We start from the raw sequence: 54,509 nt of genomic DNA, 5'->3' as shown, positions 1-54,509 counted from the left end.
CTCGACGGCAACATCGAACCCGAGGCGTTCTCCGGCGACGGCCAGGTCATGTACGTCCTGGACCACCTGCCGCCCGAACATCCCGACCGCTACCGCGTCCGCATGTACGACCTGGCCGCCGGCCGGATGACGCCGCTGCTGACCCGCGCCAAGCAGCCCGTGCCGCTGTCGAAGGAGGAGGAGATGCGCGGCAAGGGCCGCCAGGCCGTACACGACCCGGACCTGGCCACCCTCTACACCCTCTACACCCACCAGGACGAACACCTGCACACCCGCGACCTGATCGCCGGCCACGACCTGAGCCCCGGCGTGCACGCCTTCGTCCACGTGCTCAGCCTCGACCAGCGCTGGGCCTACTGCCTGGACCTGCCCGAACCGTTCGGCCTCGGCCCGCCATTGGCGCACGCGATGGCGCTGGACACCCAGACCCGGCGGCTGTACGTCTTCGACGCCTCCACCGGCCGCATCGTGCTCGCCTCCACCGACGACCTGCGGATCAAGCGCAGCGCCCTGCTGGGCCGACTGCCCGGCGGCGAGGCGTACGCGCTGGCGGCCGATGGCCGCGCCTATCTGGCGGCGGGCAAGCGGCTGCTGTCGGCCGACGGCGAGACGCTGGCCCCTGCCGGCGCATGGGACCTGCCCGGCCAGGCACACGGCCTGGCCTGGCTGAACGGCGAACTGCTGGCCGGCGCGGGGGAGCAGGTCCTGCGCCTGGAGCCGCGCACCGGCGCGCGGCTGGGCGCCATCACCCTGCCAGGCCTGCGTGAGGTACGGCACGCCGAGCCGTCGTACGGCTGACCGCGGCGGCGAAGGCGGAGATGACCGGATGCGGGCGGCTGCCGTCACCGGACAGCTCCGGCTGGAACAACGTGGCCAGGTAGAACGGGTGGCCGGGCAGCTCGGCCACCCGCACCATGCCGTCGTCGGCGTGCCCGGAGAAGACCAGCCCGTGCTCGACGAGCTTGTGCTTGTAGGCGTCGTTGAGGCCGTAGGAGCAGCTGTAGGCCTCCATGGTGAGGGGGGAGCCGATGATCTGCTCGATCAGCGAACCGGGCCTCAGCCGTACCAGGCCCTCATGGCCGGCCAGGGAGCACTCCAGCGGCAGCAGCAGGAACTCACGCGCGTCCGGCTCGTTCTCGGCGTGCGCCACGTCGAGCCCGCACACGCCACGCGCGTACTCCAGCAGCATGTGCTGAAAGCCGCCGCAGGTGCCCAGAACGGGGATGCCGCGCTCGCGCGCGGTGCGCGCGGCGCTGATCACGCCTTCCTCACTGAGGTACGGGCTGCCGGGCACGATCCAGATGCCGTCGAAGCGTTCGAGGGCATCGTCGTGGGCGTCGGTGGAGGGGATCCAATACGGGTCGAGCGCGATGCCGTCGCGCTCACGCAGCGCCTGGATGATCAGCGGGATGCGGGCGTGCGCGCGCACGCTGGGCGAGCGGTCTCCGACCAGGGCGATTTTCATGCCTCCATGGTGCGGCGAACCACCGCTTAAGCACCAACGATGATGTCTGCACATGCTATAAGAAACACTGATGGACCCTCATCTGCTGCGTACGTTCGTGACCGTCACCGAGGCGGGCTCCTTCTCGGCGGCGGCCGAGCAACTCGGCTACACCCAGTCGGCCATCTCCCAGCAGATCGCCGCGCTGGAGAGCGACCTGGGCCTGCCGCTGCTGCACCGCCGGCCGGTCGCGCCCACCGAGGCCGGCCTGCGCCTGCTGGAGCACGCTGGGCCGCTGCTGCTGCGCATCCGCGCCGCGCGGGCCGACGTGCTGCGCACCGCCGCACTGCCCGCCCACCGCCTGACCCTGGCCGCCACGCCCCTGGCGCTCAACTCGGTCCTGGCCCTACGGCTGGCGGCCGCGCGGGCGGCGCAGCCGCGGCTGCGGGTGACGGTAGGCACCTGCGGCAGGGACGAGGTGGCCAGGCAGGTGGCGGACGGCAGGGCCGAGGCGGGCCTGACCGACGGGATCACCGCGCCGAACGACCCGCTGCGCCTGCCCGAGGTCGGCCCGATGACCACGGTGGGCGTGGCCGAGGAGGGCCTGGTCGTGGCGCTGCCCGGCGACCACCCCCTGGCGGGCCGGGCGGGGCTGCGGCTGGCCGATCTGGTCGACGCGCACTGGCTGCAGACGACGTTGTGCCCGCTGGAGCGGCTGCGCGACCTGATGGGCGGCGGCTTCCGGCCCGCGCTCGACTACACCGGCGACGACGTGCACACCGTGCTCCACCTGGTCGCCGCCGGCCACGGCCTGACGCTGCTGCCCGCCTCCGCCGGCCACGGTGTGCCGCTGGTGGCTCCCCGGCTGGTGCACCGCGTCGAACTGCTGCACGCCGCCCTGCCGCCGGGCCCCGCCGCCGACCTGGTGGCGCGCCTGTCACCGTGACAGCGATCTGTGCGCGAGCTGTCAGCGCCGCCGCCGACGATGGCGGGCATGACCGCATTCGAACACGGCAAGGTCATCGCGCACGGCACCCCGGCCGAGCTCAAGCACGTCGTCGGCGGCCAGACCGTGCTGGTGCGGCCCGCCGACCACGCCAGGCTGCGCGAGAGCATCGAGATCATCTCGGCCGTCGCGGGCCGCCCCGCCGAATCACCCGGCCGCGACGTGACCACGGTGCCCGTCGAGGGCGACGCCGCCTTCACCGAGATCGTGGCCCGCCTCGACGCCGCCGGCATCGCGGTCACCGAATCCGCCCGCTTGGCCACCTCACAGGAGGGGCGGCCTCGAGCGGGCGGACCGTCCGGGCAGAGCGAACGAACTGGAGCGTCCGCCCGCGCGGGCACGGGAGCGGAAGGCGGTCAGGCGTGCCAGTCCGTCACGCCGCCCGGGACGGGCGCCTGCGGGTCGTACGGCTCGCGGGTGAAGATGAAGGTGTTGAGGTCGAGGTGATCGGAGCCGACCCGCAGCGTCTCACCGGCGTAGTAGCCGTCGAGCCCCAGCCAGGTCCCGTCGTCCTGCGGCACGAACCGGGAGGCCCGGCCCGCCCCGCCCACCGGCGTCAGCGCCAGCCCGCCGTCGGGCAGCAGCCGCAACGCGTACGGCTTGGGGCCCCAGTGCCACAACCCGGTCAGCGCCAGCAGGGCGGGGTCGGCGGGGGCGGGCCGCCACTGCTCGGGCAGGCGGGGTTCGTGTTCGTCGAGGATGTCCAAAAGGTCGGTGGGCAGGCTGTAGCTGAGGCCGCTGGTGGTGTTGGCCAGGAACAGCACCCCCACCTGGTCGGCCGGGTCGGCCCACACGGTGGCCAGGAAGCCGGGCATGGACCCGGTGTGCCCGGCCAGGCGGCGTCCGGCGTGCCGGGTCAGCTGCAGGCCGAGCCCATATCCGGAACTCCAGGCGTCGCCGTCGTCGACGGTGGCGGGCTCGCGCATCTCGGCCAGCGTGGCGGGGGACAGGACGCCGCCGGTGTCGCCGGCGACGAAGGCCGCCCAGCGGGCCAGGTCGGCGGTCGTGGACCACAGCTGACCGGCGGGCCCCATGGCGGCGTGGTCGTGTTCGGGCTCGGCCAGCACCACCTCGGCCCACGGGTGGACGGCGTAGCCGGTGGCGTGCGGGGCGCGCGGCCGCTCGGTGGTGGCCGACAGGCCGAGCGGCCGCAGCACCTCCTGCTGTACGGCGCGCAGCCAGGGCATGCCGCGCAGCCGGGCGACCAGCTCGCCGAGCAGGCCGTAGCCGATGTTGGAGTAGTGGAAGCGGCGGCCGGGCCGGTGCTTGGCGTGCTGCGGCCCGAGCAGGGCGAGCAGGTCGCCGGCCGGCAGGCCGGGAGTGCGTTCCCACCAGCCGGTGGGCGGTTCGGCGGTCAGGCCGCCGGTGTGGGAGAGCAGCTGGGCGATGCTCACCTCGCCGAACGGGGTGCCGGGCAGGTGTTTGGCCAGGGGGTCGAGCAGGTCGAGGCGGCCTTCGTCGCGCAGCCGCATGACCACGACGGCCACCATGCTCTTGGTGATCGAGCCGAGCCGGTATTGCGTATCGGCGGTGGGAGCCGCACCACCGTCGGCGCCGGGGCCGGTGAAGCCGCGAGCGCCGAACCAGGCCGGCCTCCCCTCGCGTACGATCGCGGCCGTCAGCGACGGCACCCTGCACTCGGCCTGTTCGACGGCCAGCCTGCGCAGCAGCGCCCGCGCCGTCGTCTCACCCACCTGACTCATGGGCGCCAAGCCTAGTGCTCAGATGGGCAGCAGTTCCGGCCCGATCAGCTCGCCCTGGTGCGGCTGCGGGTGGGCCTGGTCGTGGTAGTAGTGGCCGGCGTACCAGACGACGACGTTGGTGGCGTCGATGCTCTCGCTGTTGAGGAAGCGCCCGATGGCGGCCCGGTCGCGCGGGCCGGGGTTGCCGTCGTCGAGCTCGGCCGCGTGGTGGCGCAGGAACCACAGGTCGGAGACCCCGTAGGCGTCGGCGGTGTCGTCGAAGGGCCCGGGGTGGATCTGGTAGCCGCGCCCTGAGGACTTGTCGCGTACCTGCCAGTAGCGGCCGGGGGCGCGGCGGCGGGTGGTCTCGCGGACGATCGGCACCGGCTCGGGGATGATCGGCCCCTGGTCGATCTGCTCGACCACGTCATTGGCCGAGCCTTCGATGTCGAAGTCGAAGCGCCAGTAGGCGTGGTGGCGGTGCACCAGGCAGGTCATCGGGTTGGTGGTGGCGGCGAAGCCGAAGCGGGGCCTGATGGTGCCGTCGTCGCCGAGCCGCCAGTCGCTGGCGTAGCGGTACCAGCCGGCCTGCAGCTCGCTGACGATGCGCAGCTCGTCGCCGTCGTGGTGGAAGGCCACGCCCTGGAAGCCGCCGGCGTCGGTGTCGGGCCGTTCCAAGATGGTACGCGGCGGGCTGTCGCACAGCCGCCAGCCCCATCCGACCGGATCGGTGCCGGTGGCCGAGAAGCGGGTCTCGGAGGAGGCGTCGTCGCGGAAGGTGGTGCCCTGCTCGTACTCGACGTTCAGGACGGGTACGTGCGCCTGGCGCAGCACCAACCGGCCCCGGTAGCGCACCTCGCGCAACTCCACGCCCGATCCGGCACCGGGGTTCTGCGGGGCCGAGGCGCGCGGCCGCACGACCAGCAGGTTCCACAGCTCGCCGGCGCCCCGCAGGACGCGTACCCGCACCTGGTCGGGGCCGCCGTGGTCGGCCAAGGGGGTGACGCCTTCGGGCACGGTGCGCTCGCAGTCATGGTGCATGCGCACGTCGATGCCCGCCGGCGTCCAGTCGACGGTGCGGGCGGCGGTGTCGACGGCGACGATGCGGTGGCGTACCCCGGTGGGCTCGCCGGGGGTGTAGATGCCCAGGGTGGGGCGGCGCACGGTGGTGCCGTCGGGGTTGTCCAGGTCGGCCAGGGGCGGCATGGGCCGGTAGACGATCACGTTGTCGCCCGCCGGGAAGTGCGGGTCGGCGCGCAGCACGTCAGCGGCCGCGAGCAGTTCCTCGTGGCTGGGCGGCGGCCGGTGGGCGCTGGGCCGGACCTCGGCGCTTTCCGGCCGGTCCAGGGTGCCGCGCAGCTCGACGGCGCGGTTGCCCACCGGGTCGAAGACGGTGGCGCGGAAGGGGGCGTCCTGGCCCGGGTCGTGGCCGAGCGCCGGAGCCTGGCCGATGATCAGCCGGTCGGTGTCGGCGACCTCCAGCGCGGACAAGACGCCGGGGTGGGCGGCCACGGCCTGGCGCAGCTGCCCGGCGCTCAGCCCGGCGCGGGGGACCGCTTCGATGGTGACGCGTACATCGTCGCTCATGCATGGCTTCCTACAGGGCGGCGGGCGCGGCTGGAAGGCCCAGATGTTCTCACCGGAACTCTGTGGCGACGGCGTACGGCGGACCTACGAACGGGCGGGCATGGGAACGGCCCCGGTCGGCGAGCGACCGGGGCCGGATGATGCGGCAGGTCAGTCGGCGCAGATGGCGAAGACGCTGATGCCGACGTCGTTGTAGCCGATCTGGCGGCCGAGGACGATCCAGCCGCGCCCGTCATCGGTGGGGAAGGAGCCGACGAGGATCGCCCCGTTGCCGCGGGCCTCGCCGCCACCGCCCAGGACCTTCTTGGCGCCGGGGCAGTAGAGGGTACGGCGCTGGAAGTTGGGCACGTTCGCGTTCGGCAGCGTCACCAGCTGGTATCCGGGCGGCAGCGCGGAGGCGTGGTGGGCCTGGACCGCGGGTGCGGTGGTGGCGTTGGCTGCGGTGACGACGGTGGCCGTGGCCACGCACGCACCGGTGAGGAGGACGGCCAGGGCGAGGGACTTCTTGTGCATCGCTCTCCTTGAGTTGTTCCCTGGATCACCCCGCCGCGGCGGGCGGGCAGCACGAACCCGCGGTCGAAGTGGGGTGATCCGGGGAGCCAGGGCCTACACGAAGAGTATCCATACCACTACCGCGAGTGTCGATGGGTAATCATGTTCGAGACGCGGACCGGTCAACATGCAGCCACATGCCTGCATGTCGGCGATGGCCTGATGTTACGCTCAAAAGTGATCACTCCTCTGCGAAAGAAGGCCGCCATGAGTGACATACGGTTCCCGCTCACGCTGCGCGTCACCGTCAGCGGAGCGACCCCGGACGAGATCAGGGAGAAGGCCAGGACCCAGGCCCTGGACTTCTTCGGCCCCGACTCCGAACTGGACGTCATCAGCGCGGAGGCCGAGTCCGACACGGAGCACGACACCGGCTACCGGGCGGTCGTCGTCTTCCGGCGCGTCGCCTAATGAGAGCGGCAGATGCGCATCAACGGTCAAGCCATCGCCAACAGCGATAGTAGTGGAATAAACAATATACGCGTCGACACCAAAATACGCCGGTCAACATCCCCAGCACTCCCGCAAGAAATACACATCAAATGTTTCACGTTCCGGAAAAAGGGCCCGGCCGGCGCTCGATAAATCTTGGCGCACCTCTTGACTATTGCCGAGCGCGCCATGTCACGATGGGAGGGAAAGCGAGAGACACACAATGGGGGTGGTCTCGTGCTCAAAGAAATATTCGTTACCGGGGCCCTGGTGGCGACCGCCATCGTCCCTTCCGCGGCCGCACTGGCCCAGCCTGACAAGGCCCGCGCTCTCGGCGGCCACGCCGCATCCACCTCGCTCACCCACTGCACTTCGACAAGCTCCGGCAAACCGTGCAAATGGCTGGAGGGAAAGAACAAGAAGTGCCTGTGGTGCAAGTCGAAGAAGGGCGGATACACGCGTAGCTACTGCGAGGACAAGAGCACGGGCTCGCCAGGAAAGGCGCCCGAGAAGCCGAAGCAAGAGGGCATCCTCTGCAAGGGAGACCTCGACGAGGCCGCTACCGCCTGCACGAGGTGCGTCAACCTCAAGACCGGAAAGATATTCTCCAGCAGCTGCAAGGGAGAAAAGCCAGGAGACCCGGCTCCATAGTTCCAGTCCCGAATAAGATCCCTGGGCATAGGCGTCGCGACGCGCGGCCCCTATGCCCGCACGGGCACGAGGCCGCCCGCCCCTCTCCGGCCGAACCTTCCAGCGGGTCCTGCGCTCCCGCGCGCTGTTACTGCCGGGAGTGCCCATGGAAGGCTCGGCATTTCGTTCAGCGGGCCGATCAGCCGTAGTTCTGCACCCACACTCTGACCGTGTGGGACTTGGGGCTGAGAGTGACGGTGGCCCTCCACTTCTCGCCGGTCCTCGCATTGTGGACACGGGTGTACATTTTCCCGCCCACGCAGTAACCGCGGTCGCGCTTCATCTTCATCCACCCACCACCTGGGCCGACAGCGCTGCGCCCCCATTTATACAGGGTGGCCGTGGCCGCGGTGCCGTCCCCGCCGTTCCAGCACTGGGTGACGATCTGCAGGACCTTGGCCCGGTTCTTGATCGCCCCGGTATCGATGCCCCTGGTGTTCCCGCCGCCGTCCCAGATGGTGAACCAGCGGGCCTGGCTCGCCTGCTGGACGGAGACGGCGGCCGTCGCCGGAGTGGCCGCCTGGGCGGCGGGGGCGAGAAGCGTGCCGGCCGTGAGGGTGCCGGCGGCCAGGGCCAGTGATAGACGTCTCATCGTGTTTCCTTTCGCTGGTTGTCGTGGACATGGGAAAAGTAGGCCAGCGCACGTTGAGTTCTTGTTGAGTCCGGGTTGAGGCGGTGCATGAACAAAGGACCGGAACCGGCAGGTCGGCGGCAGATAATGCAAAAGCCACCCCTGCCATGTAGCTCTTGCAGGGATGGCTCATTTGATACAAGCGCAATCGCTTGCTTCAAGCTGCAGAGGTGCTTGTGATGGTTCGCGCCCGATCGCGCTGGGCTCGAATCGAAGCTTCCAGGTCTGCGAGGGAGCGACGGCCCGGCCGGTGTGCGAGCCGGGCCGCTTCGGCGGGGGGAGAGGGCGTCGCGTTCGGCGCGGGCGTGGGCCAGCAGCTGTCCCGCTGACGCCAGCGCTTTTGATCGCGCGATGCACGACGGGTCGGGTTCGGAGAGGGAGGAAGTGCTCACGTGTCGATGAAAGATCGCTGGCTCAGCGGCTCGGGTGTCCCCGACGACGTGGCACAGTTCTGATCAGGACGTTCGAGCGGTTCGAGAAAGCGCTGCTGATCAATAGGATGAGCGGATGTCCTGGACGCTCGAAACTCCGAACGGCGAGTCTTTGGACGTCAACGCGTGGAACTGGCGGCCGACTCTGGAACTGCTAGAGAAGTCCGGCGCTCTGGACGCCGACACGACCGAGCTGCTGCATTACAACATCGACGTGGAACTGACCGGCGAGCAGGCCCAGCGGATCGCCATCTTCTTGGAGACCTACCTGGCGAACATCCCCGCTGGCGGACGGGTCCTACTCGACGGATCGAACACCACAGAACCCGACTCGTTCGAATTCCACCGTGACGACCTCGACCGCAACTATTCCGCGACAGTTCTGTGGCTGACCTGCTTCCGCGACTTCTGCCGCACCGCGACGGACGGCTTCACCGCCGGCTGAACCGATCGGGCCCTCCACCCGCTCCGATCTCGCGGTGGGGTCGGCCCCCTTCCGGGAGGTGGCAGTGGCCGGGTGTCGCGGCGATGAAGATCTGCCCTAGTCTCGTCGATGTGGGGAGGCCCGAGGGGAGTCCGGACGTGGACTCCAAAAATGTTGGCACTAGTTTGAGCGCAGTACTTGAACGCTTCACCTACGGCCCCAACGAAGAGACCGGCTACTCGATCGCGCGGGTGGCGACCGAACGCTCGGGCGCCGAACTGCTGACCGTGGTGGGGCCGCTGCTGGGTGCGCAGGTGGGGGAGTCGCTGCGGCTGAGCGGCCGCTGGACCTCCCACCCCAAGTACGGCAAGCAGTTCGAGGTGTGGTCCTACACCACCGTGCTGCCGGCCACCATCCAGGGCATCCGCCGCTACCTGGGCTCCGGCCTGATCAAGGGCATCGGCCCGAAGATGGCAGAGCGGATCGTCGACCACTTCGGCACCGACACCCTCGAGGTGATCGAGCAGACGCCCGAGCGGCTGGTCGAGGTGCCGGGCCTGGGCCCCAAGCGGACCAAGCTGATCGCCGCCGCCTGGGAGGAACAGAAGATCATCAAAGAAGTGATGATCTTCCTGCAGGGTGTCGGCGTGTCCACCTCGATCGCCGTGCGCATCTTCAAGCAGTACGGCGAGAGCTCCATCTCCGTCGTCAAGAGCCGCCCGTACCAGCTGGCCGACGACGTGTGGGGCATCGGCTTCAAGACCGCCGACACCATCGCCCAGGCGGTCGGCATCCCGCACGACAGCCCCGAGCGCGTCAAGGCCGGGCTGCGCTACACGCTGTCCCAGGCAGCCGACGACGGCCACTGCTACCTGCCCGCCCCCAACCTCGTCGGCGACGCCGTCAAGATCCTCGAAGTGCCCGCCGACCTGGTCGCCGGCTGCCTGGAGGAGCTGGTCGCCGAGGAAGGCGTGGTACGCGAGCAGATCCCGGCCGGCGACAACATCGTGCCGGCGGTCTACCTGGTGCCCTTCCACCGGGCCGAGCTGTCGCTGGCCTCGGCGCTGCTATCGCTGCTACGCGGCGGCCATGACCGGCTGGCCGCCTTCGCCGAGGTCGACTGGGAGCGGGCCGAGCAGTGGCTGCGCGGCCAGACCGGCGCCGACCTGGCCGCCGAGCAGCGCCAGGCCGTACGGCTGGCGCTGACGGAGAAGGTCGCGGTGCTGACCGGCGGGCCGGGCTGCGGCAAGAGCTTCACCGTGCGCTCCATCGTGACGCTGGCCCGCGCCAAACGGGCCAAGGTGATCCTGGCCGCGCCCACGGGCCGGGCCGCGAAAAGGCTCGCCGAGCTGACCGGCCATGAGGCGACCACCGTTCACCGCCTGCTGCAGCTGCGGCCCGGCGGGGATGCCACCTTCGACCGCGACAACCCCCTGGACGCCGACCTGGTCGTCGTCGACGAGGCCTCCATGCTCGACCTGCTGCTGGCCAACAAGCTCGTCAAGGCGGTCGCCCCCGGCACGCACCTGTTGTTCGTGGGGGATGTGGACCAGCTGCCCTCGGTCGGCGCGGGTGAGGTGCTGAAGGACCTGCTGGCCGCCGAGGACATCCCCCGCGTCCGGCTGACGCAGATCTTCCGCCAGGCGCAGGAGTCCGGCGTGGTGGTCAACGCCCACCGCGTCAACACCGGCCTGCACCCCAAGCTGGAGGGCATGACGGACTTCTTCCTGTTCCCGTGCGAGGAGCCGGAGGAGATCGCGGCGCTGACGGTCGACGTGGTGGCCCGGCGCATCCCGCGCAAGTTCGGCCTCAACGCCCGCCGCGACGTACAGGTGCTGGCCCCCATGCACCGCGGCGCCGCCGGAGCCGGCGCGCTCAACATCGCGCTGCAGGAGGCCCTGACGCCCTCGCGCGAGGACCTGCCCGAACGCCGCTACGGCGGGCGTGTCTTCCGCGTCGGCGACAAGGTCACCCAGCTGCGCAACAACTACGAAAAAGGCGCGGCCGGGGTGTTCAACGGCACCGTCGGCATCGTCGTCGACATCCGTCCCGACGAGCAGAAGCTGATCGTCGCCACCGATGAGGACGAGCAGGTCGACTACGCCTTCGACGAGCTGGACGAGCTGGCCCACGCCTACGCCGTCTCCATCCACCGCTCCCAGGGCAGCGAGTACCCCGCCGTGGTCATCCCCCTGGCCACCAGCGCCTGGATGATGCTGCAGCGCAACCTGCTCTACACCGCGATCACCCGCGCCAAGCGGCTGGTCGTCATCGTCGGGTCCCGGCGCGCGCTGGCGCAGGCCGTACGGACCAAGGGGGCCGGGCGGCGCCACACCAGCCTGACCCACCGCCTGGCCCAGCACTGAGGGTTTCGCCTCTTTACTCCTGTTGCGCCCGGCTGACCTGGGGTTCCCAGCAACAAGTGATTTAAATGTTACCGAACTATCCCAAACTCCTCCGCGTCTTACATGCAGGAGCATTAAGGTCTTTGACATTGAGTTTGCTGTTATGGGGGAGAGGACTGACTTGAACGTCAAGCCCGGTTGGAGGACGCCCGTCACGGGCATGGCCCTGCTCGCGGCCGCGGCACTGACCGCGTCCTGCTCGAGCACTCCCCCCGCCCCGGGCAACGCCGACGCGGCCAAGGCGACCACCTCCGCGACCCCGGAAGCGCCGACGATCAAGATCTCACCCGCCGAGGGCAGCTCGAAGATCAGCCCCGACAAGAAGATCGTCGTGACCGCCGCCGGCGGCACCCTGGAAGAGGTCACGGCCGAAGGCGGCGGCAAGAGCGTCGAGGGCACCTTCAACGCCGACAAGACCAAATGGGTCTCCAAGGGCACCCTGCTGCCCTCCAGCTCCTACAACGTCAGCGCCAAGGCCGGCGTCACCAGCGCCGCCAGCACGTTCAAGACGCTCAAGCCCGAGCGCGAACTGCAGGTCATCGACGTCACACCCAGCGCCAAGGGGGAGACGGTCGGCGTGGGGGCGCCGATCATCGTCACCTTCAACCAGCCCGTCAGCGAGAAGGCCACCGTCGAACGCGCCCTGGAGGTCGACGCGCAAAAGCCCGTCGACGGCGCCTGGCGCTGGATCAACGACACCACCGTCATCTACCGCACCGCCAAGTACTGGCCCGCCCACCAGAAGGTCACCTTCAACGCCCGCCTCACCGGCGTCAAGGGCGGCAAGGGCATGTACGGCGTCAAGGACTCCGCCACCACCTTGAAGATCGGCGCCCGCGTGATCAGCAAGGTCGACACCAAGAAGCACATGATGTACGTCTACCGCGACGGCAAGCGCGTGCAGACGATGCGCATCAGCGCCGGCATGGCCACCACCCGCGAGTACACCACCACCTCCGGCGTCCACCTGACCATGGAGCGCGGCAACCCGGTCCGCATGATCTCGCCCGGCCGCAAGAAGGGCGACCCCGGCTACTACGACGTCATGATCAACCACGCCGTGCGGATCTCCAACTCCGGCGAGTACGTCCACGCCAAGGACAACGTCTGGGCCCAGGGCCGCTCCAACGTCAGCCACGGCTGCATCAACTCCCGCCCCGACCAGGCCCTGTGGTTCTACAACCACTTCCAGCGCGGCGACGTCGTCGACATCAAGGGCACCACCCGCGACCTGGAATGGAACAACGGCTGGGGCTTCTGGCAGCTGCCGTTCTCCAAGTGGAAGAAGGGCAGCGCCCTGTAGGCCGGCAGGCCCGGGCAGGCCGCCTCGCTCATGTCGCCTTCTCGGCGGACAAGCGGGCCGCGTCACCGCCACCCCGCCGCTCCCTTTGCTCAGGCCCCGTCACGGCGGGCTCCGCCGGGGCAGGGGGATGCTCACGCAGCGGGGTTTCGCGGACGAGCCAGGACGCCGCGAAGGCGATCAGCGCGAGAACGGCGGCGCCGATTGGTGCCGATTGGTAGCGGCCATTTCGGCTGATGAGATGGCCGGTGATCAGTTGCGCGCCGAGCATGCCGAACATCAGGGGCAGCAGCATGCCGCTGACCGTGGGTGAGGCTCCCTGGACGAACTGCATGTACTGCGGCAGGTAGTTGGTCACGCTGAGCATGATCGCGCCGACCAGGAAGCTGAGGATCTGGGCGAGGGTGAAGTCGCGGTCGTGGAACAAGCGGGGCGGGATGACCGGCTCGGCGGTGCGCCGTTCGACGGCCACGAAGGCGGCCAAGGCGAGAACGGCGGCGGCGGCAAGGGCGAGGATCTGGGGTGAGAACCAGGAGTAGGTGGTTCCGCCCCAACTGCTCAGCAGGGTCAGGGCCAGATCGGAAGCCGACCGGCTTGGCGTGCCATTCCCTGGAGTGCCAGTCGATGGCGTTCTTCAGCCCCCGCGCAGCGACAGACGCTCTCCCCGCAGCGCATCGCCACGACCGCGGTCGAGATCGCCGACGCCGAAGGTCTGGAGGCCATCACCATGCGCCGCCTGGCCACCGAACTGGGCGTCGCCCCCATGGCGCCCTACCGCCACGTATCAGGCAAAGACGATCTCCTGGAGCTGATGGTCGACCATGTCTACGCCGGCGATCTGGCACCGCAGATGATCTGGCACATGCGGACCGGCCGCTATCCCACCTTCCAGCGCTACCTTCAGACCGCCACCCGCAAGGACGACACGCAGTGGCAGTTCGAAACCGGCCTCACCTACGTCCTCAACGGCATCGCCACCACCCTGGCCATCTGAGTCGCAGCTCAGCCGGCCCCGAGACCCTCCAGAGGAGGCCGTCGGCTCTCCAGGTCGGGCAGAAGAATCGTGCTCTCCTGCTCGCGCGGATCCGTGCGAGCCAGGACGACCTCGGCGGGCTCGCTGTCACTGAGATTCACCGGCATGTGCGGCGTACTGGCGGGGATGTAAATGAACTCCCCTTGGCGCGCCTGCAGGTAATGCTCCAGATTCTCGCCGTACCAGGCACCTACAGCACCCTTGATCACATAGATGGCCGTCTCGTGATGGTCGTGCTTATGAGCCCGGCCGCTGCCCGAGGGAGGAATGGTCTGCAGGTGCATGCAGATATTGCGCGCACCCACGGTCTCGGCGGCGATACCGGCGAAGAACTGCAGATGCTGCTTGCCCTCATACATCAAAGCGGACCGAATGACACGGCAGTGACCGTCCGGCTGCGGGGGATGCTCCACCTCTGGCTCCTCAGAATCGGCCGAAGATCAGGTTGCCGGGCGCACCCGGGTCGGTGCTGGCATAGAAGTCCCGCTGCGCGGCGTGGATCTCGCTGATGTCGAGATGCCCGCTGCCGTCGGTGTCCAGCCGATCGAACACCTCACGCCGCTCGGCTTCGGACAGGGAGCAGATGCCGGGGATGGCGGCGAACTCCTCAAAGGAGATCCGGCCATCGCCGTCGATGTCGCAGACGGTCAGGACGGACTCGGCGATCCGGCCGGCGGTCGCCGCGTAGCCGCTCGTGCGGAACTCCTGGCCGGACAGGTAGGCGGTGAACTCCGCGCGGGACAGGTGCCCGTCGCTGTCATCGTCGGCACTGTGGATCAAGGCGTTCCACATGCTCGCGTAGGCGGCCACCACGTCCCGGCCCTTGGCGGAGTCGGCCGGCACGCCGAACGCCGCCAAGAACCTCGTGGCCGCGAGCTGAAAGTCGTCCCTGGTGAGCACACCGTCACCATCGGCGTCGTACAAGGTGAATCTCTTGTCGAATTTCCGGGCGAGAACGTCGGGCACGGACATGGCGCTCCTTCAGGGAGGCGGTGAACCGGCACCCGCACTGTAACACTACTTAAAGTTATGAACAATCACTCTTTGCAATCAACGGGAGGCAGGCCTCCAGAGCCCTTCCGCTGTGGGTGAAGCAGTTGCGCCGTGGGCGATGAGGGGGTGCCACGCAAGAGCAAGGACGACAGGGTGAATCCAAGACCCACGACGAGCGGAGAGGTGGCCACCATGGCGATCGCACAAGTGCTGGGACCCGGCCAATGGCTGGCGGCGGAGATCCGCGACAGCCACACATGGAGGGTCGCGCTCAACGAGGAGCATCGGCACGAGGTGCTCGGCGCCGTACGGGCGGCGGAGACGGCCGGCCTGGCGCCGCAGGAGATCACCCCGGACGGCTTCCCGCTGCCGAGGCTCGGGCCACTCCTGCGGCGAGTGCGTGAGGAGATCGTGGACGGTCACGGGTTCGCCCTGCTCCAGGGAGTGCCCGTCGGCCAGATGAGCGAGCGGCAGCGCGAGATCGCCGGACTCGGCCTCGGCTGCCACATCGGCCCGATCGTCTCACAGGGACCCGGCCCGGTGCCGCTGGTGCACGTACGAGACACCGGCGCCGACCCCTCCCAGCCACGCACCCGCAGCTACCAGCACAACGGGCCGCTCGGCTACCACAGCGACCCCACCGACGTCGTCGCCCTGCTGTGCGTGCGGCCGGCCAAGTCAGGCGGCCTCAGCGTCATCGTCAGCTCCGCAGCGGTGCACAACGAGGTCGTCCGGACCCGCCCCGACCTGGCCGAAGTGCTCTACCAGCCGTGGTGGCACGACCGGCGCACCGGCGACGGCCCCGACAGCTTCTACACCAAACCGCTGTGCACGCTGGGCCAGGACGGCAGGGTGTCGTTCTCCTACGGGCCCGACTACCTGCGCTCGGCCCAGCGCGGCGCCTGCGTACCGCCGTTCACCCCGGCGCAGCGAGAGGCGATGGACCTGCTCGACCGGCTGACCAACGACCCCCGGTTCGTGCTCACCATGGACCTGCGGGAGGGCGACATGCAGTTCCTCAACAACCACGTCGTCCTGCACGGCCGCACCGCCTACGAAGACCACCCAAAACCGGAGCGCCGCCACCTCATCCGCCTGTGGTTCACCACCGGCTGAGACGCCGAAGCAGGCCGCTCCTCACCAGGTGACCCACACGTCCTGCAGCCCCCCGGACAACAACCCCGTACGCAGCCGCAGATCACCGGGAGCATCCCGCAGACCCAGCCCGGGCAGCCGCCGGGCCAGCGTGCCGAGCACGACCTGAAGCTCCATCCGGGCCAGCGGCTGGCCCAGGCAGAAGTGCGGCCCCGCGCCGAACGCCAGATGCTGGCCCGCGTTGTCACGGCGCGCGTCGAAGTGGTCGGGATCGGCGAACTTACGCGGATCCCGGTTGGCCGCGGGCCGGCACGGGATCAGCGTCGTACCCGCGCTGACCCGCACCCCGCCGAAGTCGGTCTCCTCGGTCGCCACCCGCGGCATGCCCACCACGCTGAGCGTGCTGTCCAGCCGCAGGACCTCCTCGACCGTGCCCGGGATCAGCTCCGGGTCCTCCGCCACCGCCGCGTAACGCCCCGGCTCCGACAGCAGCATCGCCACCATGATGGCGATCATGTTCGAGGTCGTCTCATGCCCGGCCAGCAGCAGCGCCTGCACGGTCGCGATCAGCTCCTCATGGCTGAGCCGCCCGTCCTGGCTGTCGGAGATCTGCGTCAGCTCGCTGAGCATGTCATCGCCCGGCGCGGCACGCTTGTCATCCACCAGATCCGACACATACGCGCCGAACTCCTCATACGCCTTCTCCACCTCCGACTGCTCGTAGCGGGTCAGCGTCAGCATCACCTGAGACCAGTGCGCGAACTTGTCCTGATCCTCACTCGGCGCCCCCACCAGAGCGCAGATGACCTGCACCGGCAGCGGCAGGCCCAGCTCGCGCGACAGGTTCGCCGGAGAGCCACCGGCCAGCATGCCGTCCACCAGCTCATCGGCCATCCGCTGCACCCGCGGGCGCCAGGCCTCGATCTTGCGGATGGTGAACGACGGGGTCAGCAGCCGCCGCCATCGCCGATGCCCGGTCCCGGCGATCATGCTCCCGCTCGCCATGCCGCGGGCGAAGATCCCGCCGTCGGCGGTGGTGGACACCCGCGCGGCGTCGGCGCCGCCGCGGCTGAAGCGCGGGTCGGTCAGCAGCGTGCGCACATCGTCGTAGCGGGTCACCAGCTCGGCGGTGTCGCCGCTGGGCAGCTGTACGTGCGCCACGGGGCACCCGCTCTGCAACTGGGCCCACTCCCGCGGCGGCTGCAGGGCCTCGGTCCGGTCGAAGGGGTAACGGGAGACGGGTTCGGCGGTCATGGCGGCGCCCTTCTGCTCACTGATAGGACACCCAAGATTCTAAGGCGACAGCCTTAAATCTTGACAGTAGTCAGACCAGCGCGAGTTGCGGGAACCGCGGCTCACGCTCCGGCGGCTCCGGCGGCCCCGACCGCATGCCGTAGACCCGGCACAACTGCCCGATCTGCCCCGTGATCCGCTCCTCGTAATCGGCCGCCGGCAACCCCGCCCCGTCGTACAACTCCTCATAGCGCTCCACCAGATGCGGATGCGCCTCACCCAGCCACTCCAGATACCACTGCCGCGTCCCCGGCGGCAGCCGCAACACCACCGGCTCCACCACCTTGGCCCCCGTGGCCGCGATCCGGCGTACCGTCGCCGACAACTGATCGGCCCCATCACTGAGCAACGGCAGCACCGGAGCCATCAGCACTCGGCACGACACCCCCGCCTCCACCAGCGCCGACACCAGCTCCAGCCGCGCCTGCGCACCCACCGCGCCCGGCTCCACCCCACGCCGGATCCGCTCGTCGACGAACGCGATCGAGACCGCCACCTGCGCCCCCGCCCGCGCCAGCACCGCGGCATCCCGCAACACCAGCGGACTCTTGGTGTAGACGGTGAACGGCACCGCCGCCTCACCCAGCGCCTCCACGATGCCCGGCATCAGCCGATAAGTCGCCTCCGCCTGCTGGTAACAGTCACCACTGACCCCCACCGCCAGCGCCTCACCACCCCAGCGCGCCAGCTCCGCCCGCAACCGTGTCACCGCGTTGGGCTTGACCACGATCCGCGTGTCGAAATCCCGCCCCGCGTCCAACCCCAGCCGCCGATGACCCGCACGGGCACCACAGCCACGGCAAGCATGAGCACAGCCACGATAGGGGGAGACGGCCCACCGCTGAGCGATCCCCGCACTCTGCGGCACCCGCTCGATCATCGTGCGGGCCTGCGTCTCATAAAAGCCGTCACGCAGCACCGCCCGCCGCTCGATCATCGGACGATCATCTGCGGCCTCAACAAGCGAAAGCGCGTCCCAACCCACGGCCCCAGTGGAACACGCATTCGACTCCCTTTTCAAGCGCTTCCGCCTCACCGGCCACCCACCGATCGGGGGTTCGACACACGCCGCCTCGGTCAGCACACTCGTCTTCATGGCCCCGGCGGTGACCGGCAGCGGCTCCAGCGCTACCCACGATCACACCGAGGCCATCTCACTGCCGCTCACGGGGAGGGATTCACCATGGCCTGGTTGCTGCTCGCGATCGCCATCGCCGCCGAGGTCATCGCGACCACCGCGCTCAAACTCAGCAACGGCCTGTCCCACCTCGGCTGGACCGCCATCGTCGCCATCGGCTACCTCATCTCCTTCGTCCTGCTCGCCCGCGCCCTGAAGATGCAGCTCGAAGTCGGCACCGCCTACGCCGTCTGGTCCGGCGCCGGCACCGCCGCCATCGCCCTCATCGGCGCCGCCTTCCTGGGGGAGACCCTCACCCCGCTCAAGATCGGCGGCATCCTGCTCATCATCGGCGGCGTCATCGTCCTCAACCTCGCCGGCGCCCACTGACCCCTGGTATGCCGAACACCCGCCACCGCCCGCCCGGTTGTCTGCCCGCCCGCCCGCCCGCGTGCCCGCCCGGCGAAAACGCCTCGCGCCCCCGAAGACGGATTATCTACACTGCCTCCGTGCTCAAACCCCACTACCCGATCCTCACCGACCGCCTCCTGCTGCGCCCCTTCACCCCCGACGACCTCCACGCGCTGCACGCCTACGAGTCCCGGCCCGACGTCGCCCGCTACCTCTACTGGGAACCCCGCGACCTCGACACCGTACGCACCTTCCTCGAAAGGAAGATCACCCGCGTCGCCCTCCTCGGCGAAGGAGACGCCCTCGACATCGCCATCACCTTGCGCGACACCGGCCAGCTCATCGGCAACGGCGTCCTGATCTGGACCAGCGCACAACACCGCCAAGGCGAGATCGGCTACATCCTGCACCCCGACCACCACCGCCGCGGCTACGCCCCCGAAGCCGGCCGCGAACTGCTCCGCCTCGGCTTCGAAGGACTCGGCCTGCACCGCATCGTCGGCCGCCTCGACGCCCGCAACACCGCCTCAGGCCGCGTACTGGAAAAACTCGGCCTGCGCCGCGAAGCCCACCTCATCGACAACGAGCAGGTCAAAGGCGAATGGGCCTCCGAGGTCATCTATGCCATGCTCGAATCCGAATGGACACCATAGACATCCTCCACCTCGCCCTGGCCGCCGACTGGGCCGCCGCCCAGCCGGCGGGGGAGTACCGCATCTCCACCCTCGGCCGCACCCTCGACCAAGAGGGCTTCATCCACTGCAGCCGCGACCTCGACCAGCTCCACGGCGTACACACCGCCTTCTACGGCCACGTCACCCAGCCGCTGCTCATCCTCCGCATCGACCCCGCCGGACTCGACATCCGCCTCGAGAACGGCTTCCCCCACCTGTACGGTCCACTCCCGCTCAGCTCGGTCACCGCCGTACACCCCTACGCCTGACCTTCAGCGCTCAGAGCTCGCCAACGAGACGACCGCCATCGGCCGCACAGGCAAGCGCCCTGCCCGCCCGCACCACGGCGTGGCCGCTCCCTGCCATGGCCCGCAGACAAGCGCGGACCGCTCCGCCCGCACCATCACGACCGTCACCAGGCAGGTAGTTGACCCTCAGCGCAGCGCCCAGTCGAAACCGTCGGGGGCGACAACACCGCTCCACCCACGTGAACGTTGTTCACCCATGCGGATGGAGGATCACGATGACACCGATTCCGGCGTTCGGGACAAAGCCTGGCGAACCGCCGCCGACACGTAACGCTTCAACACGCACCCGCCGCACCAACGCGGACACCCCGGCACACGAACACGGCAAAGGCCAGGTTCGCTCCGCCGACGAAACCACGATCGGCTACCGGCACCGCGGCCACAGACCCGCACTGATCCTCACGCACGGCGGAATGCAGGCATCCCAGCACCTCACCAGGCTCGCCACCGCCCTGTCGAGCGACCACACCGCTACGTGCCCGACCGGCGCGGACGCGGGCTGAGCGGCCCCAACGGAGCCGACTTCAGCCTCAAACGAGAGGTCGAAGACCTGCAGGCGCTCATCGCGACGACCGGCGCATCCCAGATCTTCGGCCTGAGCTCAGGTGCGCTCGTCGTCCTGCGCACGGACCTGGTCACGCCCGCCCTCGACCGCGTCGCCCTGTACGAGCCCCCGCTGTCGATCGGCGGCTCAGTGCCGCTCGACCCGGTCAGGGAGATGGCCGACACGGTCAGCACCTAGAAGACCTGCTCCCCGGCGCCCCCGCCCGCACCTCGGCACGACCGGCCGGCTACGCGCACAACACCCGCTGAATCCGCCCCGCCGCGAACCACAACCCCGCCACCGCCATCACCACCAGATAACCCGCATGCCCCAGCAACCCCCACTCCGGCACACCCGAGGCCAGACCCCGCACCAACTCCACCGCGTGATACAGCGGCGTCACCCGCACCACCACCTCCAACACCCCCGGATAATCCGCCACGGGGGAGAAGGTGCCGGAAAACAGGAACAACGAGAACTGCGCCGCCGTCATCAGATCGAAATCCTGCCAGCCACGCAGCACCGTCGACACCGCCATCCCCAGCGCGCCGAACGACACCCCCACCAGCATCGTCGCCGGAAACGCCGCCAACGCCCACACCGGCTCGGCCAGCCCCAGCACCACCATCACCACCAGGAACAACGCCGTGTAAACAGAACTGCGCACCATCGCCCAGGTCAACTCACCCAACGCCACCTCGATCGGCCGCACCGGCGTCGCCAAAACCGCCTCGAACGTCTTCGTATAACGCATCTTGAAGAAGAAGTTGAACGTCGTCTCCGACAACGCCCCATTCATCGCCGAGACCGCCAGCATCGCCGGCGCCACGAACACCGCGTAGGACACCACCCGGCCATCACCCAGCGGAATCCGCCCCACCAGCGCACCCACACCCACACCGATCGACAGCAGATACAGCAGCGGCTCGAAGAACCCCGACACCAGCACCAGCCAGTACGAAGCACCCGAACGCAACGCACCCACATTGCGGCCCACCACCGCACCCACCCGGCCCGCCGAAACACGCCCCGCCGAAACCCGGCCGGACACCAGCCGCCGGGCCACCGCCAACGTCACCATCATCAGTCCTGAAGTCGCTTACGGAACGCGTAACCCGCCCACCACAGCCCGCCCGCCGCGAACACCACCAAACACCCGGCATGCGCCCACAGCGGCCACGGGGGAGCGGCCCCCGACGTCGCCGCCCGCGCCAACTCCACCCCATGCCACAACGGCGACGCATAAGCCACCGGCCGCACCAGCGCCGGCAACTGCTCCACCGGGAAGAACACCCCCGCGAACAACGTCGAGGGCAACATCACGAACCGAAACAGCAACGCGAAATAACTGTCATGCTCGATCGTCGCCGAGAACGCCGTCACCGGCGCCGCCACGGCCACCGCCAGCAACGCCGCCACCAGCGGCGTCAACACCACCCACGGCGAGGACAACGCCCCGAACGCCCCCACCACCAGCAGGAACGCCACCACCGCGATCTCGACCCTGAACACGATGTACAGCAGCCAGCCGCCGACCATGTCCCACACCGACACCCGCGTCGCGAACATCGCATGCGCCCCGCGATTCCACCGGAACTCCCCGAACACCGCATACGTACACTCGCCGACCGCCATCTGAAACGCCGTCGACGCCAGCACCCCCGGCACGATCCACTCCACGTACGGCACGCCGCCCACCTCACCGACGTAACCACCCACCCCCAGCCCGATACTGGCCAGGAACAACACCGGCAACACGAACGACGAGAACAACGACGCCCGCCACAACCGCTTGTACAGCGTCAGATGCCGCTCCAGCACCGCCACCGTCGGATGCGCCATCACTCCACCAACGTCCGGCCCGTCAGATGCAGGAACACATCCTCCAGCGACGAACGGCGCACCAGCACACTGGAGGGCACCAGCCCACGCCGATGCACCTCCGACACCGCCGCGTCACCGTCCTTGGCGTAGACCAAGATCCGATCCGGCAGCACATCCACCCGATCACCGATCCCGGCCAGCGGCGCCACGAAATCCGCCAGCTCCTGCCCGCCGAAGCGCACCTCCACCACCTCAGGCGAGGAATGGGCCTCGATCAGCGAACGCGGCGACCCCTCGGCCACGATCCGCCCGCCGTCCATCACCACCAGCCGATCGCACAACTGCTCGGCCTCATCCATGTAGTGCGTGGTCAGCACCAGCGTCACACCCCGCTGCTTCAACCGGAACAACCGCTCCCACAGCAGATGACGCGCCTGCGGATCCAGCCCCGTCGTCGGCTCGTCCAGCAGCACCAGATCCGGCTCGTTCACCATCGCCCGCGCGATCGTCAGCCGCCGCTTCATCCCGCCCGACAGCGGCTCCACCCGGCTCGAGGCCCGATCACTCAGCTGCGCGAACTCCAGCAGCTCCTCGGCCCGGGCCCGCGCCTGCGCCCGCGACAACCCGAAATAACGGGCGTACGTCGTCAAATTCTCGCGAACCGTCAGATCAGGGTCCAAGTTATCCAGCTGCGGGCAGACACCCAGCCGCCCCCGAATCCGCGGCCCCTCCCGCACCGGATCCAGCCCGAAGATCCGCAACTCACCCGCAGACGGCATCGACACGCAACTGATCATCCGCATCGTCGACGACTTACCCGCCCCATTGGGACCCAGGAAACCGAACGCCTCACCAGGCGCCACGTCGATATCGATCCCGTCGACCGCGACGAAATCCCCGAACCGCTTCACCAGCCCGCGCGCGCGGACCAGCGACTGCTCACCAGACACGAGCTCAGACCATAACCAACGCCACCGACAGAATCGAGCGGTTAAACGCCGCCACACTGAGAACCATGAACACCCGAGCAGCCGCCCAGCGCTTCGCCGACACCTGGCAACACGGCTGGACCCACCACGACACCGACCACATCGCCACCCTCTACCACCACGACGCGGTCCACACCTCCATGCCCTTCCGGCCACCACACCGGGGGAGAAGCGCCATAGCGGACTACATCCGCTGGTCCTTCAGCACCGAAACCGCACCGCACGTCACCTTCGCCACCCCCATCGTGGACGGTGACCAGGCGGTCATCGAATTCCGCGTCCACGCCATCGACGAAGGCACACCCATCACCCTCGCGGGCTGCGTCATCGCCCGCTTCGACTCCGACGGCCTCGCCGTACAGACCCGCGACTACTGGCACACCACACAAGGCCACGAATGACCACACGCACAGAACAGCCAGCCCACAAATACGACAAAAGCACTACAACTCAGGCCCGGAGACCCACCCGGCACCCGCACAGAACCCGGGCACCGGCTACAAAAACGATCAGCCCGCCACCCGCGCCCGCGCCGGACCGGCGACAGGAGCCAAGGAAGGCGCGGGAGCCACCGGGGGAGCGGCCGGCACAACCGGGGCCGAAGGACGCGCCATCTGCTGCGTCCGCTCCATCTCGGCCCGCCGCTCGGCGCAACCACCTCCGCAGTAACCGTTGGTCACAATAAGACGACCCCGCAGTGTCGTGTAGGACTCCCGGCCCGTGGCGGGCAGAACTCCCTGACACACTGGACATAACACCGACTGATTCCCCACGTGCTGCTCCTCTCGCGGCGCGATAGCAGATTTCCCACCCTAAGGCGATCCGGCCAGCCAGGACAGTGAATCAACCGAAGGTCAACCCATCGGTCAGAGCATTCCGGCCTCACGCACCGTAATGATCAAGAACCGCGCCGGCCCACCGGAGGCGGCCGTCACCTCCTGTAACACCCCCTGGCCAGGCCCCGACGATCACCGCTTGGTAGGGCGGCGGGCAGGGTGACCAACGTCACTAAGCGCACATGGGGCTCCACCCCGAGTCAGAGCCCCTCTCAAAGCGGTCTACTTGACATAATGTTCATTATCAAGCAACCGGAGATGCTCCGCACACGGCAGCTTTCGCCACCTACGCTGAGAAATATGAACTTAGGCCCCGTGGAGCTCCTCGTCTTCGCCGTGATCATCGTCGTGATCGTGATCATCGCCTTCATCGTCATCCGGGCGTCATCTCGCCGCTGATCTCCGGCGGGCGGCGTTACGATCGAGAGATGCACAGCCTGGCGATCTCCACTACGGGTCTCGTCGCGCTCACCGCCGTCGTCACCGCCCTGGCCATCTACCTGATCATCCTGGCCGTCCGGCTGACCAGGAACCCCCGCAACCGCCCCACCCCCAGCCCCGACCTCGTCGACCAGGCGCGCGAGATGAAGGCTCATGGCCAGCTCCAGGAGGCCGTCTTCCTCGTACGCGGCGAGACCGGCATGAGCCAGCGCGCCGCCGCCCGCTTCGTCAACCGCCTCTAAATCACTCGAAAATATGCGATACCGGACAGAAGCGGGATTCTGTCTGGTATCGCGTACAGTTCCATTTCGACCGCTGTCCAGGCAATCAGGCCGGCTTCCCGGTGTGCGGGGGCCAGCGTGGCGCCGACGATTCGTCGTCGTGGGATTGTTCGTGTCGTTCGCCAGTTTCTTGTTGATGGGACTCGGTGCGTGGTGGGGGCATGAGGATTCGCGTTACGGCGCCTTCGAATCCCTCGGAATACTGCTGATCACTCTCATCGGCGCGGGTCTGCTTGTCGCCGGTCTCGGCCCGCTGCCTGCGATGCTGCTGGAGGTCACCGGTCCATATGCGGAACGGCTGCCGCTGCCCTTCCGTCTGGCGGCCCGCGACCTGGCCGATCGTCGCGTTCGCGCGGTGCTCGCGATCACGGTGGTGATGATGGCGAGCGCTTTCGGCATCGCGCTGACGGTGATCGCGGTCGGCCAAACGACGCAGAGCAGGGCCGAATACTCCCCCAGGGCCCGGCCGGACACCTTATTGGTCCAGCCGAACCCCTTGTTCGCAGGGCCTTTCTCGGCGGCGGACGCGGAAACCATACGAGCGGTGATCGAGCGCGATTTACCCGGAGTGCCGATTGCCCAGAGTGAGCGCCCTTCGGCCGAGTCTCGGTTCTTCCGCGCGAGCGCGGAGAACGTCGAGATACCGGAGGAAGTTGTCTACTGGGATCAGGCCATAGGTGACGAGAAGCTGCTGCGGTACCTGACGGGCGATCAGTCGACGCCGTACGACGAGGGCACGGCCGTGGTGATCACGTCAGCCGAGGTGAAGGTCGACTCGGTCGAGCTCTCCTACGAGATCAACGAGAACGACGAGACGACGACCAGGACCGTCCCGGCGGTCAGCACCAGGGCCGCCGATCCGCACATGGAGACGATCTTCGTCCCGTCGAAGATCGTCCGGGATCTCGGTTACCAGCTCCAGCCGGAGGAGCTGATCGTCGACCCCACCCTGCGGCGGGTCACGGTGCAGGAGCAGAAGCGCCTCGATGACCGGCTGGACGACGCGGTCGCCAAGGCTTACGTCGAACAGGTGGTTCTGTGCCTTTCGCGCTGGTCTGAGCGCCCTGTGCGGAACGGTTCTGGGCGCGGTCGCCGGCTGTCCCCGCCGGGATGTTGCTGCTGTGGCCCCTGACTGTGCGTACCACGTGGGAGGAGCCGGTACGGGTGCCGTTCGAGACCGGCCTTCCTCTCCTTGCCGCCGTCCTCGGTGTGCTTCTCGCCCGCGAGCAGTCGCACGTCCCAACTCCTGCGGCGTCTCGGCCCTGAAACTGAGCGGTCCTTGCCCAGTCCGATCACCGCCAGGGTGGCGGCCCCGTTGTTCCCGTAGGGATCGGGCGCCGGGTCACGGTGGCCGGTGAAGTTGGGCCCCTTTTGCGACAGGACAGAAAGCCAGACCGGAAGGGGCGCAATCACGGTGAGGCGCCGCAAGTGTCAAGCGGTCCGGGCCGGGGTTTCGGTCGCGTGGCGGGCCCGGTTGTCGGGACGCGGAAGGGGGTTTCGGGGCCGTTTTGGGACCTCTCCCCCACATTCGATTCCGACAAATCTGGTCATTTGGGGCTGGTCCGGGCGGATTTTTGCCGAGATGTGTCATCAGCACTTGCAGGTTCGTGTCAGCATCGAGGGCATGTACGGGCCATATGGGACTGCCGTAAACATCTGGGACCGGTGGGGTCACCCGCGCCCAGGTGTGCCCGGCTGAGCCGGCCCCTCTCCCCCGGGCCCGCACACGGCGAGCCCCCGTACCCCTCGAACGACCCGCCTGAAAGAAGTTCTCCGTTGCGTATTCTGCTGCTCTGCTCCTCCTTCAACGGCCTGACCCAGCGCGCCTGGCTGGAACTGCGCCGGGCCGGTCACGACGTCACCGTCGAGCTGGCCGTCTCGGAGCAGGTGATGCTGGAGGCGGCCCAGCTGGCCAAACCCGACCTGATCATCTGCCCGTTCCTGAAGGAGAAGGTCCCGGCGCTGCTGTGGCAGAACCACCGCACGATCATCATTCACCCCGGGCCGCCCGGCGACCGGGGCCCGTCCTCTCTGGACTGGGCGATCGCCGACGCCGAGCCGGAGTGGGGTGTGACGGCGCTGCAGGCGGTGGAGGAGATGGACGCGGGGCCGATCTGGGGGTTCCGGACGTTCGCGATGCCGGCCGAGCCGCCGCGTAAGTCCGCCCTCTACAACGGGCCGGTGGCCGACGCGGCGGTGGAGTTGGTGGTGGAGGTGGCGGCCAAGGCGATGGACGCGGGGTTCGCGCCGGTGCCGCTGGATTATCGTTCGCCGCTGGTGCGGGGGCGGTTGCGGCCGGCGATGCGGCATGGCGACCGGGAGTTCTCCTGGTCGGAGCCGACGGACGCGGTGTTGCGGCGGGTTCGTTCGGCCGATGGGGCGCCGGGTGGGCGGGTGCTGCTGGAGGGGCGGATGATGCGGGTGTTCGATGTGTATCGGGGCCCGGTGGTGGTGGGGACGCCGGGGTCGGTGGTGGCGCGGCGTGAGGGCGCGGTGCTGGTGCACACCGGTGACGGCACGGTGTGGGTGGGGCATCTGCGGGCGGAGGAGCCGGGGGCGATCAAGCTGCCGGCGGCGTTGGTGCTGGGTGATCGGGTGGCGGGGCTGGAGGAGCGGCCGGGTTACAGCGAGGTGACCTATGACCGTAGTGACGCGGTGGGGGTGGTGAGTTTCGACTTCTACAACGGCGCGATGTCGACCGAGCAGTGCCGGCGGCTGGCGTCGGCGTTGCGGTACGCGTCGGCGCAGGACACGCGGGTGGTAGTGCTGCGGGGTGGTGAGGTGTTCTCCAACGGCATCCATCTGAATGTGATCGAGGCGGCGCGTCATCCGGAGCTGGAGGCGTGGATGAACATCAACGCGATCAACCAGGTGTGTCGTGAGGTGATCGCGTGTACGGGGCAGCTGATGGTGACGTCGGTGGGCGGTAACGCGGGTGCGGGTGGCGTGATGATGGGGCTGGGCGCGGATCGGGTGCTGATTCGTGAGGGTGTGGTGTTGAATCCGCACTATCGGACGATGGGGTTGTTCGGGTCGGAGTTCTGGACGTACGTGCTGCCTCGGCGGGTGGGTGCGTCGGTGGCGGGGCGGCTGACGGGTGAGGCGTTGCCGGTGGGTGCGGCGCAGGCGGTGGAGCTGGGGCTGGCCGATCGGATGATGGTGGGGTCGCGGCTGGAGTTCGAGCGGTCGGTGCTGGAGTACGCCGAGCGGTTGGCGGCCGGGGATGATTATGAGCGGTTGCTGGGGATCAAGCGGGAGGTGCGGGAGGCCGATGAGCGGCGTAAGCCGTTGGAGGCCTATCGGGTGGAGGAGCTGGCGGAGATGAGCCGGGACATGTTCGATGACCGCAATGGGTTCCGGCAGGCGCGTCAGGCGTTCGTGCACAAGCGTAAGGTGGTGGCGACGCCGGAGCATCTGGCGGTGCATCGGGAGTTGTCCGGCGCGTCGGCGGGGTCGGGTGCGGCCACATCTCATATGTGAGATATGTTGTCGTGTTATGACTGATGATTATCTCGTGCGGATCGGCCGGTTGATTCGTGACGCGCGCCAGCACCGTGGGTGGACGCAGCTGCAGCTGGCGGATGCTCTGGCGACGAGTCAGAGTGCGGTGAACCGGATCGAGCGCGGTAACCAGAACATCAGTCTTGAGATGATCGCGCGGATCGGTGAGGCGCTCGACAGTGAGATCGTGTCGCTGGGCTATGCCGGGCCGATGCATCTGCGGGTCGTGGGCGGGCGGCGTCTGTCGGGCAGCATCGATGTCAAGACCTCCAAGAACGCGTGTGTGGCGCTGCTGTGCGCGTCGCTGCTGACCTCGGGGCGGACGATTCTGCGTAAGGTGGCGCGGATCGAGGAGGTCTACCGGATCCTGGAGGTGCTCGCCTCGATCGGGGTGCGGGCGCGGTGGATCAACGAGGGCAGTGACCTGGAGATCGTGCCTCCGGCCCGGCTGGAGCTGGAGGCGATGGACACCGAGGCGGCGCGGCGTACCAGGAGTGTGATCATGTTCCTGGGGCCGTTGATGCATCGTACGGACCAGTTCCAGATTCCGTACGCGGGCGGCTGCGACCTGGGGACGCGTACGGTGCAGCCGCACATGTCGGCGTTGCGGCACTTCGGGCTGGACATCACGGCGACGGGCGGTTTCTACCACGCGCGGGTGGACCGGGGGGTGTCGCCGTCGCGGGCGATCGTGCTGACCGAGCGGGGTGACACCGTGACGGAGAACGCGCTGCTGGCGGCGGCGCGCCACGACGGTGTGACGGTGATCCGCAACGCCTCCTCCAACTACATGGTGCAGGACCTGTGCTTCTTCCTGGAGGAGCTGGGTGTGCGGGTGGAGGGCGTGGGCACGACGACGCTGACGGTTCACGGGGTGGCCTCGATCGAGCGGGATGTGGACTACTCCCCCTCTGAGGACCCGGTGGAGGCGATGAGCCTGCTGGCGGCGGCGGTGGTGACGCAGTCGGAGCTGACGATCTGCCGGGTGCCGGTGGAGTTCCTGGAGATCGAGCTGGCGGTTCTGGAGGAGATGGGCCTCGATCACGATCGGGGTGCCGAGTACGCGGCGGCCAATGGGCGGACGCGGCTGGTGGATCTGACGGTGCGGCCTTCCAAGCTGGTCTCCCCCATCGACAAGATCCACCCGATGCCGTTTCCGGGGCTGAACATCGACAATGTGCCGTTCTTCGCGGCGATCGCGGCGACGGCGCAGGGTTCGACGCTGATCCATGACTGGGTCTATGACAACCGGGCGATCTATCTGACGGAGCTGACGCGGCTGGGGGCGTCGGTGAAGTTGCTGGATCCGCATCGGGTGCTGGTGGAGGGGCCGACGCGCTGGCGCAGCGCGGAGATGATGTGCCCGCCGGCGCTGCGGCCGGCGGTGGTGGTGCTGCTGGCGATGATGGCGGGTGAGGGCACGTCGGTGCTGCGCAATGTGTACGTCATCAACCGGGGGTATGAGGATCTGGCCGAGCGGCTGAACGCGCTGGGGGCGCGGATCGAGACCTTCCGCGACATCTGATTTTCTGTCGGTGGGGCTCGCTACCGTCTGCCTGTGTGGATCTTCGGTGGATCTTGGGGTGAGGGGGGACGGTGCGGCCTGCTGAGCTCGATCGGCTGACGGTGGTGGAGGCGGCCGACCGCTATGTGGAGCTGGTGCGGGCCAAGACGTTGACGGGGGCGTTGTCGCAGGCGACGGCGGAGCTGTATGCGCGTGATGTGGCGACGCTGGTGGCGCTGGCCGGGGAGTCGACGGTGCTGGACGACCTGTCGGGTGAGGACGTCGACGCGATTTTGCTGGCGTTCGCGCGTAAGCCGGATGGCCGGCGCTCGGCGGGTGGCGGGGGGCAGAGTCCGTCGTCGCAGGCGCGGTTTCGGCGTTCGATCTCGGCGTTGTTCAAGTACGCGTCGCTGGCGGGCTGGGTGCAGATCAATCCGATGGCGTTGTCGACGGTGACGGCCAGGGAGCGGGGCGGGTTGCGGCCCGAGCGGCGGGCGTTGACGCGGGAGCAGGCGCAGGGGTTGATCGGGGCGGCGCGGTCGGCGGGTGAGGCGTCGGCGGCGGGGCGGCGTGATCAGCGGACGGAGTTGCGTGATGCGTTGATCGTGTTGTTGTTGTCGACGCTGGGGCCGCGGGTGTCGGAGCTGGTGCGGGCCAATGTCGAGGATTTCTACACCAATGACGGGGTGCGTTATTGGCGGATCTTCGGCAAGGGGGGCCGCACGCGGGATGTGCCGCTCCCCCGCGATGTGGCGCTGGCGTTGGAGGCTTATCTGGCGCGGGAGCGGGCGGCGTTGCCGGACAAGGCGTTGTTGTTGTCGTGGCGGGGGCGGCGGCTGGCGCGTGGTGATGTGCAGGGGGTGATCGATCGGGTGCAGCGGCGGGTGGCGGCCGAGCAGCGGCGGTCGGTGACGCCGCATGGGTTGCGGCATACGACGGCGACGCATCTGCTGGCGGACGCGGTGGACATGGACGCGGTGCGGCGGGTGCTGGGGCACAGTGATCTGTCGACGCTGGGGCGTTACCGCGATGAGTTGCCGGGTGAGCTGGAGGGGGCGATGCGGGCGCATCCGTTGTTGAAGCGGGCCGACCCGGATCGGTGAGCGGGCCTGCTTCCGCCTCGCCTGCTTTCGCCCGGCCCGCTTTTGGTCTGGCTTGTTTCGCGTGGCTGGGTGGGCTTTGGGCGGGTGTGGCGGCGGTGAGTGGTTGAGCGGGCCCGGTTTCGTCTCGCTCAGGCGGGGGTGGCGGGGGTGAGCCGCAGGGCGAGGTGGTCGAGGGAGACGCCGAGGACGTCGGCCAGGGCGGCGATGGTGAAGAAGGCCGGGGTGGGGATGCGGCCGGTCTCGATCTTGCGGAGGGTTTCGGCGGACATGCCGGCCGCGGCGGCGACTTCGACGATGCTGCGGTCGCCGCGTACGTCGCGGAGCAGCAGGCCGAGCTGCTCGCCGCGCCGTCGCTCTTCGGGGGTCAGCGAGGGTCGGACCATGAACCCAAGTCTACAGCCGGGATACGAATACCAGTGGGATAAAAATACCGGTATAGTTATCGACATGGTGGAGATCAAGACATTGGCGGAGATCGAGGCGATGCGCGAAGCGGGCCGCGTGGTGGCGCGGGCGCTGCAGGCGATCGTCAAGCATGCGGCGGTGGGGGTGCGGGTCGACGAGCTGGACGAGCTGGCGGCCACCATCATCGCCGAGGCGGGTGCCAAGCCCGCGTTCCTGGGCTATCAGCCGCACTTCGCGCCGACGCCCTACCCGGCGGTCATCTGCGCGTCGATCAACGACGTGATCGTGCACGGCATCCCGGACCGTTACCGGCTCAAGGACGGCGACCTGGTCAGCGTCGACTGCGGCGCCTACCTCGACGGGTGGGCGGGCGACTCGGCGGTCAGCTTCGTGGTGGGGCTGCCGCGCGCCCGTGATGTGGCGCTCATCGAGGCGACGCAGGAGGCGCTGCGGGCGGGCATCGCCGCGATGCGGCCGGGCAACCGGATGGGCGACATCGGGCACGCCATCTCCTCGGTCGCGGTGGCGGGCGGGTATGGCGTGCCGATCGACTTCGGCGGGCACGGGATCGGCCGGCGGATGCACGAGGACCCGCACGTGGCCAACCAGGGGCGGCCGGGTCGCGGGCTGGTGCTGCGGACGGGTTTGGTGCTGGCGATCGAGCCGATGTTCACCGGGGGCGGCGACGGCCGCTACCTCACGGCCGCCGACGGGTGGGCGTTGCGGACCGTTGACGGCTCACGCGCGTCCCACAGTGAGCACACGGTGGCCATCACCGACGACGGGCCCGTGATCCTCACCGCGGTTTAGGAGTCGCGGTTCATAGGAGTCGCGGTTCAGGAGCCGCGTCGCCATGTCGTGCGGCTCTGTCGTGCTCACCCCTCGTGCGGCCCCGTTCCGCTCCCGCTCACCGCAGGGTTGGAGCCGTGTGGTGCCGTGCCGTAGAGCCGTGTGGTGGGTCGGGTTGTGGGCCCGTGGTGGTCTCCTGTGCGCGGGCCCACGGTGTTCCGGGGGTGCTCCGGGCTCAGGGGGTCAGGGCGTTGAGGCGGAGGCGGATGATGGTGGCGGTGGCCGGTCCCGCTTCCCAGTTGCCGTCCAGCGGGGTGATGGTGACGTTGCCCGCGGCCAGCAGGGTGCGGTCGGCGTCGGTCACCGGGTCGGGGGCGGTGGCCGGCAGGGGCAGGATGCGGTAGCAGGTGGCGCACGCGGTGGAGTCGAGGGTGTAGTCGGTGGAGAACGGCAGCGAGGTTCCCAGCTTGGCGACGGTGACCTTGCCGTTGGGGGTGACGGGGTAGTTGACGTTCAGCGCGGTGCGGGCGGGCAGGACGGCGCCGCGTGAGGTCGCCGCCAGCCGGTCGACGAGTTTGACGGCGAAGGCGATCGACTGGTCGGCGCTGGGGAAGGAGCCGCCGTTCCTGGCGACGCTGACCGCCACGGCGGGGATGCCGCCGGTGATGGCGGTGATCGTCGCGGCGACGGTGCCGGAGTAGTTGGCGGTCGCGGCGACGTTCTCACCCGGGTTGGGGCCCGAGACCACCAGGTCCGGCGGGTTGCCGGCGAACACGACGCGCGTCCCGAACGCGACCGCGTCGCTGGGGCTGCCCCCGACGGCCCAGACGCCGGGTTCCTTCTGGGTGGCCTGCAGCGTGGTGCCGAACCTGGCGTTGATCGCCGTGCCGGTGATGCTGACGTCGCTGTCGGGGGCGACGACCGTCACCTCGTGGCCCGCCTCGATCAGCTTCTGGCGCAGTCCTTGCAGGTAGGCGGAGGTGTAGCCGTCGTCGTTGGTGAGCAGGATGCGCAGGTGGCGCGGCTCGTGCGCCTGGGCCGGGGCGGGGTTCGCCACTCCCAGGAAGGCGAGTAACAGCACAGGGATGAGGGCGATGCGCTTGAACACGGTCTGTCTCCTTGCCGGCTCTTACCTTCGCGCCCGACGCGGCCGTGGCGACCGGCCTGACCTCGCTGGGCCGGTGTGTCCGCGGTGACGCTCGGGATGGGGTGACGCTTCGGAATGTAAGAGCCGGCGCGGCGGCGGGGGAAGATCGTGCGACCCCAGATGAACCCCTGATTAACGGGTGAGGCGGTTCATGCCGGGCGGACGGGCTGGCGCAGCAGCGTGCGCGGGTCGGGGTCGTCGAACTCCGTCAGGTACACCTCGTGGTGCGGCCCGTTGGCGACCAGGCCGTGCTCGTCCATGTACTCCTCCATCACCTTCAGGGTCACGGGTTCCTCGCTGTAGGGGCCGTTGTGCAGCATCTGCACGCACTGTCCTTCGGTGAAGACGGCCACCCGTACGCGGTCGACGGCCGCGCCGCTCGCGCGTACGGACTCGCGGGCTTGTTCCAGGCGTCCGGGCTCGGGTGTGGCGGGCAGGGGCAGCAGCAGGTGCCAGCGCCACTGCTCGCGCGGCACCTGCAGTCCCGGGCGCTCGTCCTCCACCCACCACAGGCCCTCCAGCGGCCCGGCTGGGCCGCCCATCGCGCCGGCGACGGCGTGCAGGGCGCCGATCGCGGACAGGTGTTCGGCTCCGCCTGGCTCGCCGATGCCGGTGACGTTCAGGCAGGTGACGGGGCCTTGGGTGATCAGTTCGGCGCTCATGACTCGTCCTCCAAAGGGATCATCAGGTGGGTGATCAGCTGGTCGGGCGGGGTGTGGGCCGGGTCGGACACGTATACCTCGCGGATCGGGCCGCGCATGGGGTGGCGGCGTTCGGCGCACCAGGCCAGGACGGCGTGGGCGGTCAGGGAGATCTGGTCGTAGGGGCCGAGGTGGGTGGCGGTGGCGAAGGTACCGCCGGGCAGCACGTCGACCTGTGCTCCCCCGCCGGCGTGCCAGCCGTCTGCCAGGACGAGCGCGGCGCTCACGTCGAAGTCGTCGGTCAGGTCGACGGGGAACAGGCCGATCAAACGCGGGCCACCGGCGGCCGCTCCCCCACCGGGCAGGGCTGGGGGCGTGTCAGCGGTAGTTGGACGGCTGCCGGGGGCCGCGGAGGGGGTATCGGAGGACATCACGGAGAGCGCCGGGGAAGAGTTCGCGGAGGGCGCCGGGGAAGAGTTCGCGGAGGGCGCCGCACCGGACATCGCGGAGGGCGTCGCGGAGGGCGTCGCGCCGGAGTGTGCCGGGTCGGTGCCGGCGACGCTCCCCGTGGCATTCCCCGCGTCAGTGTCGGTGTCTGTGGCAGTGCCTGTGTCGGATCGGGTCGCCGGCCCGTGCAGCAGGCCGGCTGTCAGGCGTGACATCGCGGCGGTGGTGGCGCGGGCGATGTCGGCCGGGCCGGTGGCGCGTTCGCGCACGAGCGCGACGCGGTGGGCCGGTTCGGTGACGATGCGGATCTGGGTGGCGGGCAGGCCGTCGGCTATGACGCGTTCCAGGGAGGCCAGTGTGCGCCGCCGCCGGGCCAGTTCGGCCTCCAGTGCGTCGTGTACGGACTCCAGGGCGCCTTCGGTGCCGGCCAGGACCTGGCCGACGACGGGCAGCGGCACGTCGAGGGAGCGCAGCAGCCCGATCGACATCGCCGTGCGGGCCTGGGCGGCGCGGTAGTAGCGGTAGCCGGTGGCGGTGTCCACGCAGGCGGGCCGGAGTAGCCCGATCTCGTCGTAGTGCCGCAGTTGCTTGACGCTCAGGCGGGTGAGCCGGGCGAACTGTCCGATCGGCAGGAGGTCGTCGTCCACGTCCCCCAGCATGGGGCCTCCGGCTGTGGGAGAGTCCAGCCCGGGGCTTGTGCCTGACGGAACGTGAGGGTTCATGGTGGGTGTCACGAGCTTCTCCGTGGGGCAGGTGTCCAGGCTGGCCGGTGTCACCGTGCGGACGCTGCATCACTATGACGACATCGGCCTGCTCAGTCCGGGTGAGCGGACGGCGGCCGGTTACCGGCGTTACACCGAGGCGGATCTGGTCAGGTTGCAGCAGGTGCTGCTGTATCGGGAGCTGGGTTTCGCGCTGGAGGAGGTGGCCGTCATTCTGGACGAGCCGCGTGCCGATGAGCTGACGCATCTGCGCCGCCGGCATGAGTTGCTGGTGGCCAGGTCCGAGCGGCTGAGTGAGGTGATCGCCGCGGCTGAAGAAGGCCGGTTGCCGCCGAAGCCGCAGCCGCGGTCACGTGCGGCCGTGATGTGCCGCGTTGATCTGTCTCCGCTTGGAAGGCCGCCGAGATCCGCGCCGCCGACGCCGTCACGTGAACGCGGCGGGCCGTTCCCGGGATGCCGGGCGGCCGGTGGCGGGGCTCAGCCCGAGCTCGCTCTCGGGCGGCCCTTGCGGCGGATCTTGATGTCGCGCATGTCCGTCACCGCGACGCGCAGCAGGCGGTAGGGGTGTCCGTGGGCGTCCAGGGCGGCCATCGCGGCCGTGGTGGCCTCGTGCTCGCCGTCGTCGGGGCCCGCGGGGATCTGGCAGCGGAAGGTGAAGGCCGACACGCTCTGGTCGTGGGTGAAGGTCCCGGCCTCGGTGAAGGCGGCGCCTGCCGCGGCCCGTACGGCCTCACGCGTGGCCTCGTCCAGGCCCTCGAAGGTGCCTCGGATCGTCACTCTGAACATTGGTCAGTCCTTACGTGTGGCGTAGGTACGAAGACGGTCTCCGAGCAGGTCCTCGTAGACGTCGATGAGTTCCAGCACGGCCGCGGCGATGGCGTCGGGGCCCTGCCCTGCCGCGGTCCGTTTGCCGATCTCGGCGTAGACCAGCGCGTGGAAGCCGCCGATGTGCCAGGCCACCATGCCGGGCAGGGGGTCGCCGGGCGCGGCGCCGCTCTCCTCGGCCAGGACGGCGGCCAGTTCGTCGGTCATCTGCCGGCCGAGGTCGCCCAGGCGGGCGGTGAGGGTGGGGGCGGCGCGCATCATGTCGAAGACGCGGCCGAAGCCGTCGGTCAGGCCGAGTTTGCGTTCGCGCCGCCGTACCTCCTGGCGCAGGTGTTCCAGGACGGCGGGGACGGCGGCCTGGCCGGCGGGGCGGTGGCGCACGATGTCGGCCAGGCGCTGGGGTGAGGCCTCCTCGGGCGGCAGGACGAGGTCCTCCTTGGTCTGGAAGTAGTTGTAGACGGTGTTGACGGACACCTCGGCCGCCGCCGCGACTTCGGCGATGGTGACGTGGTCGAAGCCGCGTTCGACGAACAAGGCGGTGGCCACGTCGCGGATGCGGTGGCGGGTCTGCTGCTTCTTGCGTTCCCGCAAGCCCTCGGTCATGCCGAATAGCTTAACTCAACTCCAAACTTTAAGTCGATTGCAATTTTGGAGTGGGGTGTGGTTCCATCGGCGGCATGCCTGAACCAGCCATCCACGTCCGGGGCCTGATGCGTACCTTCACCCTGGCCAAAGGCCCCGTCCACGCCGTACGCGGCATCGACCTGACCGTGCAGCGCGGCGAGATCCTCGGCTTCCTCGGCCCGAACGGCGCCGGCAAGACCACCACCGTCCGCATGCTCACCACCCTCCTGCCGCCCAGCGGCGGCCACGCCGAGGTGGCCGGGCACGACCTGCTCGCCGACCCCGCCGGGGTACGCCGCCGCATCGGCTACGTCGCCCAGTCCGGCGGCCTCGACCCCGGCTGCGGCGTACGCGAGGAGCTCATCACCCAGGGCCGGCTGCACCGCCTGACCAGAAGCCAGGCCGGCGAGCGAGCCGAGGAACTGGCCCGCGACCTGGCTCTGGCCGAGCTGATGGAGCGGCCGAGCGCCGCCCTGTCCGGTGGCCAGCGCCGCCGGCTGGAGATCGCGCTCGGCCTGGTCAACCGGCCTGAGGTGCTCTTCCTCGACGAGCCGAGCACCGGCCTGGACCCCGGCAGCCGCGCCGAGCTGTGGGAGCTGGTGCGCCGCATCCGCGCCGAGCACGGCACCACGGTCTTCCTGACCACCCACTACCTCGACGAGGCCGACGCGCTCGCCGACCGCATCGTCGTCGTGGACGCCGGAGCGGTCGTCGCCGAAGGCACCCCCGCCGAGCTCAAGTCCCGCCACACCGGCGATCCGGCCGCCAGCCTGCAGGAGGCCTTCCTGGCCATCACCGGCCACACCAACACCGGCGAACCCCTGTCCATCTAGACCCATCTGTCCATCTAGACCCACAGGAACACAGACCCATGACCCTTCTCACCGACACCGGCATCATTTTCGGCCGCTACCTGCGCGCCACGCTGCGCTCCACGACCAGCCTGTGGTTCGGCATGCTGCAGCCGCTGCTGTTCCTGGCGCTGTTCGGCCCGCTGCTGACCAGGCTCGACCTCGGCATGGGCGGATCGTCCTGGCAGGCGCTGGTCCCCGGCGTGCTGGTGCAGCTCGCCCTGCTCGGCGGCTCGTTCGTCGGGCTCGGCCTGCTGATGGACCGCAATCTCGGCGTCATCGACCGCATGCGCGTCACCCCCGTCCACCCGCTGGCCCTGCTGCTGGGCCGCACGCTGCGCGACGTCGTGCAGCTGCTGGCCCAGTCGATCCTGCTCATCGGGCTCGGCCTGGCCTTCGGGCTGCGCGCCCCGCTGGCCGGGATCGTGCTGGGCCTGGCCTTCGTCGCCGTCCTGGCCGCCGCCCTGTCGGCCCTGTCCTACGGGCTGGCCATGAACGTCGCCACGCCGCCGGAGTTCGCGGCCATCGCCAACACCGCCGGCATGCCGCTCATGCTGCTGTCGGGCCTGCTGCTGCCGATGAGCCTGGCGCCGGGCTGGCTCGACGCCGCCTCCCGGGTGGTGCCCCTGCGCTACACCGTCGACGCGGTACGGCAGGTCTTCCAGGGCCACTACGCCAACGCCACCGTCCTGACCGGCGCCGCCGTCACCGTGGCCCTGGCGGCCGTGTGCGTGTTCGGCGGCGCCCGCCTGTTCGGCCGTACGCGGGCCTGAGCGGCGCTCAGGCGCCCAGGCCGAGAGCCGCCGCCGTCACCGCCCGGGCGCGGCGCGGCTCCAGCAGCAGGTCCACCGAATCCGACAGCTGGTCCACGCACCCCACCACCGGCAACCCCCTGATCACCGGGTCCGACACCGATCCCAGCAGCGCCTGGACGAACCGGTCGCCGCCGATGACGCGGAAGGGCCGGTCGTGGAAGTCCCGTACCCGCTCATCCAGCGGCTCGGCCAGCGCCACCCGGTTCTGCAGCGCCGCCAGCCGCCCGTAGGCGGCGGCCAGCCCGTCCTCCCGCTCCCGCCATGACCGGGCGGCCACCGCCAGCCCCAGCGACTCCCCCAGCTCCGTCGAGCCGGGCATCCGCGCCAGGGCGCTGCCCAGCCATTTGGCGTAGGGCGGGTAGCGGCGGCGCAGCAGCAGCGCCAGCCGCATCACCTCCCGGCTCAGCCGTGCCCCCACGACGGCCGAGCCGAGCTCATCCCCCACCTCTCCCGACCGGCCGGGGAACGGCTCCTCCTGGGCGATGCGCCGCCACTGGCACGCCAGTACGTACCGCCACACATCGCCCGGATACCAGCGCAGCGCCGCCCGTGCCTCCTCCAGGCCGCCCAGCCCGTCATGGAACACCTCCCCCAGCGTCACCTCCGCCAGGCTCTGCCACGGCACCGACAGCCAGTCCAGCAGCGACACCCCCCGCCGCGGGTCGAACCCCAGCCGCTCCACCAGCCACGCCTCCAGATCGGCGACGACCACGCCCGGCCGCCGGGCACCGTGGTAGTCGAACACCGTCTCCAGCCCCCGAAACCGTTCGGGCAGCCCGGCCAGCACCTGCGCCTCCACCTGCGCCACCCGCTCCGGCTCCACGAACACCAGCACCCGCGGGCCCCAGTCGTGATCGGCGGAGCGGCCCGTGTCGAAGGCCAGCACCTCCGAGCCCGGCCCGATCAGCGCGGCACTGTGCGGCACCCGCTCCACCAGCGGCGCCACCACCTCGGCATAAAAGTCTCGGGACAACTCGATACCAGGAACAAAATCGGACATCACACTGTCAACTGTGCCTGACGGCCTGCCGAACCTCATCCGATTTTCCGGCCGCCCCGAACACCGCCCCGCACGCCCCCCGAATCCCGCCTAGGGATAGCCCTGAGACCGCCACGGATGCGCCCCGCACCCGGTCCCGCTTACGTGGAAACGTCAGAATCCGTTCTCGCCAAAAGGGCTCAGCCATGGCATATCGCTGCTCTTTCGTCCCGCCCCACGTCCTCGACCACATCGCCAAGGTCCAGGCACAGCAGAGCGCCGAACCCTCACCTGCCCAGCGCTCGGCCGTCGTCTCCGCCCAGTTCCGCCGCGGCAGGCGCAGCACCGACGCCCTCCCCCTGGCCCAGCAGCGCCTGACCGCCGAACCCGAAAGCGTCCCGCCGGGCCTGACCGTCCCCAAACCCGGCACCGCCGGACGCCTCGTCTACGACGACCTCAACCAGTGGACCTTCGACGTCACCTTCATCCGCGGCGAAGGAGACCCCGCCGTCGCGGCCCAGAACGCCAACGACGCCTACGATCGCCTCGGCGCCGTACGCGCCTACTACAAGGACCGGCTCGGCCGCGAGTCCATCGACAACGCCGGGCTCAACCTCGTCGCCAACGTCAACTTCGGCCTCGCCTTCGACAACGCCTTCTGGGACGACTCCGGCCTGCGCATGGTGTTCGGCAACGGCAGCGGCCAGGTCTTCAAGGACCTGACCGCCAGCATGGACGTGTGCGCCCACGAGCTCACCCACGGCGTCACCCAGTTCAGCGCCAACCTCAACTACACCAACGACCAGAGCGGCGCCCTGAACGAATCCTTCAGCGACATGCTCGGCACCGCCATCGACGCCTACACCGGCGGCCAGGACGCCCACACCCACAACTGGCTCATCGGCGATGAGATCATGGCCGACGACCTGTACGGCGAGGCGCTGCGCAACATGGCCGAACCCGGCACCGCCTTCGACAACCCCCTGATGGGCCGCGACCCGCAACCGCGCGACATGTCCGGTTACTTCGAACCCGCCGACCCGCACATCATGTCCGGCATCACCAACCGCTGGTTCTACCTCATCAGCCAGGACCTCGGCCTCGACGCCACCACCGTGATCATGTACCAGACGTTGCAGAACCTGTGGCCCAACGCCAAGTTCGCCGACGCCGCCGCCGTCGCCGTCGCCCAGGCCCGCATCCTGGCCCGCGCCGGCCTGGTCCCCCGCCAGTCGCCCCAGACCGTCCGCGGCGCCGCCAGGCAGCAGGGATTCTGGTAACCCCTTCCGCACGGGTCCGGCGACGAGGCTTGCCGCGAGGGTTGCGCGGCCAAGCCCGCCCCGGATCCGTGCGGAGCCCCGTACCGTGGGGTGAACAGCCAGCCGGAAGGACGCCCATGCGTGTCACGCTCGAAACCAGCGGCGGCTTCACCGGCCTGCGCCGCACCGCCACCCTCGACACCGACCTGGACGAGGCCGTCGACGACCTGCTGCGGCACCTCGGCTCCGGCGCGGCCGCCGAGCCGTCCGGCTCCTCCCAGCCCCGCTACCGGCTGACGGTCCACCGTCCCACCGGTGACCAGGTGACCGAGCTGACCGAGTCCGAGGTGCCCGCCGCCCTGCGCCCCCTGCTCACCGAGCTGCTCCGCCACGCCCGCCCATAAAGGCGCACAAGCCCGCCGTTCCCGTACGGCAGCGGCAGCGGCCCTCCTCGATAGGCCCGCTCTACACCACTTGCGAGGCCATGAGCGCGCGGCGCCGGTAGCCGATCCGCTCGTACACCCCGATCGCCGCCCGGTTGTCCTCATCCACCATCAGCGCCGCCCGGCCCCGCGCCGCCACCATCTCGCCCGAGACCCACCGGCACAGCCGATGTGCCAGCCCTCGCCCGCGAAAGCGGGCCGCCGTCGCCACTCCCGCCAGGAAGCCGACCGAGGGGGCGCTCCACGCCTCGGCCGCCACCGCCGCCAGCCCGCCGCCGGTCCGCACCCCGGCCCATCGCCGTACTCCGGGCACGCCTGGCACCGCGTACGAATCCGGCGCGGCGCCCGCCAGCAACCCGGCCACCTCCACGTCCGTCTCCGGCCCCAGCCACCCGGCCCCGTCCGGGCCGCCCGCCGCGTCCCCCGAGACCGGGCCCGAGACCGGAGCCGGACCGGGAGCCGGCGGGCCGGGCAGGCTCATCCAGCCGCGACAGCTCGACGATCACAGAATCGAGCCCGGCCGGTAGGCCGCCGCCTCCGGATGGGCCGCCACGATCTCGCCCACCGACCGCGACACCGCCGCCACCTGCTCGGCCGCCGCGCCGGTGAACGACACCCGGTCGGCCAGCAGCGCCGCCAAGGCGTCCCGGTCCAGCGGGAAACGCTCATCGGCCGCCAGCCGGTCCAGCAGCTCGTTGGCCGCGCCCTGCGAGCGCATCGCCAGCGCCGAAGCCACCGCGTGCTCCTTGATCAGCTCGTGTGCCCGCTCCCGGCCGACCCCGGCGCGGACCGCCGCCATGAGCATCTTCGTCGTGGCCAGGAACGGCAGGTAGCGGTCCAGTTCCGCCGAGATCACCGCCGGGAAGGCGCCGAACTCGTCCAGGACCGTCAGCATCGTCTCCACCAGCCCGTCGAAGGCGAAGAAGGCGTCCGGCAGCGCCACCCGGCGTACCACCGAGCACGACACATCGCCCTCGTTCCACTGGTCGCCGGCCAGCTCGGCCACCATCGAGGCGTAACCGCGCAGCACCACCGTCAGGCCGTTCACCCGCTCGCAGGAGCGGGTGTTCATCTTGTGCGGCATCGCCGACGAGCCGACCTGCCCCTCCTTGAACCCCTCCGTCACCAGTTCGTGCCCGGCCATCAGCCGGATCGTCTTGGCCAGCGACGACGGCGAGGCCGCCAGCTGTAGCAGGGCCGAGACGACCTCGAAGTCCAGCGAGCGCGGGTACACCTGGCCCACGCTGGTGAAACGCCGCTCGAACCCCAGGTGCGCGGCCACCCGGCCCTCCAGCTCCGCCAGCTTCGCGCGGTCGCCGTCCAGCAGGTCCAGCATGTCCTGGGCGGTGCCCACCGGTCCCTTGATGCCCCGCAGCGGGTAGCGGGCGATCAGCTCCTCCAGCCGGCCGAAGGCCACCAGCAGCTCATCGGCCGCCGAGGCGAACCGCTTGCCCAGCGTGGTGGCCTGCGCGGCCACGTTGTGCGAACGGCCCGCCACCACCGTCGCCTCATGCTCCTCGGCCAGCCGCGCCAGCCGGGCCAGCAACGCCACCACCCGGTCGCGTACCAGCAGGAGGCTGTCGCGTATCTGCAGCTGCTCGACGTTCTCGGTCAGGTCGCGCGAGGTCATGCCCTTGTGCACCTGCTCGTGCCCGGCCAGCGCGTTGAACTCCTCGATGCGCGCCTTCACGTCGTGGCGTGTCACTCGCTCCCGCGCGGCGATGGAGGCCAGATCGACCTGCTCGACCACTTTCTCGTAGTCGGCGACCGCCTCCTGCGGGACCGTGACCCCGAGCTCCGCCTGCGCCCGCAGCACCGCCAGCCACAGCCGCCGCTCGGCGACGACTTTGTACTCGGGGGACCACAACCGGGCCAGCTCCGGGGAAGCATAACGAGCGGCCAGGACATCGGGGATACGCGGCTTGGAAGTCACGTCGGACAAGTCTATTCACACAGCTCCGCCCGCACGGCACCAGGCCGTACGGGCGGAGCACCCCTCTGCTTTACGGGGTCGGAGCCAGAACCTTCGCCTCTTCCCGCTTCGGCTCGGCCGGCTTGCGGCGCAGCCGCTCCTTGGCCCGCTCCACCATCGTGTAGAGGGTCGGAACCAGCACGAGCGTCAGCAGGGTCGAGGTGATCAGCCCGCCGATGACCACGACCGCCAGCGGCTGGGAGATGAACCCGCCCTGCCCCGTCACACCCAGCGCCATCGGCGTCAGCGCGCAGATCGTGGCCACCGCCGTCATCAGGATCGGCCGCAGCCTGCGCCGGCCGCCCTCGATCACCGCCTCCACGATCCCCAGCCCCTGAGCGCGGTACTGGTTGATCAGGTCGATCAGCACGATCGCGTTGGTCACCACGATCCCGATCAGCATCAGCATGCCGATCAGCGCCGGCACGCCCATCGCCGTGTCGGTGGCCACCAGCAGCCCGACCGCGCCGGTCGCGGCGAACGGAATCGACACCAGCAAGATCAGCGGCTGCACGAAGCTGCGGAACGTCGCCACCATGATCATGAACACGATCGCGATCGCCGCCAGCATCGCCAGCCCCAGATCCGCGAAGGCGTCCTGCTGATCGGCTGAGGCGCCGCCGATCTCGTAGGAGGCGCCCGAGGCCAGCGTCACGCCGTTCAGCTTCGTCGTCAGCGCCTGAGTCACGCTGCCCAGGTCCGAACCCGTCGCCTTGGCCGACACCGTCGCCGAGCGCTCACCGTCGATCCGGGTCACCTGCGTCGGCCCGGCCACCTGCTTGACGTCCGCCACCGACGACAGCTTCACCAGGCCCGTCGCCGTGACCAGCTTCAGCTTCTCGATCTCCTTGACGTCCTCGGGAGCGTCACCCACGCGCAGCACCAGGTCGCTGGCGCGCCCGTCCATGGTCAGCTGGCCCAGCGGCGCGCCGCGGAAGGCCTGCGCCACCGACTGGCCGATCTGCGCCTCCGACAGCCCCTTGGCGGCCGCCTTCTCCTTGTCGACCCGTACCTCGATCCGCGGGGCGCTGGCCTCCAGGTTCGACGACACATCACGCAGGCCCGAGACCTGGCCCATCGCCGTCTTGACCGCGTCGGCCGCGGTGCGCAGCGTCTCGGCGTCGGCCGCCTGCACGACCACGTCGATGGAGTCGGAGGAGAAGCCGCCGCCGCCCGAACCGCCGACCGTCACCTCACCGACGCCCGAAAGGCCGGTCAGCTTGTCGCGCAGCGCCTGCTCCACCGCCGGGGTGTCGGCGCCGTCCTTCAGTGTCAGCGAGTAGGACGCTCGATCCGCGCCGCCACCGGCGCCGCCGCGCATCGCGTTGCCGCCGCCGACGTTCACCTGGTAGGTCTCCACGCCGTCCAGGCCGGCCAGGACGCCCTCCACCTTCTTGGCGGCCGCGTCCGTGGTGGCCAGGTCCGTGCCCACGGGCATCTTCTGCGACACCGAGATCGTGTTCTGGCCGGCGGAGTCCAGGAAGTTGGTCTGCAGCCTGCCCGCCAGTCCCAGCGTGCCGACCATCACCGCCAGCCCGATCAGGATCGTCACCAGCTTGAAGCGCGTCGCGAAGCGCAGCACCGGCAGATAGGCGCGCTGCAGCGGGCTGCGCAGCTCCTTGGCCTCGGCCGCCTCCCGCTGCGCCCGCGCCTCCTCCGGCGTCAGCACCGGCGCCTTGAGGAACCAGTACGCCATCACCGGCACCACCGTCAGCGACACCACCAGCGAGGCCAGCAACGCCACCGCCACCGTGACCGCGAACGGGCCGAACAACTCACCCACCATGCCGCCGACCACCGCGATCGGCGCGAACACCGCCACCGTCGTCAGCGTCGAGGCCGTCACCGCGCCCGACACCTCGCGTACCGCCGACAAGATCGCCGACAGTTTCGCCTCGCCGTAGCCGAGGTGGCGCTTGATGTTCTCCAGCACCACGATCGAGTCGTCGACCACCCGGCCGACCGCGATCGTCAGCGCGCCGAGGGTCAGCATGTTCAGCGAATAGTCGCCCGCCCACAACGCGATCAGCGCGATCACCACCGACAGCGGGATCGACACCGCCGTCACCAGCGTCGAGCGCACCGACAGCAGGAACACCAAGATGACCAGCACCGCGAACGCCAGGCCCAGCAGGCCCTCGGTGGTCAGGCTCTCGATCGACTGCTGAACGTAGGGGGCCTGGTCGAAGACCACCGCCACGGCCGTCTCCGACGAGTCGCCCAGCGAGCGGCCCAGGTCGGGCAGCTTCTCGCGGATCGCGTTGGAGATCGACACCGCGTTGCCGTCGGGCATCATCGTCACCGACACGCCCAGGCTGGTCCGGCCGTCGGTACGGGTGATCGTCGTCGCCTCGGCCAGGCCGCGGGTGATGTCGGCCACCGAACCCAGCTTCACCGGCTTGAGCGGCTTGGGCTGGGCGAGCGCGGTCGTCTGCGCCGGCCGGCCGCCCGGCTGCTGCTGCCCGCCCGGCCGGCCCTGCTGCGGCTGCGCCTGCGGCTGTGCTTGGGCCGGGGTGGCCTGCGGCTGGGCCGGAGTCAGGTACAGGTCCTTCAGCTTGTCGATCGAATCGACGCGCTCGCCCACCTGCACCGTGAGCGAGGAGGTGCCGGAGTTGAGCGTGCCCGCCGGGATCGGCGTCCCGTTGGCCTTGAGCACGTCCGGGATCTGCGCCGCCGACACCCCGGCCAGCGCCATCTTCTTCAGGTCCGGCTTGATCGTGACGACCTCGTCACGGGTGCCGGTGACCGTCGCCTCCCGTACCCCCTCCACGGCCTGCAGCTCCGGCACCATGATCTGGCGCAGCTTGTCGGCCATCGCCCGCTCATCGCCGCCGTCGCCCACCGCCAGCACCAGCACCGGAATGTCATCGGTGTTACCCGCGACCACCTGGGGATCCACACCGGCGGGCAACTGCGGCTGCACCCGGCTGACCGCCTGCTGCATCTTGCTGATCGACGCCTCGATGTCGGTGCCGAAGGCGAAGGCCACCTGAACCTGGGTCATGCCCTCCTTGGAGGTGGAGGTCATCTGCTCCATGCCGTCAATCCCCTGGAAGGAGTCCTCCAGCGGCTTGGTCACCTGATCTTCCACGATCTCGGGCGAAGCCCCGGGATAGGAGGCGATCACGAACGCGCCGGGGAACGACAGCGACGGCAGCAACTGCTGCTTGAGCTGCGGGATCGTGAACGCGCCGAACGCGGTGATCACGATCGACAGTAAGATCACGAGGCTGCGGTTGGCAAGACTCAACCGGGCGAATGCGGTCATGAGCGTCCCTTCAGATTTCGCCCCAGACTAACACTTCGCCTTGTACGAATATTTAACCTGCCTTGGCTTTCCTGATAACCTTCTCAGGAAGCGAGAGGTGAGTGTGGACGACGAACGCGAAGAACTGATCCGCCGGATCACCGAGACCCAGCGCGGCCTCGGGCGGGCCCTCAGCCAGACCCAGTCCGCCTTATTCACCTCCAACCTCACCATGCGGCAACTCAAGGTCGTCATGCTGCTGTCCCACACCGGCTCGGCCTCCGGGCAGGAGCTCGCCCACGACCTCGGCGTCGGCCTGGGCACCGTGACCGGCATCGTCGACCGGCTGGTCAGCCATGGGCTGGTCAGCCGGCGCGAAGACCCCCACGATCGGCGCGTACGCCGGGTCGAGCTGACGGACGCGGGCGCCAAACTCCTGGCCGAGATCAACGACGTCGGCCTGGAGCACTACCGGCGCATCATGGACCACCTCGACACCGAGACCCTGCGCTGCCTGCTGCAGGTGACCACCCGCGTCCGCGAGGTCGCCGACCAGCTCTACCCGTAACCCTCCGTAAGCCCTCTGGGCCTAAATGAGGGTATTTATTCGATTATGTGTTTGGGTTTTTGATCCGCCCGGGCGCCTTTACAAAGTAGATTTTTTGGACATGTGGGACAAGGCCGGCGGCAGGTCGTTCTCGTGGGTGATCGTCAGGCGGCGGGTGGCCCTGGTCACCGCCACGTAGAGGTCCTGGCCGCCCATCGGTGACTGCGCCATGATGGCCGCCGGCTCCACCACGATGACGGCGTCGAACTCCAGCCCCTTGCACTGGGTCACCGTCAGCACCACCACGGGCGCCTCCAGATCGCCGCCGCCCGGCAGCAGCGCCGCCACCTCCGCATGAGCGGCGTCCGGGGTGAGGACGGCCAGGCGGCCCTCACCGATCACCGCCAGCTCCTCGGCCACCAGAGCGGGCAGCCCGGCCAGGCCCGTACGGACCGCGCGGGGCTCGGCCTCGCCGTCCCTGACCGACTCCGGCACACTCTGGGACGGATCGACCACGCGCAGGACGTCGGCCGCGACCCGCATGATCTCCGCCGGCGTCCGGTAGTTGACCAGCAGCCGCTCCTCCCGCCAGCGGCCACGCAGATAGGGATCCAGCACCTCGCCCCACGAGCGCGCGCCCGCCGCCGAACCCGTCTGGGCGATGTCGCCCACCACCGTCAGCGAGCGGGCCGGAACCCGGCGCATGACCATGCGCCACGCCATCGCCGACAACTCCTGCGCCTCGTCCACGATCACATGACCGTAGGCCCACTGGCGGTCGGCCGCGGCCCGCTCGGCGGTGCTCAGGTCCAGGCCGGTGTCGGCGTGGCGATCGGCCAGGACGTCGGCCCGGTCGAAGATGCCCTCCTCCAGCAGGCCGGTGCTCTCCAGCACCTCCCGGGCGTAGCGCTCCTGCTCCTCCCACTCGCCCTCGGCCTCCCGCGAGGCCGACCGGTCGGCCGAGTCGTCCTGGCCCAGCAGCTCGGCCGCCTCATCCAGCAGCGGGACGTCGCCGACCGTCCACGGCGAACCCGCCGGCCGTACCAGCGCCCGCCACTCCAGCCCCGGAGGCGAGACCTGCCACAGCGTCTCCGGGGAGGCCAGCAACTCCCCGATCAGGCGCTGCGGCGTCAGCTCCGGCCACAACCCCTCCACCGCCTCGTATATCGGAGGCTCCTGCCACAGCCGCGCGGAGGCCAGCGCGAGATCGACCTCGTCCAGATCGCGCTCCAGATCCAGCGGCTCGGCCAGCTCCGGATCCTCGAACTCCATCTCCGCCAGCCGCAACGCCTCCTCCACCGCCCGCGCCTCGGCCCGCGCCAGCTCCTTCAGCACTTCGGTGACGAACAGCTTGCGCGCCATGTTGTGCGGCAACCGCACCGCCCGCGCCCGCTCCCGCAACGCCGCGCACACCGCGCGCGGCACCCGCAGCACCCGGCCGTCCAGCAGCACCTCCAGATCGCCCTCGGGCAGCCGCTGCCGCTCACGCACCGCCGCCGCCACCACCTCGGCCATCCGCGTGTCGCCCTTGACCACCGCCGCCTGCGGCCCGTCGACGGCGACCGCGCGCACCCCGGGGAACAACTCCCCCACCGTCGAAATCACCACCTGCGTCTCGCCCAGCGCCGGCAGCACCTGGCCGATGTAGCGCAGGAACATCGGATTGGGGCCCACCACCAGCACCCCCCGCCGCTCCAGCGTGTCGCGGTGGGTGTAGAGGAGGTAGGCGGCGCGATGCAGCGCCGCAACGGTCTTGCCGGTGCCGGGGCCGCCCTGTACCACCAGCGCCCCCTGCAGGGAGGCGCGGATCACCCGGTCCTGCTCGGTCTGGATGGTGGCCACCACGTCACCCATCCGGCCCGTGCGGCCCCTGCGCAGCGCCGCCAGGAGGGCCGCCTCGCCGACCAGCGTGCGGCGCTCGCCCTCGCTCATCCGCTCCAGGTCGAACACCTCATCATCCAGGCCCACCACCGTGCGCTCGCGGGTGTGCAGGTGACGGCGGCGCAGCAGGGCGCCGGGATCGCTGGCCGTGGCCACGTAGAACGGGCGGGCCGCCGGGGCGCGCCAGTCGATCAGCACCGATTCGTGCTCCTCATCGCGCAGCCCGATCCGGCCGATGTAGGTGGTCTCGCCGCCGCTGTCGTCGATCCGGCCGAAGCACAGCCCGCGCTCGACCCCGTCCAGCTGCGCCAGCCGCCGCGCCTGCTCCGAGGCGCTCACCTCGCGCTCGACCCTGGCCTGGCGGGTGCCCAGCGCGCCGCCCCGGCCGTACACCTCACGCAGCACCGTCCGCGCCCGCTCACGCGCCGCGTCGAGTCTGCCGTAGAGCATGGACACGGTCCCCTGCTCGACGTCAAGGGCTTCCGCGAGAGCATCTTGACGATTAGCCATTCGCTGGTATACTCCTAACGGGAGGCTTGTATATAGCTTTTGGCTGAAGTGCCAAGTAGGTGAGCGTACCGCCCCTCCCGCCTTCCCGCAACCGCGTGCGCGCACGCGCATGCCCCTCGCACGAAGGCACGCACGCCCCTCCCTCCCGACAGGCCGCCCCGGCCTCGCACGTCCACCGCATGGCGTAGCAAGCGGACGGCCCCCGCGCCGACGCGATGCGGGGAGCGGGGGCCGAAGGTCTCTAGGCAGTGCTGGTGGCGTGCCGGCTGGGGTTCTCGCCGCCCCAGCGGCGGTCCTGGACCACACTTGCGCCGTCGGCGTGGTCCACATCGGCTACGTCCGGGCACAGACGACTGACGCTCATGGGGTTCGGCGACGCCAGATCTGGTTGAGGCGATCCTTGCAGATCGCCTGCAGGACGTTGGCGCCGTGGGCGCGGCTGGCGTCTTGGACGTCTAAGCATCTGCCGCTGTGCTCGGCGACGATCTCGTAGTAGGTGGTCTCGGCGTGGGCGACCCCGGGTGCGGCGAGGGTGAGGCCGGCGACCGCGGTCGAGGCCACGGCGAGAGCACGGCGGATCGCTGCGAAAGACATGATCATTTTTCCTCTCATGTGAACCAGAGTGGGTGTGAGAACCGATTCCTCATCCGTCGCACAGGCGCAACGACCGCCCCAGGTCGACGATGAAGCGAGCCAGTGCGGCCCGGCCGCGAAACAGGTCGTGCAGTTCGGCAGTGGGGTCATGGTCAAGGAGCTTCACGGGGATCGCGGTCCACGCACTGCGCAGCACGAGCGCGGCGGCGTAGCCGAAGGAGACCTCGCGGGGGTCGGCGATCGCGGCCGTCGCGGCGGCGTACGCGGCCTCGATCACCTCGTGACGGCGGGCAGGTCCGCGGGGTCGAGCTCGCCGGTGTGGGCCCGGCCGACCAGGAGCCGGCCGAGGTCGAAGCCCACGGCCGCCGGGTGCGGCCAGCTCCAGTCGACGGCCACGAACTGCGCCGAGCCGTCGGCCGGGACCAGCAGGTTCATAGGGCCGGCGTCACCGTGGACGAGGGTGTGCGGCAGGCGCTTGGCCCGCCAGGGGAACTGCGCCAGCGCCTCGGCCCTCAGCCCCTCGGGCATCCGCGCGAACCAGGCCGAGTGCTTGATCGCGTGGATCGACTTGACGAAGAACGACCAGCTCACGCCGCTGGTCGTCGTGCCGCGCATGCGGTGGAGCGAGGCCGTCGACAGCGACCCGGAACCATGGTGGACGGGCTCGACGCGAGCCTCGGCGATCTCGGCCAGCGGATCGCCGAGGCTCGCGCGGACCAGGTCCGTCAGGCCGGTGGCCGGTGGCCGGTGGCCGGTGTGTTGGTCATGGGTCCAGCCTGCCGAGCGCGATACTCCCTCGCATGAGCACGGCCTACTCAAATAGGCTGAGGACACCGCGGCCGTCCTGGAGGCCCGCTCAGCCCGCACGGCGAACGCATGATCGGCGGGGCCGAGGCGGCCGTCCTGCTGGCGCGGGGCCGGGCCGCGCAATGCCTGGCCCGCGTGGAGTCGGCGCGGCCAAGGCCCGCGTGCTGCGGCTGCGCGGCCGGCTCACCGACGCCCTCGCCTGGGCCCGCGACACCGTCGTGCGGCTGCCCGTGCCCAGCACGCCGGCCGGAGCCTGCCTGGGCGAACTCGCGCACGCCTACGCGCTCCTCGGCGACGTCGCCGCGGCCGAGATGGAGGAGCTCGTGCCTCAGTCTTGGTTCAAGTGCAGCCCGGCCGCCTGCCGCAGGGTCTGCAGGGCGTCGGCGAGCAGGGGGTTGCCGTTGGCCTCCCGGTGCAGGGCGACCACGGTGCGGTGGGCGGCGGGCAGGTCCAGTCGCGTCGCCACGACGCGATCGTCGCGAACATGGCCCAGAGCGGGCACCACCGCCACCCCCAGCCGGGCGGCCACCAGGTGGCGGACCACGTCGTAGTTGTTGCTGCGGAAGGTGACCGCGGGCACGAACCCGGCCGCCGCGCACAGCCGGGCCAGGGACAGGGCGCCGCCGGTGCCTTCGCGGCTGGTGATCCAGCGCTCCCCGGCCAGCTCGGACAGCTCGGCGCCCAGGGCGTGGTCGCGGGGCCGTAGCAGGAGCAGGTCCTCGCGCAGCAGGTGGTGGACGGCCAGGCCGTCGGGCCACTGCTGCGGGGTGAGGCCGTACTCGTAGACCAGCGCCAGGTCCAGGGCGCCGTCGATCACCCGCGGGATCAGCTCCTCGGGCTCGCCCTCCTCCAGGAGGATCTCCGCGCGGGGGTAGCGGCGGGTGAAGGCCGACAGGGTGGGCGGCACCAGCCGTACGCTGGCGGTGGGGAAGCTGCCCAGCCGCAGCCGGCCGGTGGTGCCGGCGGCCAGTTCGCGCACCTCGTAGCCGAAATCCTCCAGCGTGGCCAGCACCCGCTGGCTCAACTCGACCAGCCGGTGCGCCGCGGCGGTGGTGCGCACGCCGCGTGCCTCGCGCTCGAACAGCTCCAGCCCGGTGTCCTTCTCCAGCGCCGCGATCTGCTGCGACACCGCCGAGGCCGTGTAGCCGAGCTCGCGCGCCGCCAGCGCGAACGATCCGGTCCGGCACACCTCTCGCAGGGTGAGCAGATGCAGGGGTTTGATCATGCCGACTCCGCGCCGCCAGTAGAGCACCCTAAGCAGTGCTTGGGCTTTGGCTGGAAATCTATCGGTCTGCTGGGGCTTGGATTCACCCGGGATCGCCTCCATCGTGGACAAAGCCATCCGTACCTGGAGGAGATAACGCATGGTCATGGTCTCTCAAGGGCGGCTGCGCGCGGCGTTCGCGCGGCGCCTGTCGGAGATGTACGGGCAGGAGGTGCCCGCCTACCGGACGCTGGTGGCGGTCTCCCAGAAGGTCAACGACGGCGTGCTGCGGCGGGCGGGAGCCGACGCCGAACGGCTGGGCTCCATCGAGCGCGTCACCGCCGAACGGCACGGCGCCATCCGCGTCGGCACCCCGGCCGAGCTGCGGCAGGTCGCGCGGATCTTCGGGGCGCTGGGGATGCGCCCGGTCGGGTTCTATGACCTGCGGGAGGCCGCCGCCAGCGCCGTGCCCGTCGTCTCGACCGCCTTTCGTCCCGTCGCGGCCGACGAGCTGGCCGGCGATCCCTTCCGGGTCTTCACCTCGATGCTCACCCCTGCCGATCCCCGCTTCTTCGACCCGGATCTGCGCGAGCGGCTGGACAGGTTCCTGGCCGCGCGGCGGCTGTTCCCGCCGGAGCTGCTGGAGCTGGCCGATCGGGCCGGACGCGAGCGCGAACTGCCGCGCGAGCAGGCCGAACGCTTCACGCAGCTGGCCGTCCAGGCGTTCGCGCTGGGCCGGGAGCCGATCGACCAGGCCTGGTACGAGACCCTGGAACAGGTCTCGGCGGTCGCGGCCGACATCGGCGGCGTGACCAGCACCCACATCAACCACCTGACGCCGCGCGTACTCGACATCGACGAGCTGTACGCGCGGATGACCGAGCGCGGCATCACCATGATCGACCAGATCCAGGGGCCGCCGCGCTGGTCCGGTCCGGACGTACTGCTGCGCCAGACCTCCTTCCGCGCCCTGGCCGAGCCGCGCGCGCTGCGCCGGCCTGACGGCGGCCTCACCACGGGATCGCTGCGGGTGCGCTTCGGCGAGGTGGAGGCGCGCGGAATCGCGCTGACCCGCACCGGCCGCGAACGCTACGACGACCTGCAAGCCAGAGCCGACGCCCACACTGCCGACCGCACAGCCCTCTGGGATCGGGAGTTTCCCGCGACGGAGCGGGATCTGGCGCTCGAGCGGCTGGCGTACTTCACCTATCGGACGGTGCCGGATCGCCCGCGTGACGGGCGGCGGCCCGGCACCGGGCTCGCCGACCTGATCGATCACGGCTGGGTGCGCGCCGAGCCCATCGTCTACGAGGACTTCCTGCCCCGCTCGGCGGCCGGGATCTTCCAGTCCAACCTCACCGGGCAGGGCGTCAGGGACGACAGCCGCGCCGCCGCCGACTACGACAGCGACTGGCTCTCCGGCGCCATCGGGGCCGAGGTGCTGGACCCGTTCACCTTGTACGAGAGCCAGCAGCGGCGCTCGCTGGAGGACGCCGCCCGCGCGCTCGGCCTGCCCGAGATCACCTGACCCCCGAGCCCGACCTCGTACTGCGACGGAGAGCCGTTCATGACCACGACCACCCTGCCCGCCACCGGCGTCCTGCGCCGACGCGCCCTCGACATCCTGGCCCGCCTGGACGTCACCCTGGAGGAGGGCGACGACCTGCACGCCCGTACGCCGATCACCGGCGAGACCCTGCTCGGCCTCACCGCCGCGACGCCCGCCGACGCCGACGAGGCGATCGAGGCCGCGCACGAGGCGTTCCTGGCATGGCGTACGGTGCCCGCCCCCCGCCGCGGCGAGGTGGTACGCAGGCTCGCCGAACTCCTGCGCGAGCACACCTTGTCCGCACCCTGCTCTGAGACTCTGCCGGGGCCGGCCGGGCTCAGGAGGGCTTGCCCTTGGCCAGGGCACGCGCCGTGAACCGCTCGGCGTCGATGATCACCCGCTCGTGCGTACCCTCACCGATGACGTCCACCCCGTCACCGGCCGCCACCTCGAACCGCAGCCGCCGCCCCTCCACCGACACCAGCCGCACCCGGCAGGTCACCGTCATCCCCGCCGGCGTGGGCGCCTGGTGAGTGATGTCGACCCGCGTGCCGACCGTCTGCTCGCGCGGCCAGTCCAGGTACGGCAGGACGGCCCGTACACACGTCCACTCCAACAGCCCCACCAGGAACCCGGTGGCGAACACCGGCGGCATCACCCCGAACTCCGCCGACTCCGGATACAGCCCCGCCACGATCTTGCTCTCCGGCACCAGGAACGCGAACTCGTGCTCCAGCCCCGCGACCAGCCCTTCAGCCATGTACTCCACCGATCATCCGGGCGGCCGCGGCCTTGGCCCGCAGCATCGCCGACCGATCCCCATCCACCACGACCCGGGCATTGGCCCCGTCGATGAGCAGCAAAAACGCATAACCCAGCCCGTCAGGATCGGCCAGCCCGGCCTGCTCGGCCAACTCGGTCAACCGCTGCCGCAACCACCCCTTGTACGCGGAGATCACCTTGCGCGCCGGATGATCCGGATCGGGCAGCTCGACCGCGGCGTTGGTGAACGGGCACCCGCGAAACCCCTCGCTCCCGTGGCCCCGCGCCAGCCAGTCGAAGACCGCCAGCAGCCGCTCCTCGGCCGACCCGCCGCTGTCGAGGAGGAACTCGGTCAGCTCCGCCTGCCGTACGGCCCGCCGCCACTCCAGCACGGCGGCCACCAGGTTCTCCTTCGACCCGAACTGGGCGTACAGGGTCGGCTTGGACACCCCGGCCCGCTCCACCAGCGCGTCAACGCCGGTGGCCCGGATCCCCTCGGCGTAGAAGACCTCGGTCGCCACCTCCAGCAACCGCCGCCCACCCGGACTGTACTGCTCCACCACGCCATACTGACAGGTCTGTAAACCCCGCACAAACGCCTGCGCCGACACGCCCGTCCGTGGACGGTATCGCGCCCTCGCCGACGCACCCGCCGATCAGTGGTCCCCTAAGCGTGAGCCGTGCCAGGACCTCCATAACGCCTCATAAACCCCACCGGCCGCAACCAGCTCATCATGCGTGCCGACCTCCACCACGCACCCGCCCTCCATCACCACCACCCGATCCGCATCCCGCGCCGTATGCAGCCGGTGCGCGATCGCGATCACCGTACGTCCCTCCAGCACCGCCGCCAGCGACCGTTCGGAGGTTGTCACTTCAGGTGTGTAAAGATCGTTCCTGAGAGCTTGAGAGCGGTCTTTACCTGATGCGGCCTGGATAGGCGATGTCGAGTTCGATG

At 69.8% G+C, this 54,509-nt stretch carries 60 protein-coding genes and 1 pseudogene (1 of these 61 running past the window's edge); 30 read left to right on the top strand and 31 right to left on the bottom strand.

Features of this window, described 5'->3' with window-relative positions; genetic code table 11:
- Positions 1–798, top strand: partial view of a hypothetical protein gene (locus AB0L53_RS52660; protein WP_364012470.1) — the 3' portion only. 408 nt of this gene lie to the left of the window's left edge; the window shows 798 of its 1,206 coding nt (coding positions 409–1,206); its start codon lies beyond the left edge, outside the window; the stop codon is at positions 796–798.
- On the opposite strand, the gene AB0L53_RS52655 is transcribed toward AB0L53_RS52660, so the two are convergent.
- Positions 746–1,465: a gamma-glutamyl-gamma-aminobutyrate hydrolase family protein gene (locus tag AB0L53_RS52655; protein WP_364012467.1), complete on the bottom strand. Its 720-nt coding sequence runs from the start codon at positions 1,463–1,465 to the stop codon at positions 746–748. The genes AB0L53_RS52660 and AB0L53_RS52655 overlap by 53 nt on opposite strands.
- Positions 1,466–1,535: 70 nt before the next feature.
- Between AB0L53_RS52655 and AB0L53_RS52650 the strand changes: the two genes are divergently transcribed.
- Positions 1,536–2,390 (top strand): LysR family transcriptional regulator, encoded by an 855-nt coding sequence (locus AB0L53_RS52650; protein WP_364012464.1) that lies wholly within the window; start codon positions 1,536–1,538, stop codon positions 2,388–2,390.
- Between the two features lie 48 nt (positions 2,391–2,438).
- A complete protein-coding gene (locus AB0L53_RS52645) occupies positions 2,439–2,897 on the top strand; it encodes a hypothetical protein (RefSeq protein ID WP_364012461.1) in 459 nt (152 codons plus the stop codon).
- On the opposite strand, the gene AB0L53_RS52640 is transcribed toward AB0L53_RS52645, so the two are convergent.
- From AB0L53_RS52640 to AB0L53_RS52630, 3 genes are all read right to left on the bottom strand, one after another.
- Positions 2,807–4,153, bottom strand: a complete 1,347-nt coding sequence (locus AB0L53_RS52640) for a serine hydrolase domain-containing protein (RefSeq protein ID WP_364012458.1) — start codon at positions 4,151–4,153, stop codon at positions 2,807–2,809. The two genes, AB0L53_RS52645 and AB0L53_RS52640, sit on opposite strands and share 91 nt — an antisense overlap.
- A gap of 18 nt (positions 4,154–4,171) precedes the next feature.
- On the bottom strand, positions 4,172–5,719 hold the full coding sequence (locus AB0L53_RS52635; protein WP_364012455.1) for a hypothetical protein: 1,548 nt from the start codon (positions 5,717–5,719) through the stop codon (positions 4,172–4,174).
- Between the two features lie 150 nt (positions 5,720–5,869).
- A complete protein-coding gene (locus tag AB0L53_RS52630) occupies positions 5,870–6,232 on the bottom strand; it encodes a hypothetical protein (RefSeq protein ID WP_364012452.1) in 363 nt (120 codons plus the stop codon).
- A gap of 246 nt (positions 6,233–6,478) precedes the next feature.
- Between AB0L53_RS52630 and AB0L53_RS52625 the strand changes: the two genes are divergently transcribed.
- Both AB0L53_RS52625 and AB0L53_RS52620 read left to right on the top strand, forming a co-directional pair.
- A complete protein-coding gene (locus AB0L53_RS52625) occupies positions 6,479–6,682 on the top strand; it encodes a hypothetical protein (protein WP_364012449.1) in 204 nt (67 codons plus the stop codon).
- 258 nt (positions 6,683–6,940) lie between these two features.
- Positions 6,941–7,354: a hypothetical protein gene (locus tag AB0L53_RS52620; RefSeq protein ID WP_364012446.1), complete on the top strand. Its 414-nt coding sequence runs from the start codon at positions 6,941–6,943 to the stop codon at positions 7,352–7,354.
- 178 nt (positions 7,355–7,532) lie between these two features.
- On the opposite strand, the gene AB0L53_RS52615 is transcribed toward AB0L53_RS52620, so the two are convergent.
- The gene (locus tag AB0L53_RS52615) at positions 7,533–7,985 is read right to left on the bottom strand and encodes a hypothetical protein (protein WP_364012443.1); all 453 of its coding nucleotides are present in this window, start codon (positions 7,983–7,985) and stop codon (positions 7,533–7,535) included.
- A gap of 546 nt (positions 7,986–8,531) precedes the next feature.
- Here AB0L53_RS52615 and AB0L53_RS52610 point away from each other — a divergent pair.
- From AB0L53_RS52610 to AB0L53_RS52600, 3 genes are all read left to right on the top strand, one after another.
- Positions 8,532–8,900 (top strand): hypothetical protein, encoded by a 369-nt coding sequence (locus tag AB0L53_RS52610; protein WP_364012440.1) that lies wholly within the window; start codon positions 8,532–8,534, stop codon positions 8,898–8,900.
- A 164-nt stretch (positions 8,901–9,064) separates the two neighbouring features.
- Positions 9,065–11,245 carry an ATP-dependent RecD-like DNA helicase gene (locus AB0L53_RS52605; protein ID WP_364012437.1) on the top strand — a complete coding sequence of 727 codons (2,181 nt, stop codon included), beginning with the start codon at positions 9,065–9,067 and terminating at the stop codon, positions 11,243–11,245.
- Positions 11,246–11,405: 160 nt separating this feature from the next.
- The gene (locus tag AB0L53_RS52600; protein ID WP_364012434.1) at positions 11,406–12,587 is read left to right on the top strand and encodes an Ig-like domain-containing protein; all 1,182 of its coding nucleotides are present in this window, start codon (positions 11,406–11,408) and stop codon (positions 12,585–12,587) included.
- Positions 12,588–12,615: 28 nt separating this feature from the next.
- On the opposite strand, the gene AB0L53_RS52595 is transcribed toward AB0L53_RS52600, so the two are convergent.
- On the bottom strand, positions 12,616–13,146 hold the full coding sequence (locus AB0L53_RS52595) for an MFS transporter (RefSeq protein ID WP_364012615.1): 531 nt from the start codon (positions 13,144–13,146) through the stop codon (positions 12,616–12,618).
- Positions 13,147–13,161: 15 nt separating this feature from the next.
- Between AB0L53_RS52595 and AB0L53_RS52590 the strand changes: the two genes are divergently transcribed.
- Complete coding sequence (locus AB0L53_RS52590) at positions 13,162–13,578, top strand: TetR family transcriptional regulator (protein WP_364012612.1); 417 nt, start codon at positions 13,162–13,164, stop codon at positions 13,576–13,578.
- A gap of 8 nt (positions 13,579–13,586) precedes the next feature.
- Here the strand turns inward: AB0L53_RS52590 and AB0L53_RS52585 are convergent, their stop codons facing one another.
- The gene (locus AB0L53_RS52585) at positions 13,587–14,030 is read right to left on the bottom strand and encodes a cupin domain-containing protein (RefSeq protein WP_364012431.1); all 444 of its coding nucleotides are present in this window, start codon (positions 14,028–14,030) and stop codon (positions 13,587–13,589) included.
- 10 nt (positions 14,031–14,040) lie between these two features.
- On the bottom strand, positions 14,041–14,589 hold the full coding sequence (locus AB0L53_RS52580; RefSeq protein ID WP_364012428.1) for an EF-hand domain-containing protein: 549 nt from the start codon (positions 14,587–14,589) through the stop codon (positions 14,041–14,043).
- A 213-nt stretch (positions 14,590–14,802) separates the two neighbouring features.
- Here AB0L53_RS52580 and AB0L53_RS52575 point away from each other — a divergent pair, with 213 nt between their 5' ends.
- Positions 14,803–15,726, top strand: coding sequence for a TauD/TfdA family dioxygenase (locus AB0L53_RS52575; RefSeq protein ID WP_364012425.1), 924 nt, complete (start codon positions 14,803–14,805; stop codon positions 15,724–15,726).
- A 21-nt stretch (positions 15,727–15,747) separates the two neighbouring features.
- Here the strand turns inward: AB0L53_RS52575 and AB0L53_RS52570 are convergent, their stop codons facing one another.
- The gene (locus AB0L53_RS52570) at positions 15,748–16,959 is read right to left on the bottom strand and encodes a cytochrome P450 (RefSeq protein ID WP_364012422.1); all 1,212 of its coding nucleotides are present in this window, start codon (positions 16,957–16,959) and stop codon (positions 15,748–15,750) included.
- A gap of 70 nt (positions 16,960–17,029) precedes the next feature.
- The gene (locus AB0L53_RS52565) at positions 17,030–17,935 is read right to left on the bottom strand and encodes a radical SAM protein (protein WP_364012419.1); all 906 of its coding nucleotides are present in this window, start codon (positions 17,933–17,935) and stop codon (positions 17,030–17,032) included.
- 246 nt (positions 17,936–18,181) lie between these two features.
- Here AB0L53_RS52565 and AB0L53_RS52560 point away from each other — a divergent pair, with 246 nt between their 5' ends.
- The 5 genes from AB0L53_RS52560 (at position 18,182) to AB0L53_RS52540 (ending at position 20,250) form a co-directional block, all read left to right on the top strand.
- Positions 18,182–18,505, top strand: coding sequence for an SMR family transporter (locus AB0L53_RS52560; RefSeq protein ID WP_364012416.1), 324 nt, complete (start codon positions 18,182–18,184; stop codon positions 18,503–18,505).
- Between the two features lie 119 nt (positions 18,506–18,624).
- Entirely contained in the window at positions 18,625–19,179 is a 555-nt protein-coding gene (locus AB0L53_RS52555; protein WP_364012413.1) for a GNAT family protein, read from the top strand.
- Positions 19,167–19,469, top strand: a complete 303-nt coding sequence (locus tag AB0L53_RS52550) for a DUF952 domain-containing protein (RefSeq protein WP_364012410.1) — start codon at positions 19,167–19,169, stop codon at positions 19,467–19,469. The genes AB0L53_RS52555 and AB0L53_RS52550 overlap by 13 nt, the downstream gene beginning before the upstream one ends.
- A 254-nt stretch (positions 19,470–19,723) precedes the next feature.
- Positions 19,724–20,011, top strand: a complete 288-nt coding sequence (locus AB0L53_RS52545; RefSeq protein WP_364012407.1) for a hypothetical protein — start codon at positions 19,724–19,726, stop codon at positions 20,009–20,011.
- On the top strand, positions 19,984–20,250 hold the full coding sequence (locus AB0L53_RS52540) for an alpha/beta hydrolase (protein WP_364012404.1): 267 nt from the start codon (positions 19,984–19,986) through the stop codon (positions 20,248–20,250). The genes AB0L53_RS52545 and AB0L53_RS52540 overlap by 28 nt, the downstream gene beginning before the upstream one ends.
- A 49-nt stretch (positions 20,251–20,299) precedes the next feature.
- Here the strand turns inward: AB0L53_RS52540 and AB0L53_RS52535 are convergent, their stop codons facing one another.
- Genes AB0L53_RS52535 through AB0L53_RS52525 form a run of 3 tightly spaced genes read right to left on the bottom strand, consistent with a single transcriptional unit; the run spans position 20,300 to position 22,787 of the window.
- Positions 20,300–21,136, bottom strand: coding sequence for an ABC transporter permease (locus tag AB0L53_RS52535; RefSeq protein WP_364012401.1), 837 nt, complete (start codon positions 21,134–21,136; stop codon positions 20,300–20,302).
- Positions 21,136–21,894, bottom strand: coding sequence for an ABC transporter permease (locus tag AB0L53_RS52530; protein ID WP_364012398.1), 759 nt, complete (start codon positions 21,892–21,894; stop codon positions 21,136–21,138). Before AB0L53_RS52530 ends, AB0L53_RS52535 begins: the two co-directional genes overlap by 1 nt.
- Positions 21,894–22,787, bottom strand: coding sequence for an ATP-binding cassette domain-containing protein (locus tag AB0L53_RS52525; protein WP_364012395.1), 894 nt, complete (start codon positions 22,785–22,787; stop codon positions 21,894–21,896). The genes AB0L53_RS52530 and AB0L53_RS52525 overlap by 1 nt, the downstream gene beginning before the upstream one ends.
- Before the next feature lie 104 nt (positions 22,788–22,891).
- Here AB0L53_RS52525 and AB0L53_RS52520 point away from each other — a divergent pair, with 104 nt between their 5' ends.
- The 6 genes from AB0L53_RS52520 (at position 22,892) to AB0L53_RS52495 (ending at position 30,531) form a co-directional block, all read left to right on the top strand.
- Positions 22,892–23,266 carry a nuclear transport factor 2 family protein gene (locus AB0L53_RS52520; RefSeq protein ID WP_364012393.1) on the top strand — a complete coding sequence of 125 codons (375 nt, stop codon included), beginning with the start codon at positions 22,892–22,894 and terminating at the stop codon, positions 23,264–23,266.
- 863 nt (positions 23,267–24,129) lie between these two features.
- Complete coding sequence (locus tag AB0L53_RS52515; RefSeq protein WP_357956819.1) at positions 24,130–24,384, top strand: hypothetical protein; 255 nt, start codon at positions 24,130–24,132, stop codon at positions 24,382–24,384.
- Positions 24,385–24,397: 13 nt separating this feature from the next.
- Positions 24,398–25,555, top strand: a complete 1,158-nt coding sequence (locus AB0L53_RS52510; protein WP_364012390.1) for a hypothetical protein — start codon at positions 24,398–24,400, stop codon at positions 25,553–25,555.
- 644 nt (positions 25,556–26,199) lie between these two features.
- Complete coding sequence (locus tag AB0L53_RS52505) at positions 26,200–27,903, top strand: enoyl-CoA hydratase-related protein (RefSeq protein ID WP_364012387.1); 1,704 nt, start codon at positions 26,200–26,202, stop codon at positions 27,901–27,903.
- Between the two features lie 16 nt (positions 27,904–27,919).
- Positions 27,920–29,449 (top strand): UDP-N-acetylglucosamine 1-carboxyvinyltransferase, encoded by a 1,530-nt coding sequence (locus tag AB0L53_RS52500; protein ID WP_357956813.1) that lies wholly within the window; start codon positions 27,920–27,922, stop codon positions 29,447–29,449.
- 71 nt (positions 29,450–29,520) lie between these two features.
- On the top strand, positions 29,521–30,531 hold the full coding sequence (locus tag AB0L53_RS52495; RefSeq protein WP_364012384.1) for a tyrosine-type recombinase/integrase: 1,011 nt from the start codon (positions 29,521–29,523) through the stop codon (positions 30,529–30,531).
- Positions 30,532–30,659: 128 nt separating this feature from the next.
- Here the strand turns inward: AB0L53_RS52495 and AB0L53_RS52490 are convergent, their stop codons facing one another.
- A complete protein-coding gene (locus AB0L53_RS52490; protein ID WP_357645069.1) occupies positions 30,660–30,914 on the bottom strand; it encodes a helix-turn-helix transcriptional regulator in 255 nt (84 codons plus the stop codon).
- Positions 30,915–30,978: 64 nt separating this feature from the next.
- On the opposite strand from AB0L53_RS52490, the gene map reads away from it, so the two are divergent.
- A complete protein-coding gene (map, locus tag AB0L53_RS52485) occupies positions 30,979–31,746 on the top strand; it encodes a type I methionyl aminopeptidase (protein WP_364012380.1) in 768 nt (255 codons plus the stop codon).
- 214 nt (positions 31,747–31,960) lie between these two features.
- Here the strand turns inward: map and AB0L53_RS52480 are convergent, their stop codons facing one another.
- The 3 genes from AB0L53_RS52480 to AB0L53_RS52470 form a co-directional block, all read right to left on the bottom strand.
- Positions 31,961–32,833 carry a 5'/3'-nucleotidase SurE gene (locus AB0L53_RS52480; protein ID WP_364012377.1) on the bottom strand — a complete coding sequence of 291 codons (873 nt, stop codon included), beginning with the start codon at positions 32,831–32,833 and terminating at the stop codon, positions 31,961–31,963.
- 188 nt (positions 32,834–33,021) lie between these two features.
- Positions 33,022–33,534 (bottom strand): GyrI-like domain-containing protein, encoded by a 513-nt coding sequence (locus AB0L53_RS52475; protein WP_364012374.1) that lies wholly within the window; start codon positions 33,532–33,534, stop codon positions 33,022–33,024.
- On the bottom strand, positions 33,531–34,607 hold the full coding sequence (locus AB0L53_RS52470; protein ID WP_364012371.1) for a MerR family transcriptional regulator: 1,077 nt from the start codon (positions 34,605–34,607) through the stop codon (positions 33,531–33,533). The genes AB0L53_RS52475 and AB0L53_RS52470 overlap by 4 nt, the downstream gene beginning before the upstream one ends.
- A gap of 73 nt (positions 34,608–34,680) precedes the next feature.
- On the opposite strand from AB0L53_RS52470, the gene AB0L53_RS52465 reads away from it, so the two are divergent.
- Positions 34,681–35,244 (top strand): MerR family transcriptional regulator, encoded by a 564-nt coding sequence (locus tag AB0L53_RS52465; protein WP_364012367.1) that lies wholly within the window; start codon positions 34,681–34,683, stop codon positions 35,242–35,244.
- Here the strand turns inward: AB0L53_RS52465 and AB0L53_RS52460 are convergent.
- Together AB0L53_RS52460 and AB0L53_RS52455 are read right to left on the bottom strand one after the other, a co-directional pair.
- Positions 35,160–35,468: a DUF6204 family protein gene (locus tag AB0L53_RS52460; RefSeq protein ID WP_364012364.1), complete on the bottom strand. Its 309-nt coding sequence runs from the start codon at positions 35,466–35,468 to the stop codon at positions 35,160–35,162. The two genes, AB0L53_RS52465 and AB0L53_RS52460, sit on opposite strands and share 85 nt — an antisense overlap.
- A 3-nt stretch (positions 35,469–35,471) precedes the next feature.
- Entirely contained in the window at positions 35,472–36,110 is a 639-nt protein-coding gene (locus tag AB0L53_RS52455) for a TetR/AcrR family transcriptional regulator (RefSeq protein ID WP_364012361.1), read from the bottom strand.
- Between the two features lie 74 nt (positions 36,111–36,184).
- Here AB0L53_RS52455 and AB0L53_RS52450 point away from each other — a divergent pair, with 74 nt between their 5' ends.
- On the top strand, positions 36,185–36,964 hold the full coding sequence (locus AB0L53_RS52450; RefSeq protein WP_364012358.1) for an ATP-binding cassette domain-containing protein: 780 nt from the start codon (positions 36,185–36,187) through the stop codon (positions 36,962–36,964).
- A 38-nt stretch (positions 36,965–37,002) separates the two neighbouring features.
- Positions 37,003–37,755 carry an ABC transporter permease gene (locus tag AB0L53_RS52445; protein ID WP_364012355.1) on the top strand — a complete coding sequence of 251 codons (753 nt, stop codon included), beginning with the start codon at positions 37,003–37,005 and terminating at the stop codon, positions 37,753–37,755.
- Positions 37,756–37,762: 7 nt separating this feature from the next.
- Here the strand turns inward: AB0L53_RS52445 and AB0L53_RS52440 are convergent, their stop codons facing one another.
- Positions 37,763–38,797 carry a DUF4037 domain-containing protein gene (locus AB0L53_RS52440; RefSeq protein WP_358203468.1) on the bottom strand — a complete coding sequence of 345 codons (1,035 nt, stop codon included), beginning with the start codon at positions 38,795–38,797 and terminating at the stop codon, positions 37,763–37,765.
- A gap of 185 nt (positions 38,798–38,982) precedes the next feature.
- Here AB0L53_RS52440 and AB0L53_RS52435 point away from each other — a divergent pair, with 185 nt between their 5' ends.
- Together AB0L53_RS52435 and AB0L53_RS52430 are read left to right on the top strand one after the other, a co-directional pair.
- Positions 38,983–40,056 (top strand): M4 family metallopeptidase, encoded by a 1,074-nt coding sequence (locus AB0L53_RS52435; RefSeq protein WP_364012351.1) that lies wholly within the window; start codon positions 38,983–38,985, stop codon positions 40,054–40,056.
- A gap of 116 nt (positions 40,057–40,172) precedes the next feature.
- The gene (locus tag AB0L53_RS52430; protein WP_364012348.1) at positions 40,173–40,439 is read left to right on the top strand and encodes a protealysin inhibitor emfourin; all 267 of its coding nucleotides are present in this window, start codon (positions 40,173–40,175) and stop codon (positions 40,437–40,439) included.
- Between the two features lie 61 nt (positions 40,440–40,500).
- On the opposite strand, the gene AB0L53_RS52425 is transcribed toward AB0L53_RS52430, so the two are convergent.
- The 3 genes from AB0L53_RS52425 to AB0L53_RS52415 all read right to left on the bottom strand — a co-directional run bounded on the left by AB0L53_RS52425 (position 40,501) and on the right by AB0L53_RS52415 (position 45,718).
- Positions 40,501–40,959, bottom strand: a complete 459-nt coding sequence (locus AB0L53_RS52425) for a GNAT family N-acetyltransferase (RefSeq protein WP_364012346.1) — start codon at positions 40,957–40,959, stop codon at positions 40,501–40,503.
- Between the two features lie 21 nt (positions 40,960–40,980).
- A complete protein-coding gene (gene purB, locus AB0L53_RS52420) occupies positions 40,981–42,411 on the bottom strand; it encodes an adenylosuccinate lyase (protein ID WP_364012343.1) in 1,431 nt (476 codons plus the stop codon).
- Positions 42,412–42,481: 70 nt separating this feature from the next.
- Positions 42,482–45,718: an efflux RND transporter permease subunit gene (locus tag AB0L53_RS52415; protein ID WP_364012340.1), complete on the bottom strand. Its 3,237-nt coding sequence runs from the start codon at positions 45,716–45,718 to the stop codon at positions 42,482–42,484.
- A gap of 97 nt (positions 45,719–45,815) precedes the next feature.
- Between AB0L53_RS52415 and AB0L53_RS52410 the strand changes: the two genes are divergently transcribed.
- A complete protein-coding gene (locus tag AB0L53_RS52410) occupies positions 45,816–46,265 on the top strand; it encodes a MarR family transcriptional regulator (RefSeq protein ID WP_364012337.1) in 450 nt (149 codons plus the stop codon).
- Between the two features lie 78 nt (positions 46,266–46,343).
- On the opposite strand, the gene AB0L53_RS52405 is transcribed toward AB0L53_RS52410, so the two are convergent.
- The 5 genes from AB0L53_RS52405 to AB0L53_RS52385 all read right to left on the bottom strand — a co-directional run bounded on the left by AB0L53_RS52405 (position 46,344) and on the right by AB0L53_RS52385 (position 51,261).
- The gene (locus AB0L53_RS52405; protein ID WP_364012334.1) at positions 46,344–48,635 is read right to left on the bottom strand and encodes an ATP-binding domain-containing protein; all 2,292 of its coding nucleotides are present in this window, start codon (positions 48,633–48,635) and stop codon (positions 46,344–46,346) included.
- Positions 48,636–48,995: 360 nt separating this feature from the next.
- On the bottom strand, positions 48,996–49,229 hold the full coding sequence (locus tag AB0L53_RS52400) for an RICIN domain-containing protein (RefSeq protein WP_364012331.1): 234 nt from the start codon (positions 49,227–49,229) through the stop codon (positions 48,996–48,998).
- A gap of 49 nt (positions 49,230–49,278) precedes the next feature.
- Entirely contained in the window at positions 49,279–49,506 is a 228-nt protein-coding gene (locus AB0L53_RS52395) for a hypothetical protein (RefSeq protein WP_364012328.1), read from the bottom strand.
- Complete coding sequence (locus AB0L53_RS52390; protein WP_364012325.1) at positions 49,503–50,048, bottom strand: hypothetical protein; 546 nt, start codon at positions 50,046–50,048, stop codon at positions 49,503–49,505. Before AB0L53_RS52390 ends, AB0L53_RS52395 begins: the two co-directional genes overlap by 4 nt.
- 316 nt (positions 50,049–50,364) lie before the next feature.
- A complete protein-coding gene (locus AB0L53_RS52385; RefSeq protein ID WP_364012323.1) occupies positions 50,365–51,261 on the bottom strand; it encodes a LysR substrate-binding domain-containing protein in 897 nt (298 codons plus the stop codon).
- A gap of 139 nt (positions 51,262–51,400) precedes the next feature.
- Between AB0L53_RS52385 and AB0L53_RS52380 the strand changes: the two genes are divergently transcribed.
- Both AB0L53_RS52380 and AB0L53_RS52375 read left to right on the top strand, forming a co-directional pair.
- Complete coding sequence (locus AB0L53_RS52380) at positions 51,401–52,768, top strand: VOC family protein (RefSeq protein WP_364012320.1); 1,368 nt, start codon at positions 51,401–51,403, stop codon at positions 52,766–52,768.
- 39 nt (positions 52,769–52,807) lie between these two features.
- Positions 52,808–53,164: an aldehyde dehydrogenase family protein gene (locus AB0L53_RS52375; RefSeq protein ID WP_364012317.1), complete on the top strand. Its 357-nt coding sequence runs from the start codon at positions 52,808–52,810 to the stop codon at positions 53,162–53,164.
- On the opposite strand, the gene AB0L53_RS52370 is transcribed toward AB0L53_RS52375, so the two are convergent.
- The 3 genes and pseudogenes from AB0L53_RS52370 to AB0L53_RS52360 all read right to left on the bottom strand — a co-directional run.
- Positions 53,127–53,549: a thioesterase family protein gene (locus AB0L53_RS52370; RefSeq protein ID WP_358549437.1), complete on the bottom strand. Its 423-nt coding sequence runs from the start codon at positions 53,547–53,549 to the stop codon at positions 53,127–53,129. The two genes, AB0L53_RS52375 and AB0L53_RS52370, sit on opposite strands and share 38 nt — an antisense overlap.
- Positions 53,542–54,111: a TetR/AcrR family transcriptional regulator gene (locus tag AB0L53_RS52365; protein ID WP_364012313.1), complete on the bottom strand. Its 570-nt coding sequence runs from the start codon at positions 54,109–54,111 to the stop codon at positions 53,542–53,544. Before AB0L53_RS52365 ends, AB0L53_RS52370 begins: the two co-directional genes overlap by 8 nt.
- 96 nt (positions 54,112–54,207) lie before the next feature.
- Positions 54,208–54,509: pseudogene (locus tag AB0L53_RS52360) on the bottom strand (hypothetical protein); the annotation flags it as partial.

It is taken from the genome of Nonomuraea sp. NPDC052129, from assembly GCF_040680095.1.
Lineage (GTDB): Bacteria > Actinomycetota > Actinomycetes > Streptosporangiales > Streptosporangiaceae > Nonomuraea.
The sequence above is the reverse complement of the archived record's forward strand: the minus strand, read 5'-3'. Positions and strand labels throughout refer to the sequence as shown.

Excerpts from the sequence above, each read along its gene's own strand:
- AB0L53_RS52655 (WP_364012467.1), bottom strand. The coding sequence starts at position 1,465 with ATGAAAATCGCCCTGGTCGGAGACCGCTCGCCCAGCGTGCGCGCGCAC.
- AB0L53_RS52650 (WP_364012464.1), top strand. The coding sequence starts at position 1,536 with ATGGACCCTCATCTGCTGCGTACGTTCGTGACCGTCACCGAGGCGGGC.
- AB0L53_RS52645 (WP_364012461.1), top strand. The coding sequence starts at position 2,439 with ATGACCGCATTCGAACACGGCAAGGTCATCGCGCACGGCACCCCGGCC.
- AB0L53_RS52640 (WP_364012458.1), bottom strand. The coding sequence starts at position 4,153 with ATGAGTCAGGTGGGTGAGACGACGGCGCGGGCGCTGCTGCGCAGGCTG.
- AB0L53_RS52635 (WP_364012455.1), bottom strand. The coding sequence starts at position 5,719 with ATGAGCGACGATGTACGCGTCACCATCGAAGCGGTCCCCCGCGCCGGG.
- AB0L53_RS52630 (WP_364012452.1), bottom strand. The coding sequence starts at position 6,232 with ATGCACAAGAAGTCCCTCGCCCTGGCCGTCCTCCTCACCGGTGCGTGC.
- AB0L53_RS52625 (WP_364012449.1), top strand. The coding sequence starts at position 6,479 with ATGAGTGACATACGGTTCCCGCTCACGCTGCGCGTCACCGTCAGCGGA.
- AB0L53_RS52615 (WP_364012443.1), bottom strand. The coding sequence starts at position 7,985 with ATGAGACGTCTATCACTGGCCCTGGCCGCCGGCACCCTCACGGCCGGC.
- AB0L53_RS52610 (WP_364012440.1), top strand. The coding sequence starts at position 8,532 with ATGTCCTGGACGCTCGAAACTCCGAACGGCGAGTCTTTGGACGTCAAC.
- AB0L53_RS52580 (WP_364012428.1), bottom strand. The coding sequence starts at position 14,589 with ATGTCCGTGCCCGACGTTCTCGCCCGGAAATTCGACAAGAGATTCACC.
- AB0L53_RS52575 (WP_364012425.1), top strand. The coding sequence starts at position 14,803 with ATGGCGATCGCACAAGTGCTGGGACCCGGCCAATGGCTGGCGGCGGAG.
- AB0L53_RS52570 (WP_364012422.1), bottom strand. The coding sequence starts at position 16,959 with ATGACCGCCGAACCCGTCTCCCGTTACCCCTTCGACCGGACCGAGGCC.
- AB0L53_RS52565 (WP_364012419.1), bottom strand. The coding sequence starts at position 17,935 with ATGATCGAGCGGCGGGCGGTGCTGCGTGACGGCTTTTATGAGACGCAG.
- AB0L53_RS52560 (WP_364012416.1), top strand. The coding sequence starts at position 18,182 with ATGGCCTGGTTGCTGCTCGCGATCGCCATCGCCGCCGAGGTCATCGCG.
- AB0L53_RS52550 (WP_364012410.1), top strand. The coding sequence starts at position 19,167 with ATGGACACCATAGACATCCTCCACCTCGCCCTGGCCGCCGACTGGGCC.
- AB0L53_RS52545 (WP_364012407.1), top strand. The coding sequence starts at position 19,724 with ATGACACCGATTCCGGCGTTCGGGACAAAGCCTGGCGAACCGCCGCCG.
- AB0L53_RS52535 (WP_364012401.1), bottom strand. The coding sequence starts at position 21,136 with ATGATGGTGACGTTGGCGGTGGCCCGGCGGCTGGTGTCCGGCCGGGTT.
- AB0L53_RS52530 (WP_364012398.1), bottom strand. The coding sequence starts at position 21,894 with ATGGCGCATCCGACGGTGGCGGTGCTGGAGCGGCATCTGACGCTGTAC.
- AB0L53_RS52520 (WP_364012393.1), top strand. The coding sequence starts at position 22,892 with ATGAACACCCGAGCAGCCGCCCAGCGCTTCGCCGACACCTGGCAACAC.
- AB0L53_RS52515 (WP_357956819.1), top strand. The coding sequence starts at position 24,130 with ATGCACAGCCTGGCGATCTCCACTACGGGTCTCGTCGCGCTCACCGCC.
- AB0L53_RS52510 (WP_364012390.1), top strand. The coding sequence starts at position 24,398 with ATGCGATACCGGACAGAAGCGGGATTCTGTCTGGTATCGCGTACAGTT.
- AB0L53_RS52500 (WP_357956813.1), top strand. The coding sequence starts at position 27,920 with ATGACTGATGATTATCTCGTGCGGATCGGCCGGTTGATTCGTGACGCG.
- AB0L53_RS52490 (WP_357645069.1), bottom strand. The coding sequence starts at position 30,914 with ATGGTCCGACCCTCGCTGACCCCCGAAGAGCGACGGCGCGGCGAGCAG.
- map (WP_364012380.1), top strand. The coding sequence starts at position 30,979 with ATGGTGGAGATCAAGACATTGGCGGAGATCGAGGCGATGCGCGAAGCG.
- AB0L53_RS52475 (WP_364012374.1), bottom strand. The coding sequence starts at position 33,534 with ATGAGCGCCGAACTGATCACCCAAGGCCCCGTCACCTGCCTGAACGTC.
- AB0L53_RS52465 (WP_364012367.1), top strand. The coding sequence starts at position 34,681 with ATGGTGGGTGTCACGAGCTTCTCCGTGGGGCAGGTGTCCAGGCTGGCC.
- AB0L53_RS52460 (WP_364012364.1), bottom strand. The coding sequence starts at position 35,468 with ATGTTCAGAGTGACGATCCGAGGCACCTTCGAGGGCCTGGACGAGGCC.
- AB0L53_RS52455 (WP_364012361.1), bottom strand. The coding sequence starts at position 36,110 with ATGACCGAGGGCTTGCGGGAACGCAAGAAGCAGCAGACCCGCCACCGC.
- AB0L53_RS52450 (WP_364012358.1), top strand. The coding sequence starts at position 36,185 with ATGCCTGAACCAGCCATCCACGTCCGGGGCCTGATGCGTACCTTCACC.
- AB0L53_RS52445 (WP_364012355.1), top strand. The coding sequence starts at position 37,003 with ATGACCCTTCTCACCGACACCGGCATCATTTTCGGCCGCTACCTGCGC.
- AB0L53_RS52440 (WP_358203468.1), bottom strand. The coding sequence starts at position 38,797 with ATGTCCGATTTTGTTCCTGGTATCGAGTTGTCCCGAGACTTTTATGCC.
- AB0L53_RS52435 (WP_364012351.1), top strand. The coding sequence starts at position 38,983 with ATGGCATATCGCTGCTCTTTCGTCCCGCCCCACGTCCTCGACCACATC.
- AB0L53_RS52430 (WP_364012348.1), top strand. The coding sequence starts at position 40,173 with ATGCGTGTCACGCTCGAAACCAGCGGCGGCTTCACCGGCCTGCGCCGC.
- AB0L53_RS52425 (WP_364012346.1), bottom strand. The coding sequence starts at position 40,959 with ATGAGCCTGCCCGGCCCGCCGGCTCCCGGTCCGGCTCCGGTCTCGGGC.
- AB0L53_RS52415 (WP_364012340.1), bottom strand. The coding sequence starts at position 45,718 with ATGACCGCATTCGCCCGGTTGAGTCTTGCCAACCGCAGCCTCGTGATC.
- AB0L53_RS52405 (WP_364012334.1), bottom strand. The coding sequence starts at position 48,635 with ATGGCTAATCGTCAAGATGCTCTCGCGGAAGCCCTTGACGTCGAGCAG.
- AB0L53_RS52400 (WP_364012331.1), bottom strand. The coding sequence starts at position 49,229 with ATGTCTTTCGCAGCGATCCGCCGTGCTCTCGCCGTGGCCTCGACCGCG.
- AB0L53_RS52385 (WP_364012323.1), bottom strand. The coding sequence starts at position 51,261 with ATGATCAAACCCCTGCATCTGCTCACCCTGCGAGAGGTGTGCCGGACC.
- AB0L53_RS52380 (WP_364012320.1), top strand. The coding sequence starts at position 51,401 with ATGGTCATGGTCTCTCAAGGGCGGCTGCGCGCGGCGTTCGCGCGGCGC.
- AB0L53_RS52375 (WP_364012317.1), top strand. The coding sequence starts at position 52,808 with ATGACCACGACCACCCTGCCCGCCACCGGCGTCCTGCGCCGACGCGCC.
- AB0L53_RS52370 (WP_358549437.1), bottom strand. The coding sequence starts at position 53,549 with ATGGCTGAAGGGCTGGTCGCGGGGCTGGAGCACGAGTTCGCGTTCCTG.